48 protein-coding genes (2 of these 48 cut by a window edge) are annotated in these 57,671 nt (G+C 61.5%); 17 read left to right on the top strand and 31 right to left on the bottom strand.

From position 1 onward, the window contains the following. From CH276_RS15100 to CH276_RS15070, 7 genes are all read left to right on the top strand, one after another. A protein-coding gene (locus tag CH276_RS15100) for a substrate-binding domain-containing protein (protein ID WP_037183714.1) crosses the window boundary here: on the top strand, window positions 1–1,085 show its 3' portion. It extends 49 nt beyond the left edge of the window; the window shows 1,085 of its 1,134 coding nt (coding positions 50–1,134); the start codon falls outside the window, past its left edge; it ends in the stop codon at window positions 1,083–1,085. After that, window positions 1,082–3,592: an ATP-binding cassette domain-containing protein gene (locus tag CH276_RS15095; RefSeq protein WP_176459267.1), complete on the top strand. Its 2,511-nt coding sequence runs from the start codon at window positions 1,082–1,084 to the stop codon at window positions 3,590–3,592. Before CH276_RS15100 ends, CH276_RS15095 begins: the two co-directional genes overlap by 4 nt. Continuing rightward, complete coding sequence (locus CH276_RS15090; protein ID WP_306436740.1) at window positions 3,585–4,511, top strand: SMP-30/gluconolactonase/LRE family protein; 927 nt, start codon at window positions 3,585–3,587, stop codon at window positions 4,509–4,511. Before CH276_RS15095 ends, CH276_RS15090 begins: the two co-directional genes overlap by 8 nt. Further along, complete coding sequence (locus CH276_RS15085) at window positions 4,508–6,166, top strand: AMP-binding protein (RefSeq protein WP_094631326.1); 1,659 nt, start codon at window positions 4,508–4,510, stop codon at window positions 6,164–6,166. The genes CH276_RS15090 and CH276_RS15085 overlap by 4 nt, the downstream gene beginning before the upstream one ends. Window positions 6,167–6,228: 62 nt before the next feature. Beyond that, window positions 6,229–7,494, top strand: coding sequence for an MFS transporter (locus CH276_RS15080; protein WP_244165061.1), 1,266 nt, complete (start codon window positions 6,229–6,231; stop codon window positions 7,492–7,494). 59 nt (window positions 7,495–7,553) lie between these two features. Then, complete coding sequence (locus CH276_RS15075) at window positions 7,554–8,423, top strand: NAD(P)-dependent oxidoreductase (protein WP_037183720.1); 870 nt, start codon at window positions 7,554–7,556, stop codon at window positions 8,421–8,423. A gap of 55 nt (window positions 8,424–8,478) precedes the next feature. Further along, the gene (locus CH276_RS15070; protein ID WP_094631325.1) at window positions 8,479–11,886 is read left to right on the top strand and encodes a pyruvate carboxylase; all 3,408 of its coding nucleotides are present in this window, start codon (window positions 8,479–8,481) and stop codon (window positions 11,884–11,886) included. Between the two features lie 92 nt (window positions 11,887–11,978). Here the strand turns inward: CH276_RS15070 and CH276_RS15065 are convergent, their stop codons facing one another. Genes CH276_RS15065 through CH276_RS15055 form a run of 3 tightly spaced genes read right to left on the bottom strand, consistent with a single transcriptional unit; the run spans window position 11,979 to window position 15,703 of the window. Beyond that, window positions 11,979–14,144, bottom strand: coding sequence for a xanthine dehydrogenase family protein molybdopterin-binding subunit (locus CH276_RS15065; protein WP_094631324.1), 2,166 nt, complete (start codon window positions 14,142–14,144; stop codon window positions 11,979–11,981). Beyond that, window positions 14,141–15,118 carry an FAD binding domain-containing protein gene (locus CH276_RS15060; RefSeq protein WP_094631323.1) on the bottom strand — a complete coding sequence of 326 codons (978 nt, stop codon included), beginning with the start codon at window positions 15,116–15,118 and terminating at the stop codon, window positions 14,141–14,143. Before CH276_RS15060 ends, CH276_RS15065 begins: the two co-directional genes overlap by 4 nt. Window positions 15,119–15,121: 3 nt before the next feature. After that, entirely contained in the window at window positions 15,122–15,703 is a 582-nt protein-coding gene (locus tag CH276_RS15055) for a (2Fe-2S)-binding protein (protein WP_052060101.1), read from the bottom strand. A gap of 345 nt (window positions 15,704–16,048) precedes the next feature. On the opposite strand from CH276_RS15055, the gene CH276_RS15050 reads away from it, so the two are divergent. Then, entirely contained in the window at window positions 16,049–17,170 is a 1,122-nt protein-coding gene (locus tag CH276_RS15050) for an XdhC family protein (RefSeq protein ID WP_094631322.1), read from the top strand. Between the two features lie 55 nt (window positions 17,171–17,225). Here CH276_RS15050 and CH276_RS15045 read toward each other — a convergent pair whose 3' ends face one another. From CH276_RS15045 to CH276_RS15030, 4 genes are all read right to left on the bottom strand, one after another. Further along, window positions 17,226–17,507, bottom strand: a complete 282-nt coding sequence (locus tag CH276_RS15045; protein ID WP_094631321.1) for a hypothetical protein — start codon at window positions 17,505–17,507, stop codon at window positions 17,226–17,228. Window positions 17,508–17,524: 17 nt separating this feature from the next. After that, window positions 17,525–18,862: a TRAP transporter large permease subunit gene (locus CH276_RS15040; RefSeq protein ID WP_094631320.1), complete on the bottom strand. Its 1,338-nt coding sequence runs from the start codon at window positions 18,860–18,862 to the stop codon at window positions 17,525–17,527. Continuing rightward, window positions 18,859–20,322, bottom strand: coding sequence for an MmgE/PrpD family protein (locus CH276_RS15035; RefSeq protein ID WP_094631319.1), 1,464 nt, complete (start codon window positions 20,320–20,322; stop codon window positions 18,859–18,861). Before CH276_RS15035 ends, CH276_RS15040 begins: the two co-directional genes overlap by 4 nt. 232 nt (window positions 20,323–20,554) lie before the next feature. After that, the gene (locus CH276_RS15030) at window positions 20,555–21,448 is read right to left on the bottom strand and encodes a LysR family transcriptional regulator (RefSeq protein ID WP_094631318.1); all 894 of its coding nucleotides are present in this window, start codon (window positions 21,446–21,448) and stop codon (window positions 20,555–20,557) included. A gap of 176 nt (window positions 21,449–21,624) precedes the next feature. Between CH276_RS15030 and CH276_RS15025 the strand changes: the two genes are divergently transcribed. Both CH276_RS15025 and CH276_RS15020 read left to right on the top strand, forming a co-directional pair. Beyond that, a complete protein-coding gene (locus tag CH276_RS15025) occupies window positions 21,625–22,725 on the top strand; it encodes a tartrate dehydrogenase (RefSeq protein ID WP_094647432.1) in 1,101 nt (366 codons plus the stop codon). Between the two features lie 225 nt (window positions 22,726–22,950). Then, window positions 22,951–24,450, top strand: a complete 1,500-nt coding sequence (locus CH276_RS15020) for an aldehyde dehydrogenase family protein (protein ID WP_094622339.1) — start codon at window positions 22,951–22,953, stop codon at window positions 24,448–24,450. 85 nt (window positions 24,451–24,535) lie between these two features. On the opposite strand, the gene CH276_RS15015 is transcribed toward CH276_RS15020, so the two are convergent. Continuing rightward, window positions 24,536–25,930, bottom strand: a complete 1,395-nt coding sequence (locus CH276_RS15015; RefSeq protein WP_094631316.1) for an MFS transporter — start codon at window positions 25,928–25,930, stop codon at window positions 24,536–24,538. Continuing rightward, on the bottom strand, window positions 25,927–26,385 hold the full coding sequence (locus tag CH276_RS15010) for a MarR family winged helix-turn-helix transcriptional regulator (protein ID WP_094631315.1): 459 nt from the start codon (window positions 26,383–26,385) through the stop codon (window positions 25,927–25,929). The genes CH276_RS15015 and CH276_RS15010 overlap by 4 nt, the downstream gene beginning before the upstream one ends. 244 nt (window positions 26,386–26,629) lie before the next feature. Between CH276_RS15010 and CH276_RS15005 the strand changes: the two genes are divergently transcribed. Then, window positions 26,630–27,445, top strand: a complete 816-nt coding sequence (locus CH276_RS15005) for an IclR family transcriptional regulator (protein ID WP_217901454.1) — start codon at window positions 26,630–26,632, stop codon at window positions 27,443–27,445. An 89-nt stretch (window positions 27,446–27,534) separates the two neighbouring features. On the opposite strand, the gene CH276_RS15000 is transcribed toward CH276_RS15005, so the two are convergent. From CH276_RS15000 to CH276_RS14965, 8 genes are all read right to left on the bottom strand, one after another. Next, a complete protein-coding gene (locus CH276_RS15000) occupies window positions 27,535–28,302 on the bottom strand; it encodes an SDR family oxidoreductase (protein WP_094631313.1) in 768 nt (255 codons plus the stop codon). 54 nt (window positions 28,303–28,356) lie between these two features. Beyond that, window positions 28,357–29,793, bottom strand: a complete 1,437-nt coding sequence (locus CH276_RS14995) for a sugar porter family MFS transporter (protein ID WP_254924313.1) — start codon at window positions 29,791–29,793, stop codon at window positions 28,357–28,359. Window positions 29,794–30,252: 459 nt separating this feature from the next. Next, window positions 30,253–30,585, bottom strand: coding sequence for a cupin domain-containing protein (locus tag CH276_RS14990; protein WP_176460602.1), 333 nt, complete (start codon window positions 30,583–30,585; stop codon window positions 30,253–30,255). Window positions 30,586–30,779: 194 nt separating this feature from the next. After that, window positions 30,780–31,202: a nuclear transport factor 2 family protein gene (locus CH276_RS14985; RefSeq protein WP_094631311.1), complete on the bottom strand. Its 423-nt coding sequence runs from the start codon at window positions 31,200–31,202 to the stop codon at window positions 30,780–30,782. Between the two features lie 45 nt (window positions 31,203–31,247). After that, window positions 31,248–32,243: a ketopantoate reductase family protein gene (locus CH276_RS14980; protein WP_094631310.1), complete on the bottom strand. Its 996-nt coding sequence runs from the start codon at window positions 32,241–32,243 to the stop codon at window positions 31,248–31,250. A 17-nt stretch (window positions 32,244–32,260) separates the two neighbouring features. After that, entirely contained in the window at window positions 32,261–32,977 is a 717-nt protein-coding gene (locus tag CH276_RS14975; RefSeq protein ID WP_208601188.1) for an HpcH/HpaI aldolase family protein, read from the bottom strand. Between the two features lie 107 nt (window positions 32,978–33,084). Further along, window positions 33,085–34,539, bottom strand: coding sequence for an aldehyde dehydrogenase family protein (locus CH276_RS14970; protein WP_094631309.1), 1,455 nt, complete (start codon window positions 34,537–34,539; stop codon window positions 33,085–33,087). Window positions 34,540–34,578: 39 nt separating this feature from the next. Further along, on the bottom strand, window positions 34,579–35,400 hold the full coding sequence (locus tag CH276_RS14965; protein ID WP_094631308.1) for an SDR family NAD(P)-dependent oxidoreductase: 822 nt from the start codon (window positions 35,398–35,400) through the stop codon (window positions 34,579–34,581). A 148-nt stretch (window positions 35,401–35,548) separates the two neighbouring features. Between CH276_RS14965 and CH276_RS14960 the strand changes: the two genes are divergently transcribed. Next, window positions 35,549–36,388 carry a hypothetical protein gene (locus CH276_RS14960; RefSeq protein ID WP_094631307.1) on the top strand — a complete coding sequence of 280 codons (840 nt, stop codon included), beginning with the start codon at window positions 35,549–35,551 and terminating at the stop codon, window positions 36,386–36,388. A 122-nt stretch (window positions 36,389–36,510) separates the two neighbouring features. After that, window positions 36,511–38,001 (top strand): NAD-dependent succinate-semialdehyde dehydrogenase, encoded by a 1,491-nt coding sequence (locus CH276_RS14955; RefSeq protein ID WP_094631306.1) that lies wholly within the window; start codon window positions 36,511–36,513, stop codon window positions 37,999–38,001. Window positions 38,002–38,131: 130 nt separating this feature from the next. On the opposite strand, the gene CH276_RS14950 is transcribed toward CH276_RS14955, so the two are convergent. After that, window positions 38,132–39,178, bottom strand: a complete 1,047-nt coding sequence (locus CH276_RS14950) for an NAD(P)-dependent alcohol dehydrogenase (RefSeq protein ID WP_094631305.1) — start codon at window positions 39,176–39,178, stop codon at window positions 38,132–38,134. A gap of 97 nt (window positions 39,179–39,275) precedes the next feature. Next, the gene (locus CH276_RS14945) at window positions 39,276–39,938 is read right to left on the bottom strand and encodes an SDR family NAD(P)-dependent oxidoreductase (RefSeq protein WP_094631304.1); all 663 of its coding nucleotides are present in this window, start codon (window positions 39,936–39,938) and stop codon (window positions 39,276–39,278) included. A 219-nt stretch (window positions 39,939–40,157) separates the two neighbouring features. Between CH276_RS14945 and CH276_RS14940 the strand changes: the two genes are divergently transcribed. Together CH276_RS14940 and CH276_RS14935 are read left to right on the top strand one after the other, a co-directional pair. After that, window positions 40,158–41,342, top strand: a complete 1,185-nt coding sequence (locus tag CH276_RS14940; protein ID WP_176459263.1) for an MFS transporter — start codon at window positions 40,158–40,160, stop codon at window positions 41,340–41,342. 259 nt (window positions 41,343–41,601) lie between these two features. Then, window positions 41,602–42,318 carry a serine hydrolase gene (locus CH276_RS14935; RefSeq protein WP_176459262.1) on the top strand — a complete coding sequence of 239 codons (717 nt, stop codon included), beginning with the start codon at window positions 41,602–41,604 and terminating at the stop codon, window positions 42,316–42,318. Window positions 42,319–42,452: 134 nt separating this feature from the next. On the opposite strand, the gene CH276_RS14930 is transcribed toward CH276_RS14935, so the two are convergent. After that, complete coding sequence (locus CH276_RS14930) at window positions 42,453–42,839, bottom strand: winged helix-turn-helix transcriptional regulator (protein ID WP_176459261.1); 387 nt, start codon at window positions 42,837–42,839, stop codon at window positions 42,453–42,455. A gap of 158 nt (window positions 42,840–42,997) precedes the next feature. Between CH276_RS14930 and CH276_RS14925 the strand changes: the two genes are divergently transcribed. Beyond that, window positions 42,998–43,948, top strand: coding sequence for a hypothetical protein (locus CH276_RS14925; RefSeq protein ID WP_141214730.1), 951 nt, complete (start codon window positions 42,998–43,000; stop codon window positions 43,946–43,948). A gap of 155 nt (window positions 43,949–44,103) precedes the next feature. Here the strand turns inward: CH276_RS14925 and CH276_RS14920 are convergent, their stop codons facing one another. The 9 genes from CH276_RS14920 to CH276_RS14880 all read right to left on the bottom strand — a co-directional run bounded on the left by CH276_RS14920 (window position 44,104) and on the right by CH276_RS14880 (window position 55,098). Next, the gene (locus CH276_RS14920; RefSeq protein ID WP_254924339.1) at window positions 44,104–45,339 is read right to left on the bottom strand and encodes an MFS transporter; all 1,236 of its coding nucleotides are present in this window, start codon (window positions 45,337–45,339) and stop codon (window positions 44,104–44,106) included. A gap of 719 nt (window positions 45,340–46,058) precedes the next feature. After that, window positions 46,059–47,150, bottom strand: coding sequence for a PQQ-dependent sugar dehydrogenase (locus CH276_RS14915; protein ID WP_094631428.1), 1,092 nt, complete (start codon window positions 47,148–47,150; stop codon window positions 46,059–46,061). Between the two features lie 435 nt (window positions 47,151–47,585). After that, on the bottom strand, window positions 47,586–48,272 hold the full coding sequence (locus CH276_RS14910) for an NAD(P)H-binding protein (protein WP_254924338.1): 687 nt from the start codon (window positions 48,270–48,272) through the stop codon (window positions 47,586–47,588). Window positions 48,273–48,321: 49 nt separating this feature from the next. Further along, window positions 48,322–49,092 carry an SDR family NAD(P)-dependent oxidoreductase gene (locus CH276_RS14905; RefSeq protein ID WP_094631426.1) on the bottom strand — a complete coding sequence of 257 codons (771 nt, stop codon included), beginning with the start codon at window positions 49,090–49,092 and terminating at the stop codon, window positions 48,322–48,324. Between the two features lie 104 nt (window positions 49,093–49,196). Next, complete coding sequence (locus CH276_RS14900) at window positions 49,197–50,147, bottom strand: aldo/keto reductase (protein WP_094631425.1); 951 nt, start codon at window positions 50,145–50,147, stop codon at window positions 49,197–49,199. 391 nt (window positions 50,148–50,538) lie between these two features. Further along, window positions 50,539–51,333 (bottom strand): MBL fold metallo-hydrolase, encoded by a 795-nt coding sequence (locus tag CH276_RS14895; protein ID WP_094623358.1) that lies wholly within the window; start codon window positions 51,331–51,333, stop codon window positions 50,539–50,541. A 96-nt stretch (window positions 51,334–51,429) separates the two neighbouring features. Then, window positions 51,430–52,485 (bottom strand): ABC transporter permease, encoded by a 1,056-nt coding sequence (locus CH276_RS14890; RefSeq protein WP_176459260.1) that lies wholly within the window; start codon window positions 52,483–52,485, stop codon window positions 51,430–51,432. Then, window positions 52,469–53,968, bottom strand: coding sequence for an ATP-binding cassette domain-containing protein (locus CH276_RS14885; protein ID WP_141214729.1), 1,500 nt, complete (start codon window positions 53,966–53,968; stop codon window positions 52,469–52,471). Before CH276_RS14885 ends, CH276_RS14890 begins: the two co-directional genes overlap by 17 nt. Beyond that, window positions 53,965–55,098, bottom strand: coding sequence for a sugar ABC transporter substrate-binding protein (locus CH276_RS14880; RefSeq protein ID WP_176459259.1), 1,134 nt, complete (start codon window positions 55,096–55,098; stop codon window positions 53,965–53,967). Before CH276_RS14880 ends, CH276_RS14885 begins: the two co-directional genes overlap by 4 nt. A 518-nt stretch (window positions 55,099–55,616) precedes the next feature. Between CH276_RS14880 and CH276_RS14875 the strand changes: the two genes are divergently transcribed. Beyond that, window positions 55,617–56,483: a crotonase/enoyl-CoA hydratase family protein gene (locus tag CH276_RS14875; RefSeq protein ID WP_094623354.1), complete on the top strand. Its 867-nt coding sequence runs from the start codon at window positions 55,617–55,619 to the stop codon at window positions 56,481–56,483. 27 nt (window positions 56,484–56,510) lie between these two features. On the opposite strand, the gene CH276_RS14870 is transcribed toward CH276_RS14875, so the two are convergent. Together CH276_RS14870 and CH276_RS14865 are read right to left on the bottom strand one after the other, a co-directional pair. Further along, window positions 56,511–57,182 carry a TetR/AcrR family transcriptional regulator gene (locus CH276_RS14870; RefSeq protein WP_176459258.1) on the bottom strand — a complete coding sequence of 224 codons (672 nt, stop codon included), beginning with the start codon at window positions 57,180–57,182 and terminating at the stop codon, window positions 56,511–56,513. A 128-nt stretch (window positions 57,183–57,310) separates the two neighbouring features. Next, window positions 57,311–57,671: the final stretch of an enoyl-CoA hydratase-related protein gene (locus CH276_RS14865; protein ID WP_094623352.1), read on the bottom strand. The gene runs 416 nt beyond the window's last position; the window shows 361 of its 777 coding nt (coding positions 417–777); the start codon falls outside the window, past its right edge — the gene reads right to left on this strand; the stop codon is at window positions 57,311–57,313.

The raw sequence follows: 57,671 nt of genomic DNA, 5'->3' as shown, positions 1-57,671 counted from the left end.
CCATCGACAAGGCGTTCCTACAGCCGATTCCCGCGGATTCACTCGACCCGACCATCCTGAACACCATGGCCGTGGCATCCGTTCCTCTCACCGGCGAGCAAGATCAGACGTTTGCGGAGTGCATGCAGAGCAACGTCTGCGAAACCGGCCGCGGATCGCTCACCGTCGCGTTCGCAAACGACAACGTCAACCCGTGGCGCAGCATCTTCCGAGGCGAGATCACCGCTCAGGCGATAGCGTCGCCGCAGGTCGCGAAGATCGTCTACAACTCGTCCACCGATGTCGCCGGTTTCCTCGCCAATTTCCAGAGCTTGGTGGCACAGCGCGTCGACGTCATCGTGCTCAACTCGATCTACGGTGGAGCCGTGGGCCCCGTCCTGCAGCAGGCGAAGGACGCCGGCATTCTCGTCGTCGAGGCCCAAACACCGTTGCCCGACGATGTGGTCGAAACGGTAGCGGCTCAGGTGGTTCCGGACCTTTGCCAGACCTACACCGAAGCAGGTGCAGCGATCGCCGCGACGAACGCGCCCAACAAGTCCTACGCGATGTACACCGGAATCCCGGGAAACAGCAACGCAGCAACATGGCAGCCGTGCTTCGAGCGGTCGATGCAAGCCGCAGGGTGGACTCGCGCACTAGAAGGATTCACGCAGTGGACTCCCCAGGGAACAGCCCAGGCAGCCAACGCACTCCTGTCGTCCGGAACCACACCGGGTGCAATCGTGTACGACTACACCCCCGAAGACTTGGTGCGTCCGTTCGTCGACCGCGGCCAGACACCGCCGGTCGTCATGTCCGACGTGGTGAACCAGTCCTGGCTGACCGCGTTCACGGAAGCTCGGAACGCCAACCTCAACCCAACCAGCTTCGTCACCAATAGTCAGGTATGGAGCGGACGAATCGCAGTTACTGCGGGAATCATGCTCAGAGCGGGGCAGGACGTCAACCGGCAGATGATTTCGCCCAACCCGGTGGTTCCGCTCGACAGCGTACTGCAGAATGCCGACCCATCCATCCCCGCCAGCACACCGGTTCCGAGTCTTCTGACGCCCGCTCAGATCGCGCTCGCATTGTCCGCGTCATGACCGTAGCGAATTCTCCCGTCGAGCAGGCGTCGACAACCAACCTCGATCCAGTATTGGTGATGACCGATGTCACCAAGGTATACCCGGGTGTCCGAGCGCTCGACTCGATCTCCTTCGACGTACGACCAGGCGAGGTGCATGCGCTCGTCGGCGAAAACGGTTCCGGCAAGTCGACTCTGATCAAATCGGCCTCCGGTGTACTCACGCCGGAGCAGGGCAATGTGTTGATCGGTGGCACGGAGCTCGCCGGAAGCGGTGTGCGGCGAGCTCGTCAGCTCGGGCTCATGGTTGCCTACCAGGACACATCCCTCGTGGAAGACCTGACCGTTCGGCAGAACGTCGAACTCTCGTTCCACTCTGTCGGTGAGACGCCACCGGAGGATCTCGACGGTCTGCTCGCACGATTCGACCTGCCCTTCGGAACCGGCGACACAGTGCGAGCTCTCGGACCCGGTTCCAGGCAGCTCCTCGAAGTTGCGAAGGCCATGGCTCACAACCCGCTCGTTCTGATGCTCGACGAGCCCACCGCAGCGTTGGACATGCGGTACGCAGAGCATCTCGACGGACTGGTTCGGACATCTCGCGACGAGGGCACGGCCATCGTCTACGTCAGCCATCGACTGCCTGAGGTTCGGCGTCTCGCCGACCGCGTGACCGTCATTCGCGACGGCGTCATCCAGGGAACCTTCGATTCGGGAAACTGGGAAGTCGACGACATCGTCGAGATGATGGTGGGCGCGCCGACTGCGCTCGAATTTCCCACCCGCGCACCGCGAGTAAATGGTGCACCGGAGCGGTTGAGGGTCGTCGGACTCAGTGGGCAAGGATACGGTCCTGTCGACATCAGCGTCGCAGCCGGCGAGATCGTGGGAATTGCCGGTGCCGAAGGGAACGGGCAACGCGAAGTACTGCGCGGAATGATCGGGATCGACCGGAACGCAGGCGATGTCTCGGTGGATGGTGCTCCGATCAAGCGGCTCAGTCCGCCCTCGGCGCTGGACGCCGGAATCAGTTTCCAAAGCGGCGATCGCGCTGCAGAATCGGTGTTTCTGCCACTGTCGGTGATGGCGAATGCCACAACCCAACTCGGGTCGGACGCGGGACCGTTCGGACTGGCACTGCCGGGCCGTCTCAATTCTGAGTTCGAGAGCGCGAAAGCCAGTCTGGGAATTGTCGCCGCATCGGCGCATCAGCCCATCAGTGCGCTCTCCGGTGGCAATGCGCAGAAAGCAGTGCTGGCGCGCGCCGCGTTGCGCCAGGTCAAGGTGTTGATGCTGGATGAACCCACTCAGGGAGTGGACGCGAAAGCACGTCTGGACATCTACAGCCTCATTGCCGACACCGCGGACTCCGGTGTCGCCGTTGTGATCAACTCGTCTGATTCCTCGGAACTGGCAGGACTGTGCGATCGAGTCGTCGTCATGTCGAAGGGCGTGGCGATTGAGGAATTGCCCTCTCCCACAACGGAAGCCGCAATCGTTCGCAGCTTCGTCGGTGCGGTCGATGTCGACGACGAGTCGGTCGGCCTTCCCATCGGCCCGAGTTGGTTGGGGCGGGCACTCGGTCGGGTGTCAGGCCAGATTCCAGTGGCGATGCTGCTGATTCTGCTGGCACTGGTGTCCATCTACACGGGAACGCAATCGGAGGTCTTCTGGACTCCGCAGAACCTTGCCAACCTCTTGCTACTGACTTTGCCGCTCGCGTTCGTCGCGCTCGGACAGCAATACGTGATGGTGTCAGGTGGCCTGGATATTTCGGTTGGCTCCACCATGAGTCTCACCGTAGTCATCGCATCGCTGGTGCTACCGGATCTGTCGGCGGGCACCTTGCTCGTCGCGGTACCGGCATTCGTGCTCACCGCGCTGGTCATCGGATGTCTCAACGCATTCCTGATCGAGAGGCTCAAGGTGAACGCCATCGTTGCGACCGTCGCGACGATGGCTATCATTGCTGGGCTCGCTATCGTGCTCAGACCCAAGCCTGAGGGGACTATCGCACCCGGGTTGAACTCGATGTTCTCACTCGGAATCGGTTTCGTTCCTGCACCTTTCATCGTTCTCGTCGTCATTGCCATCGGAGCCGAATGGTGGCTCCAACGTCGCCCCTCCGGCCTCGCATTGCGGGCGACCGGGTTCGACATGGAGTCCAGCCGACGGGTCGGTCAATCGGTCACCCGCGTGCGCACAGTGGGACTGTTGGTGTGTTCGTTCGGTGCTGTTGTCGGTGGAATCTTCCTAGCGTCGCAGACCGGCATCGGGTCCAATTCGGTCGGTGCGGGATACACGTTGACCTGTTTCGCCGCCGTGTTCCTGGGCGGAGCTGTACTGACGGGCGGTCGAGGCTCGTTCATCGGTGCGATCCTCGGAGCACTGTTCCTCTCTTTGTTGAACAACGTCACGCCGCTGCTCAACATCCCGGATTCGACGCGCCAAACCATCTACGGCTTCATTCTGCTGATCGCTGTCGGTACCTATGCGTATGCCCAACGGGGACGACGCCGTGCTTGAGCTCGACAAAGAAACCACCATCGAGGAGTTCACCGTGCCCACAACGTTCGACACCGTCGTTCCCGGACTGACATTCACCGAAGGCGCGCGCTGGCATGACGGCCGTATCTGGTTCTCCGACCTGTACACACACAAGGTGCAGTCGGCCTGCGAGGACGGCTCGGACCTGAGAGAGGAAGCGACGGTACCCCAACAACCGTCGGGTCTCGGTTGGTTGCCAGACGGTCGTCTTCTGATCGTGTCGATGATGGACAAGACGCTCTTGCGTCGTGAGGCGGACGGCAGTCTCGTCGTACATGCAGATCTGTCCGACCACGTCCGAGGATTCCTCGGTGACATCGTGGTCGACCGGCACGGACGCGCCTATCTGGGAGACTTCGGATTCGACCTCTACGCCGGCGAAGACATGCGACGGGGATTCATTCACCGAGTCGATCCGGACGGCACCATCACGCGGGTGGCGGACGACCTGTGGTTCCCCAACGGGTGTGTCATTACCGCCGACGACGTCATGCTCGTCAACGAGACGTTCGGCAATCGCATGACAGCCTTCGACCTGACCGAATCCGGGGATCTAGTCAACCGACGCGTCTGGGCGTCGTTCGGGCCGCTACCGATTTCGTCGAACGCGGACGAGGCGTTGAAAGAGGTAACGGTCGCTCCGGACGGATCGTGCATCGATTCCGAGGGTGGGGTGTGGCTGGCTGACATTCGGCAGGATCGGCTGCATCGGGTGGTCGACGGTGCGATCGTGGAGAGCGTAGATCCGGGCTCGTGCGTCTTTGCCTGTGCGCTCGGAGGCACAGATGGCCACACCTTGTTCTTCTGTGCAACACCGGATTTCGATGTCGAAGCCCGCAAGGCCGCGCGCGACAGCAGCATCGTGTCGATGCGAGTCGATATTCCCTCGGCGCGATGAGCGCGATGATGCGAGACCTGCCCGCCGGTTCGGTGGTCTCGGCCGACGAGGCATTGCGCAGGCTCGACCAAGGGTTGTGGCGACACGCCTCGTTGTGGGAGTATCTCGACGAGGCCGTCGCGCGGCACCCCGACCGAGTGGCGGCGGTCAGCGTCGACCACGAGGGCCGGACCGTCCGGGAGATGACGTTCTCAGAGTTGGACGCGATGAGCCGTCGGGTTGCCGCGGGACTGCAGTCCCGCGGCGTGGTGCCTCGTGACGTCGTATCTGTCATGATGACGAACTCGGCGGAGTTTCTCGGCGTCGTCTATGGCGTCTTGCGCACAGGGGCAACTTATTCGGGGATCCCGATCACCTACGGCTCACACGAAGTGAAGTCCATGACGAGTGCGACGGGGACGACGGTGCTCATCGTCTCACGCCACCACGGTTCCTCCGACGTCGTGGCCACCGCCTTGCCGAAGGAGGTGCTGGGCAACGTCGCCCTGACGGTAGTGGTGGTCGGTGAGCCAGTCGACGGAACATTGTCGCTTGACGGGCTCATGGGCTCCGCAGACTCGTTCGTGGAGGTCCCGGCCGACCCGCTGGGTCCCGCTCAGCTCGCCTTCACATCGGGAACGACGAGCACCCCCAAAGCTGTGATGAACCTGCACGCAACGCTCGACGTCGTGGTGCGAGGCTGGGCTGCACACGTCGGTCCGGATTCGCTCGGACAACCGATGCGAAATTTGGTGATGTCACCGGTCGGTCATTCGACGGGGTTCTTCTGGGGCGCCTTGTTCACCGTGTATCTCTGCGGAACGGCTGTCTTCATGGAAAAATGGAGCCCCGAGGTCGGCGCACAAGTCCTTGAGTCGCAGCGGATCACGTGCATGGTCGGTTCTCCGACGTTCCTGATCGACCTGATCCGCTCGTCGGGTCTGACCCGCGAACACGCGCGCGATCTGGCCCTCGTTGCCGTTGCCGGTGCCCCCATTCCTCGACCCCTGATGTCGGAGGCGGAAGCGGTGCTCGGATGCTCCGTGATCCCCGCATGGGGCATGACGGAATTCGGCATTGCAGTGTCCGGCCGACCGGGACTCGGTGACATCAATCGCACGACCGACGGTCTGCCATTGGCGAATGCGGAGGTGTCCGTTCGCACCGCCGACAGTGTCGAGTCAGTGACAGGAGAGGTGGGTGACCTGTGGCTCCGTGGAACGGGATTGTTCGTGGGATATCACAACCGCCCCGAGGCCACCGTCGATGCGTTCGACGAAGACGGTTGGTTTGCAACCGGAGACACAGCGATACAGCACGCGGACGGGTCGGTGACGATAACGGGCCGCACCAAGGACATCATCATTCGCGGCGGCGAGAACATCCCCGTCGGGGCCGTGGAGAGTCAAATATTCCGCCACCCGGCCGTAACGGATGTGGCCGTGGTCGGCTACGCCGACGACCGATTGGGTGAACGAGCCTGTGCGTTCGTTCGTTGCCGGCCAGGAACGACTGTGACGGTGGACTCGTTGCGGGAGTTCTTGATTGGGTGCGGCTTGGCCAAGCGCTACTGCCCTGAACGGGTCGTCGTGGTCGACGACCTGCCGAAAACGATGAGTGGAAAAATCCGCAAGGTCGAGCTGCGCGAGCGACTCGCACACGACGACCGGAATTGAGGCACAAGATGTCCCGGACACCGAGTACGGGTGACGTCAGGCGGGTGGGAATCGCCAGCCTGATGGGTACCACGATCGAATACTACGATTTTTTCATCTACGGAACCGCCGCCGCGCTGGTGTTCGGGACGGTGTTCTTCCCCAATTCCGACCCCGTGACCGGAACGCTTCTCTCACTCGCGACGTTCGGTGTGGCGTTCGTGGCACGGCCGCTCGGCGGAGTTGTATTCGGTCACTTCGGGGACAGAGTGGGTCGCAAGGTCACGTTGGTGACGACTCTGGTGATGATGGGCACCGCCACTGTCGCCATCGGGCTGATTCCGTCGTACGCCACAATCGGGATCGCCGCGCCCATCCTGCTGGTTGTTCTCCGCTTCATTCAAGGTATTGCGCTGGGCGGCGAATACGGCGGTGCCGTACTGATGACAGTCGAACACAGCCCCAAGGGCAAGCGGGGCTTCTACAGTTCGTGGGTTCAGACGGGTGCCCAGTGCGGCCTGATCGTAGCGAACATCGTGTTCCTGGTGGTCGGCACGGCGATGGGCGACGACGCCTTCCTCAGCTGGGGGTGGCGCGTCCCGTTCTGGATCAGCAGTCTGCTCGTCATCCTTGGGTTGATCATTCGGTTGCGGCTCGAGGAGAGCCCGGCGTTCGAGTCCTTGCAGAAGTCGCACGAAATAGCCCCCGCTCCTGTTTTGGTAGTGCTCCGGCGTCACAAAATGGCTGTTCTGTTGATAGCCGGTGCAGCCGTGGGCAACTCGGTGACCTTCTACTCTGCGACCGTCTTCGGTCTGTCGTACGGCTCAAACCATGGTTTCACACGAAACGAGATGCTCGTGATCATCATCCCGGCGGCCGTGTGGGTGATCGCGGCCAGTATCTTCTTCGGTGCGCTGAGCGACCGCGTCGGTCGAAAGCAGATCTTCATCACGGGCAATATCGCTATCGCGGTGACCGCGTACGGATGGATGCGGGCCTTCGACACGGAGAACCAGGCCGTCGTTCTCGGTGCTTACCTGGTCATGCTGACCGGGTACTCGATGACGTGGGGAACCATTGGCGTGTTCTTCGCCGAGGCGTTCGACGGTGCGGTCCGATACACGGGTCTGTCGATCGGGTTCACCCTGGGAGTCATTCTGGGCGGTGCGGTGACGCCGTTGGTGCTGACGAAGTTGGTGGCGGACATGGACTCTGGGATGCCGGTCGTGCTCTGGATCGCGGCATCGACCATCATCTCGGCCCTGTGTGCCCTGTCTGTCCGGCAGATCGATGCTCCTTCTCGGCGGTCCGGTGCCGATCACATCGCCGGGAAGGCCTCTGTTCATTGACAATCCATTCACAGCGCAGCAGTATGTAAATTGTCAGACTTTATGAGGAGAGTGGACTCTTGTCGCAAACTATTGGATTCGTCGGCATCGGAGCGATGGGGTCGGCCATCGCGTCTCGACTCGTCGACACGAACACGCTGTGGGTCAACGACTTGAACCCCGCCCTCGCAACCCCCCTCGAGGAACGGGGAGCGAGGTTCGCGCCGCTCGACGAGATCGCGACATGCGATGTCGTGTTCCTGTCTCTTCCCGGCCCCGACAACGTCCTGAAGCTTCTGCTTGGTGACGGCGGCCTGGCCGAGAAGATGGATCCGGGTTCACTCGTCATCGACACCACGAGCAGCACCCCCATCGTCGACGAGGGACTCGTCCGCGACCTCGCCGTGAAGTCGATCTCGTACATCGACGCACCGATCGCCGGCGGGGTCCGACGCGCCTACGACGGTCTGGCCACCCTCATGGTCGGTGCAACCGACGAGGATTTCGCCCGCGCCGAGCCGCTGCTGAACACAATCACCTCCAACGTGTTTCACCTGGGGCCGGTAGGTGCCGGACACGCCGCGAAACTGGTCAACAACCTTCTGAACCACTGCAATCGGTTCGCGACGGTCGAAATGATCACTCTTGCAGAGCGATACGGAATCGCCCCTGACGTCATGGTCGACGTCCTGAACGTGTCGTCCGGGCGCAGCTACGTCACCGATTACACGTATCCTGAGATCGTTTTCCCCAACTTGAAGCAGGGCTTCACGCTCGAATTGATGCGTAAGGACGCGCATCTCGCCGAGGCTTTGGCAGACCACGTCGGGCAGAAACTGCGAGTCGGATCGTTGGTCGCCGAGATGATGGATGAGGCAGTCGAACGACTCGGGGGCTCCGCCGATCAGACCGACCTCATGCAGAAGTGGTACCCATCTGTGACCGACTGACGTTCTGCACGACTCAACAGTCCGATTCCAGCTCGTCGAGGGGTTTGCTGTCCACATGTTCTCCAAAGTACTGGTCGCCAACCGCGGTGAGATCGCAATTCGAGCATTCCGTGCTGCCTACGAGCTTGGAGCGGGCACCGTTGCTGTGTTCCCGTTCGAGGACCGAAATTCGTTGCATCGCACCAAAGCCGACGAGGCTTACGAGATAGGTGAACCGGGCCATCCAGTTCGTAACTACCTCTCGGTCGAGAAGGTCGTCGACGCCGCAGTCCGCGCCGGCGCAGACGCGATCTACCCCGGTTACGGGTTCCTGTCCGAGAACCCCGATCTGGCGTCTGCGTGCGTTGCCGCTGGAATCACCTTCGTCGGCCCTTCGTCGACGGTGTTGGAATTGACGGGCAACAAGGCTCGGGCAATCGCAGCGGCAAAGGCGGCTGGTCTGCCCGTGCTCTCGTCGTCCGAACCTTCGTCGGATGTCGATGAGTTGCTGGCTGCGGCCGAGGCCATGACTTTCCCGGTGTTCGTCAAAGCTGTCGCCGGTGGTGGTGGGCGCGGCATGCGTCGGGTTGCAAAGATAGAAAATCTTCGAGAGGCGATCGAAGCTGCTGCGAGAGAGGCGGAGTCGGCGTTCGGTGACTCGACGGTATTCCTCGAGCAGGCGGTCATCGAGCCCCGCCACATCGAGGTGCAGATCTTGGCCGATACCTATGGCAACGTCATCCATCTGTTCGAGCGTGACTGCTCGGTGCAGCGCCGCCACCAGAAGGTGGTGGAGATCGCTCCGGCCCCGAACATTTCCGAGGCGCTCCGTTCTCGGCTGTGCGCGGATGCAGTCGCCTTCGCGCGGGAAATCGGGTACGCGTGTGCCGGAACCGTGGAGTTCCTGGTCGATCGCGACGGAAACCATGTCTTCATCGAGATGAACCCACGTATCCAGGTCGAGCACACGGTCACCGAGGAGATCACCGACGTCGATCTGGTGCAGTCTCAGTTGCGGATCGCAGCGGGCGAGTCGCTGGAGGACCTGGGACTCCTCCAGGAGGACATCAAGATTCGCGGCTCTGCCCTTCAATGCCGCATCACCACGGAGGATCCGGCCAACGGCTTTCGGCCGGACACCGGCCGGATCACCGCCTACAGGACGCCCGGCGGGGCAGGCGTCCGTCTCGACGGTGGCACCACTACCGGAGCGGAGGTGTCCGCATACTTCGATTCGATGCTGGTGAAGCTCACGTGTCGTGGCCGGAATTTCGAGACCGCGGTCGCGCGTGCACAACGGGGCGTAGCCGAATTCCGCATCCGCGGAGTCGCGACGAACATTCCGTTCCTGCAGAGTGTTCTGGCAGACCCGGACTTCCGAGCCGGACGCATCACGACCTCGTTCATCGAGCAGCGGCCCGGCTTGTTGACCTCGTTCGCATCCGGTGACAGAGGCACGAAGATCCTGAATTATTTGGCGGATATCACGGTCAACATGCCGCACGGCATCCGTCCGACTGTGGTCTACGCACGAGACAAGTTGCCGGACCTGAACCTGTCGGTTGCCCCGCCGGACGGGAGTCGTCAACGACTGCGGGCACTGGGCCCCGATGGCTTCGCGCGAGCTCTGCGACAGCAGAAAGCTTTGGCGGTGACGGACACGACGTTCCGAGACGCCCACCAATCGCTGCTGGCCACGCGGGTGCGCACGACGGGTTTGATGGCCGTGGCTCCCTTCGTGGCCAGATCGACACCGCAGCTGCTCTCGATCGAAGCCTGGGGCGGTGCGACATACGATGTGGCACTGCGCTTTCTGCACGAAGATCCCTGGGATCGATTGGCGTCCCTGCGCGAGGCGGTTCCCAACATCTGCTTACAGATGTTGCTGCGCGGCCGGAACACAGTGGGGTACACCCCGTATCCGCAGAAGGTGACGTCCGCATTCGTGGCGGAGGCCGCGCAGACCGGTGTCGACATTTTCCGTATCTTCGACGCGCTGAACAACGTCGACCAGATGCGACCGGCTATCGACGCTGTGCACGAAACCGGCTCTGCTGTAGCGGAAGTGGCGCTGAGCTATACCGGTGACCTGTCGAACCCTGGAGAGGACCTTTACACCCTCGACTATTATCTGAAGCTTGCCGAGCAGATCGTCGACGCCGGCGCGCACGTGTTGGCGATCAAGGACATGGCGGGTCTGTTGCGGGCACCGGCGGCGACCACTTTGGTGACAGCGCTGCGCGCGAACTTCGACCTTCCGGTGCACGTGCACACTCACGACACACCCGGTGGGCAGCTGGCGACGTACCTCGCTGCGTGGACGGCGGGGGCGGACGCCGTCGACGGTGCGTCCTCTCCAATGGCGGGCACGACGTCCCAGCCGGCGTTGTCGGCCATCGTGGCGGCTGCGGCGAACACCGAACGCGATACCGGTTTGAGCCTGCAGAGCGTGTGCGATCTAGAGCCGTACTGGGAAGCTCTTCGAAAGGTGTACGCGCCATTCGAGTCCGGGCTCCCCTCGCCGACAGGACGGGTGTACCGTCACGAAATTCCGGGCGGCCAACTGTCGAACCTGCGTCAGCAAGCGATCGCTCTCGGACTCGGGGACCGATTCGAACTGGTCGAGAGGGCCTATGCCGACGCGGACAGCCTATTGGGCAGGTTGATCAAGGTGACCCCGAGTTCGAAGGTGGTCGGCGATCTCGCACTGCATCTGGTGGGTGCCGAAGTGAGTGTCGACGACTTTGCGGCGGACCCGGGGAAATACGACATCCCCGATTCGGTGATCGGATTTTTGCGCGGAGATCTCGGGACGCCAGCCGGTGGATGGCCGGAACCGTTCCGCGAAAGGGCGCTCGCCGGCCGAACCGGGGTACGCCGTGACGCACCCCTGACACCCGACGACGAGACAGCACTCGACACAGCCGGACCGGTTCGTCGAGAAGCGTTGAACCGGTTACTGTTCCCCGGCCCCGCCAAGGAACTTGCCGAACACCGCGAGAAGTACGGCGACACCTCGTCGTTGTCGGCGAACCAGTTCTTCTACGGTCTACGACAGGGTGACGAGCACCGAGTGAAGCTCGAAAAGGGTGTGGAGCTGCTGATCGGGCTCGAGGCCATTTCGGAGCCCGACGACGCCGGAATGCGGACGGTTATGTGCATCCTCAACGGGCAGTTGCGCCCGGTGTCGGTGCGCGACCGGTCGATTGCCGCGGATGCCCCGGCTTCGGAGAAAGCGGATCGAAACGATCCGTCTCACGTAGCGGTACCGTTCGCTGGAGTCGTGACGATGGTTGCGGCTGAGGGGGATTCTGTCTCAGTTGGGGACACTTTGGCCACCATCGAGGCCATGAAGATGGAAGCCACAATCACCGCACCACGCGGTGGCCGTATCACCCGCCTTGCGATCACCGGTGTCGCGCAGGTCGAAGGTGGAGACCTCATCGCCGTCATCAGTGTCGGGGATCCGACCGATCCGTCGTAAGTGGGACGGTCCGAGACCGAGACCGAGACCGAGACCGAGAACAGGTTCGGCCGACAGCAAGCACTATCGGCCGAGCCTGCTTCTGCCGTGGGTCAAAGCAGGCTCTCGACGCTGATGGGCAGATCGGTCACCCTGCGCCCTGTGGCGTTGTACACCGCGTTGGCAATCGCTGCGGGAACTCCCACCATCACCACTTCACCCAGACCTTTGACGCCGATCGGATCTGCAATATCGTCGCGGGCGTCCAGATAGACAGCGTCCAGAACGGGAACGTCCGCATTTACCGGTACGAGGTAGTCGGAAAGGTTCGCATTGACCAGACGTCCGTCGCGGTAGTCGACTTCTGCGGACTCCAGCAGCGCCATGCCGATGCCTTGTGTCATACCGCCGAGGGCTTGGCTGTGCGCCATCCTGGGGTTGATGATTCGGCCAGCGTCGTACACGGCGTAGATTCGCCGCACCCTCACGGTTCCGAGTAGCTCATCCACAGCAACCTCGGCAAACACGGCTCCGTATGCGTGCATGGAGAACTGGGCACTCACATCTTCCGGAGTGTAGGTCTCGGAGGCTTCGATGCTCGGCTCGCCTCGGCGGCGCAACATGTCCCGATAGGTCTCAGCTCTGCCCGAGTCGCCGCGTACCTGCATCTGCCCGTCGACGACGTCGATCTGATCCGGCCGAGCCCCATTCAAAGGGGATGCGGGATCGAGTACGGCGGTTCGGATGATGCGATCTCGCAAAATGTTCGCGGTGATCTCGATGCTCGAACCGACGCTCGCCATTCCCTGTGACCCGTATTGCGTTGCGGCCTGCGGATAGTCGCTGTCGCCGAGGGAGAAGGTGACCCTGTCGAGTGGCAAACCTAGCGCGTCGGCAGCCAGCTGAGTCATCGCAGTGTATGTACCTGGCCCGATATCACTTGCGGCGGCGAAGATCTCGGCCCTACCGTCGGAGTTGACCCGAGCCATCGCCGAGGACGGTGAGCGAAGCGTGTGGTACAGCGCCGAAGCGGTACCCATACCGATGAGCTGGTCGCCGTCACGTACGGCGCCGGGGGTCGCGTTCCGTCGAGACCACCCGAACGCATCGGCACCTCGGCGGAAGCACTCGGTGAGTCTGCGCGTGGAGAACGGGTTGCCGTTGGTCTGATCTTCCGTAGGCTCGTTCCTCAACCGAACTTCGATCGGATCGAGCCGGAGTTGCTCGGCGACTTCGTCGATGGCGCATTCGAGCGCGAACGCGCCCGTGACAGCTCCTGGTCCTCGCATGTAGGTCGCTTCACTGGTGTCGAGAGGAACTACGCTTGCAGCCGACCGGAATGCCGGAGACGTGTACATCAGCCTCGTCCCCTCCGTTGGGGAGTCCTCGTACCCTCCGTAACGCGACACTTCGACTTCGCTCTCGTGCACGGTGGCAAGAAATCTTCCGTCACGATCGGTGCCGAGAGCCAGTCGCTGACGACTCGTGGGGCGGTAGCCGATCGCGGCGTACATCTGGGGTCGCGTCAGTGACAGCTTTACTGGACGACGAAGCTGACGGGCTACCTCTGCGGCCAGGAACTGATGCGGCCAGGTCTCGCCGGCGCTACCGAATGCGCCACCCACGAAGGGAGAGACAACGCGAATGTTATCGGCCGGAATTCCCAGTGCGCCACTGTATGCGGCCCTGCTGTAGTGGATTCCCTGTACCTTGTCCCACACTGTCAGCTGGTCGCCGTCCCACGACGCAATTGTCGCGGGGATCTCCATCGGGTTGTGATAGTTGCGCGCAATGGAATATTCGCGGTCGACGACGACAGGCGCGGTGCGAAGTGCTGTGTCCGCGTCTCCGCGGGAGTACGCGGGCTCCATCCTGCTGGGTTCGCGGTTCTCTCCGGACGCGTCGTCGAGGTTGGTGCTCTGGGCTTCTTCGTTGTACCGAACGGACACCAGTGCCGCACCGTGCGTCGCTGCCTCGAGGGTATTGCCGACGACCACCGCCAACGGTTGGCCGAAGAAGTTGACCCGAGAGATGTCGTAGGGGAGTTCGATACCCGGGAAGTCGGTGATCACACTGACGACGTCAGGATGATCGCTGGCCGCATCGGTGTCCATCGACGCCACGGTTGCCCGGGAAACAGTACTGCACACCAGGACTGCGTGCAGGTGGTCCGGTACCGGGTTGTCTGCAGCATAGAGCGCAGCTCCGGTGACTTTGAGACGGCCGTCGACGCGGGTGAGGGGTTGACCGGATAGTCTCGCACTCAGTGGAGTCGTCACGACAGGGCCGCCACTCTCGAGAGCTGACGTCGGACGGTGCGTTGGAGCAGTATCACCTTGAATCCGTTCTCGGAGAGGGGTTGCGCGCCCGCTGCCGCAGCGTCCGCCGCGGTGTTCCACAACTCGGGGCTCGGCCTCTGTCCGACGAGTCGTTCCTCGACGCCGGTCAGGCGCCATGGCACCGTACCTACTCCGCCGGCAGCGACTCTGGCCGAACGAACGGTACCGTCGCTGATGTCGAGCGCGACAGCAGCCGAACACAGCGCGAACTCGTACGACGAGCGGTCACGCACCTTCAGGTACCCGGATCGCCTGGTGTCAGGGCGGACCGGGATCTCTACGGCGGTGATGAGTGCTCCGGGGGCGAGGTTGTTCTCGCGGTCGGGTGTGTCTGCGGGCAACCTGAAAAAGTCGGCGATCGGGATCGTTCGCTCTCCGTCTCGATCTCGGGTGACGATCGTGGCGTCGAGCGCGGTCAGCGCGACAGCAAGATCGGACGGGTGGGTTGCCACGCACTCCGTGCTTGTTCCGAAGATCGCCAATGTGCGATTGCGGCCATCGATTGCGGCGCAGCCGGATCCGGGCTGGCGACGGTTGCATCTTGCATTGACGTCGCGGAAGTACAGGCAACGTGGCCTCTGGAGTAGATTACCGCCGATGGAAGCCATGTTGCGCAGCTGCGCCGAGGCACTGAGATCCAACGCCTGGGTGAGCATCGGAAACTGTTTCTGCACTTGTTCGTCGGCCGAAACGTCCGACATTCGAGCGAGGGCACCGATGCGCAGGCGGTTCGAGTCGAGTTCGATGTCGCGGTAGGGCAGCGCGTTGATATCGACGACTCGGGTGGGACGCTCGACGGTCTGACGCATCAGGTCGACGAGGGTGGTCCCTCCGGCGAGATAACGGGCACCGCCGTCGGCTGCGTCCAGTGCTGCTGCCTCATCGGCAGCCGTGTCGTACTGAAAAGGAAACATGATTCACGCACCTCCCTGTTCCGCCACGCGGGAGATGGCGGTGACGATGTTGGTGTAGGCACCGCATCGACAGATGTTGCCGCTCATCGATTCTCGAATCTCTTCGGGAGAGCCGGCGTGACCTTCGCGGATACAGCCGATTCCCGAGAGGATCTGGCCGGAGGTGCAAAAGCCGCACTGGAAGCCGTCTTCGTCAATGAATGCTTGCTGTAGCGGATGCAATTGGCCATTTGTTTCGAGGCCTTCGATGGTTGTGATGTCTGATCCGTTCGCTTGGACGGCAAGCGTCAGGCAGGACAACACCCGCTGACCGTCCGACAGGACGGTGCAGGCACCGCACGCGCCCTGGTCGCAGCCCTTCTTCGTTCCGGTCAACTCCGTGTGCTCCCGCAACATGTCGAGCAGGGAAGTGCGATTGTCAACGGCAAGTTCACGTTCGGCTCCGTTCACCGTCAATCGCACCGGCGACGTTTCGGACGGGGTGACCGGTGTGGTTGATTCGTTGGAGCAACCGTTCAGCAAAGACACGGCCGCTATCGCGCCACCTGCAGCGATGGAGGTACCGACAAACGTTCGGCGCGTCATGCTGTGTGGAACGCGAGCTTCTTGGGGCGAATCGGTGTCGTGCTGTGGGGCCATTGCACTCTCCTGGTCACTGTACGAACGTGAGGACGCGACTGTTGGCCCCATGGTTGCAGCGGATCGGTGAATCGGACAGGCACTGGTTAGGCACGTACTGGCAGGGAACCCCTCTGGCCGCAGGTTCGGTGGCAGGGGCCGTTACTGCGGCGTACCGTCGAGCGGAAGTCAGGTCGTCGCTATATCGTTCGCGTCTCGACACCGCGGCATCGGCGGATTTGATGTATGTAATCGCACGCGTTCTCGAATGCCGAGATCTCAATCGCGTCGCGATTCGGGAAAGGCTCTTGAATGTTCGAATTGCTCGATGACATCAGTATTCTCCTGGAGTCCTCTCCCGTCGCGTTGGCACGTGTCGTGGCAACTTCCGGAGCCGGCCCGCGTGCCGTCGGAGCCACCATGGTCGTGACCGCTGACGGGGAGCCGTTGGGTTCGTTGTCGGCAGGTTGCGTCGAATCAGTTGTGATTCATACAGCGCTCGAGGTCATCACAACCGGGACGTCCGCGTGCGAGCTGTTCGGCTACTCCGACCCCGACGCACTCGAGGTCGGACTCCCGTGTGGGGGCGAGATCGAAGTGTTCATCGAGCGAATTGACCCCTCGGACAAACAGATGATCGATCGGTTGATCGCGGCCCGTGACCAGGATCGCCGGTTCGCCCTGGTGACGGTGCTCGACGATGAGCCGCGGCGTTTCGTGACGGGTGACCCGGAGGTGCCAGGAGGCAACCGGTCGGCGTGCGCGTTCCACAACGGTGAGCTCAGCCTGCACGAGTCGGGATCGACCGGAATTGTCGAAGTATCGGGCGACGGTGCCCGCGCGTTCGTCCATACTTTCCTCCCTCCGCCGCGGATGGTCTTGGCCGGCGCGAACGATTTCGTCCGAGCATTGGGTGCATCTGCCACGCTGCTCGGGTACCGGGTGACCGTCGTCGACGCCAGGCCTGTCTTCGCGACGACCGAACGTTTCCCGAACGTGCACGAGGTAGTGAACGACTGGCCGCACCGATATCTGAAAGCCGAACACACTGCCGGCAGACTCGACGGTCGCACGGTGGTCTGTGTGATGACACACGACAGCAAGTTCGATGTCCCGATGTTGGTGGCCGCACTGGAGCTGGACGAGCTCGCCTTCGTGGGCGCGCTCGGTTCGCGGCGCACGCACTCCGAGCGGCTCGAAAGACTACGTGCTACGGGACTTTCCGAGCATGTGCTCGCGCGTGTGAACTCACCCCTCGGACTCGATCTCGATGCGCGGTCCCCCGAGGAGACAGCCATCTCGATTCTGGCGCAGCTGATAGCTGATCGAAGCGGCGCATCGGGACAGCGGCTGCGCCAGTTGGACGGTCCCATACATCGACAGCACGGGGTTATCGGTGTCGACCGACGCCCGTCGACGAATGCGGTTGTCTAGCAGTAGAATTGCGTATTCGTCGGTAGGTGCCCGACCGCTGGTCGTCAGGACTCGTTCATTGCGGCGCGGACGATGCTCCACCCGGTGCCGCGTCATGAAAGCCGGAGTCGGTCGAAGAGTCCTCGGGATCATCGAGATACGACATGACGAATGCAAGCAACCCGGCTACTCCCGCGCTACCGAATACGTAAGGGCTCATCGAGGCAAAAGTCTGAGTAACGAATTCCCCTCTGCCGAGGATCAGTCCGGCCGCCTGACAGAGGACGATCACCAGCCCCCCGACCAGAAAAACGACTGTGCTGAGGCGGAAGAGGGTCGAGACGACTGTGCGGAACATGAAGGTGTCCTATTCATTCAGACGGGGAGAATGCCGAGCGCGATCAGCACACCGATAGCGAGAATTGGAATGCAGTAGTACTTGAGCAGCGGCACAAAGATCTTCGACGGATCGATTCTTGCGATTCCTGCCGCGATGTAGATCGGCGCGCCGGACGGTGGTGAAGCTCCCTCGGTGGATGCAAAGACCAGCACCGCGGCAGCTGCGATCGGTACAGGAACGCCCGCCCCGGCCAATGCTGCGACCGCCACCGGTCCGACGGTTGCTACGGTGGCCGACGCCGTCAAGGGGATTGCGATGACCACTATGATGATTCCGACCAGGATTGCCATCAGCCATTTCGGTGCGGCCAATGACTCAAGCATCGAGGTCAACTGCTCGGGAAGGCGCAATTGGCCAAGGACGGCGGACGCGGAGAACGCCGCGACGAGCGTCGTGCCGATGATTCCGAACTGGGGTGCGGATTCGCCGAGTATCTTCCACCAGCCTCTGCCGTCTCTGGGCAGGTGTCTACGTCCGAGAAAGAGGACGAGCAGAATCATCAGAACGGGGATCCAGGTGATGATGCTGATCGCTCTCGACATCACCAAGTCCGTGTATCGCCCCAGTGCGTTCGCGATCGGCCCCTGGGTGAGGAATAGGGGGACGAGCAGCGGAATCAGTAGAAGGCCCGAGGTCCACCCAGCGCGAAGACTGCGTCGGGCAGGAATTCGGTCCTCGACAGCGATCGGCTGCAGGCCGTTCCTGCGAATCAGATAGAAATTGAGCACAAGTCGGTAGACGAGACACCACACACCGGCGATGGCGAGAGGGACAATGATGTCGTCCGCGTCCATCATGCCACTGACAGTGGCCGATCCGACCAAGATGAACATGGTCGCACTGAATGGAAACGTCAAACCCATGCCTGCTGAACCGGCTACGACGGTGGCAGACAATTCTCCGCTGACGCCGGAACGCTTCATCCATGGAACAGTCACCGATCCCACGACCGCGGCCATTGATGCGCCGACATGGGCGACCGCCCCGAAAATCGCCCCAGCCAGCGTCGTGGTGTAAATCGGCCCTCCCTTCATTCGCCCGAGGAATGAGTTGAGAATATCGATGAGCCGATCGAGCACCGGTGTTTTCGCCAGAATGAAACTCATGAAAATGAACGCCAGCGCAGCAAAAGTAATTTCGGCCTGAATCGCGTCGACGAAGCCGCTCGCCATGTATCGCGGCGCATCTCGGCCGGCGAATGCGCCGACTACGACGAAGCCGACGAGCATCGCCTCGCCGATATTTCGTTTGAGTACTGCATTCCACGCTACGATGGTGCCGATGAATGCCACGAGCGCCCAGATAGCGATCACAACCGCGCCTCGGATTTCGTCGAAGTCGACTGCGGCGATGTCTCGTACTTCGGTGAAAAACCTTCGTCCACATTAGGGCTGAGATTTTCCATTACGACCGTTGCGTCGTCGAGCGACTCCAAGTTCTTGATCAAGTCCACGACTTTGACGAGACTGTCGTCTGAATGCCTGGTAACGGCGACTGCCGCACAATCGCTGAATTTTTCGGCCAGGTCGCTCCAAGAGAGCGGCGCATCATCGTTTCCTGGTACCCCGGTGCCGGTCTTCTCGTATCGCCGACCGTCCTGAGTGACGATCTCGACTCGCCCCGGAGGTAATTCGAGAGTCCAGTCCAGTGACGCATCACTTATCGGCACTATCTTCTGAGCAACGGCCAGGACAGATGTGTCCTTCAAAGATTCGCTGCTGAAGTGCGAGATCTTTACGGTCCCATGAACTGCGGCGACTGCGACGAGAAATGGGAGGCTGAACTTTGCGTCGACCAACGTCGTTGGGATTCGGCGTGCTTCGAGCGGACTGCACATGAGATCGTGGTAGTCGCCGACGAATACGCGAATCTCGATGAGATCGTCCGCAGTCAATTCATTTTCTTTCAGTAGTTCGATGGTCGCGTGAATGTGACTGTGAGCGGTACCGACAGCCGGCCACTTCTTGTAGAGAGTTCCGCTACCTCGGTAATCGCTTCCCAGGCCCTCGAGAATCTGCGCGCGATCGTATACGCCGCCGAAGTATGTTTTCAGGAAGCCATATTCGCCCTCGAACAGGGTGTCGACGCCCGTGGTGCCTTTCTCGGCCAATAGAACGGCTGTCACTGCGCCTCGGGCGGAAAAGCCAGCGTACATACCACGAAGGTCGCTTCCGGTCCCAGCCACTACCTCCATGACACCGCTCGATTGCATGCTTGCTATCCCGAGTGCATGGGCAAGCTGACTGGCGGAAAGGCCGAGCACGCGGCCCGCTGCCGCGGTGGCGGCGAACACCCCCACCACTGTCGACAGGTTCCAGTCCTTACGCCAACCGACGTTGCACCGAAGCCGGGCGAACAGGTCTTGACCCGTCGCGACCGCCGCGATGAGGTCTTTGCCGGTTACGCCGCCCTTGCGCTCTGCGACGGCGAAAACGGCAGGGATGATCGAACTGGAAGCATGCTGGCCCCAGGGAGTCTGATCGTCGTAGTCGAGGCAGTGCGCCAAGGCACCATTGGCGAAGGCTGCAGCGATGGCCGGCAGCTTGCCTCCGAAAGCCATGAGGGACGCCTCAGGGGTACCACCACCCTCTCGGACCAGGTCGATAGCTGCGCGTACCGCCGGCTCGACGCCACTGGCGGCGAGGATTACTCCGAGAGTGTCCAAGATGCTTTTTTTGGCGGCTTCTATCGCCTCCGGTGACAGTGACTCGAACGCACTGTTGGCCGCTGCGTACGCCAGGTGGTGTACCAGATCGTCGGTTTCGGTCGGCATTTGAAAACCCCTATCGCGATTTTCTCGAATGACAGCGTCCGGTTCCGGATACGCGTTGTCGCTTGTGTCACAATTCGAGTCGATCTATTAAGGGGCTAAGCAGCCTCGAATGTCCAATACGTTTTACCAATAGAAGTTATCGGTTGCGCCGATGTTCAAGTGCCGGGCGAGGTCGCATTTCGAGAGCGCCGACAATGCTCTGTGCGACGCGTTGAAGCATTCTCGGTAGTGCTCAATTCGGTACTTCGCCGGCGTATTTCTGGGCTTCGTCCATCAGCACTTGCGCCGGGGGAGTCATGTGTGTCAGTCGGCACACGGCGGCGACGTGCAGGTATGACTCCGGGACGATGCGGCGAACTCGTACACCTGCCTTCTCGGCCGACGCCGCCCAGGCAGAGGGAGTGACTGCGTGGCCGAAGCCGCTGAGCACCATGGGGAGGATGGACGTCCGGTGTGCGACTTCGGCAGCGATAGTGGCGGGGATCCCGCTGGCGAGAATGTCGTCCACCAGCGATCGCATCAGCGACCCCTGCTGTGAAGCTATCAACCTCAGCCCGGACAGCTCCGACCGCTGAATCTCGGGCCGGTCAGGTAGATCCGCGTCGGGGCTCGACAGCAACAACAGAGGCTGGCTCTTGAACGTCACCACCCGCAGGTCCGGTGCCTGAACGGCCTGAGGTGAGCCGAGAATGCCTATCTCGCTGACGCCGGTGCGAACCGCTCGGAGGACCTCTTCAGGGGTGAATGCGGCTTGGGCATTCACGGTTACTGCCGGAAACAGTCGACCGAACGCGGTGAGGATAGTGGTGAGGGGCTCGATTCCCGGTGACGGCATCGTAATCAGGTCGAGGCGTCCGCTCCGAAGTCCCTTCAAGCCATGGACAGCTGCTTCCGCGTCGTCCAGATCGCGCAACACCACTCGAGCCGGCCCCACCAAGGTTTCGCCGGCGTCGCTCAGTACGAGTCGCCGACCGATGCGATGGAACAGCGGCACTCCCAATTCGCGCTCCAGTCCGGCGATGGCCTGAGAAAGAGTGGGTTGGGCGATGAGTAACACCTCGGACGCGCGATTGATGCTTCCTTCATCGACGATAGCCAGGAAGTACTTGAGCTTTCGTGCATCCACTCGAACCTGCCTCCACGTTGTGCTGGTCGTGAGGTTCGATGCAGTCTAGCTGCGGTCGAACCACTTCGATTGATTGATCCTATGAGCGGCATCGGAACTTGGTAATGGACGGGGGGTAGCTTGCGCAGTCTTAATTAGTGGGATCAAGCGTGATCTGTCTGACATCGGAGGTAGTAGTGGGCTCGCAGTCGACCACGTATCGGATCGCGTCGATCCCCGCCGACGGTGTCGGCGCAGAGGTGGTGGGCGCGGGCAGACGCGTATTGGATGCCGTGGCCGGCCACTCCGGCGGTGCGTTCGCCTTCGAATGGAACGAGTTTCCCTGGGGTAGTGAATACTACGCGAAGACAGGCAAGATGATGGCCGACGACGGGCTCGAAATTCTGAGAACCTACGACGCCATCTACTTCGGTGCGGTGGGATGGGAGAACGTCCCGGACCACATCAGTCTGTGGGGTCTGCGTCTGAACATCACACAGAACTTCGATCAGTGGGCAAATGTGCGACCGGTGAAGTTTCTGCCCGGAGTGCAATCCCCGTTACGCAAGGCCGACGACACAGAACTCGACTGGGTCGTCGTCAGAGAAAACAGTGAGGGCGAATACGCGGGCCTCGGTGGCCGCAACCTCGGCGGACGCGGACCGGGCAACGAGGTGGCACTGCAGACATCACTGTTTACCGACAAGGGCTGTGAGCGGATCATGCGCTTCGCGTTCGATCTGGCGCGCACTCGCACCGTTGCAAAAGTCTCCTCGGTTACCAAATCCAACGCCCAGCAGTACGGCATGGTGCTGTGGGACGAGGTCTTCCGTCGGGTGGCAGCGGACTATCCAGACGTTGCCACGGAGAGCGTTCTGGTCGATGCGATGAGCGCAAAATTCATCCTTCACCCAGAGGAACTGTCCGTCGTCGTCGCCTCGAACCTCAACGCCGACATCCTCTCCGACCTCGGATCTGCACTCGCCGGTAGCCTCGGCATCGCAGCGAGTGCCAACCTCAACCCCGAACGCCGCTATCCGAGCATGTTCGAACCCGTCCACGGTTCGGCCCCCGATATCGCTGGCAAAGGCATCAGCAACCCCATCGGCGCGATCGCCAGCGCAGCCCTCATGCTCGATCACTTCGGACGCCATGCCGAGGCCAGGCAGGTCGAAGCCGCCATCGAAGCCGCCACCGCGGGGGGAGTTCTCACCCGCGATATCGGCGGCACAGCAGACACCGAGGCCGTCACCGACGCCATCGTGAGCGCGCTACGGGCCGCGCTCACCCCAGCGTGAGCAGGTGCATCAGACCCCGGTCGGCTCGATATGACCTTGTCGAGCCGACCGGTTCCAATGAAAGTTTTATCCGAGCGTGGCGTAGTTCGCCCGAGGGGTACACCAGATGTGAAATCCTTGTACGCGAACCAGTTTCGGCTTATGTATGTAGAGCGCACGTGTGAACCCGTCGGTTGATTCTCTGCCGATCGACGCGGTGTCGTAGATTCTTTCGAGAGGATGCAAGTGAGTACAGATCTCCAGAATTTCGCCCTGTTGGATGGTGCCCAGAACTTCTTGGCACGGGAGGTGCACCACCCTTTCGTCGACGGGCGCAGTGTGCCGGTTGATTCCGGGGAGACTTTGACGACCGTCAATCCGTCGACGGGCGAGATTCTCGCCCGGATAGGTGCAGGCGGTGAGTCCGACATCGACCGGGCGGTAGTCGCCGCCCGCCGCGCCTTCCACGGTCAGTGGAGCACCTGGTCTCCTTACGAACGTCAAGCTCTGCTGACGCGCGTCGCGCACATCATGGACGACCGTTTCGACGAGCTGATTCAGATCGAGGCGCTGGACATGGGTGCCCCGGTCACGAGGTTGCGTAACTCCAAGGCAGCCTTGATGAAGATGTTGTCGTTCTTTTCGACGCAAGCGGGAAATATCTCGGGTGAGACCTTGATGAATGGCATCCCTGGCGACATCGCCACAATGACGTTGAAAGCTCCGGTGGGTGTCATCGGAGGCATTATTCCGTGGAACGGTCCGTTGGGCGGTCAGTTCTGGATCGTCGGTGCGGTCTTGGCGAGTGGGTGTACCACCGTTCTGAAGCCCTCCGAGGATGCGTCGCTATCCGTTCTGAGGACAGCAGAAATACTGCACGAGGCGGGCGTTCCCGCCGGCGTCGTCAACGTGGTCACTGGCTTGGGCAAAGATGCAGGCAACGCGCTGGCCAGTCATCCTGACGTCGACCGAATTGCCTTCACCGGATCGACGCAGACCGGCCGCAGCATCATCAAAGCATCGACTGTGAACATCAAAGGCCTGCAGCTCGAACTCGGTGGGAAATCCGCCGACATCGTCTGCGCCGATGCAGATTTGGACAAAGCAGTACCGGGTGCCGCCATGGGTGTGTTTGCGAACTCCGGTCAGATCTGTTTCGCCGGAACGCGTGTGTTGGTTCAGCGGTCCATCGTCGATCAGTTCACCGAACGACTCCTGCAGTACATGGACGAGATCCGAGTCGGACACAGCCTCGACGACGCGGCCACCCTGGGCCCGATCATCTCGCAGCCTCAGTTGGACAAGGTCATGGCCTACACCGACATCGGTCGTGAGGAAGGAGCAGAACTGCTCCGTGGCGGCGAGCGATTGGGCGGCGATCTCGGCAGCGGCTACTTCATGGCACCGACCGTGTTCGGCGGTGTGTCGAACAGTATGCGTATCGCTCGCGAGGAGATCTTCGGACCGGTGCTCTCCATTCTCCCGTTCGACGACGTGGACGAGGCCATTCGTATTGCCAACGACAGCGACTACGGGCTCGGCGGTGCAGTGTGGTCGCAAGGTCTGTCGACCGCCATGAAAGTGGTTCGTGGGGTGCACACCGGCACGATGTGGGTGAACTGTTACGGCTACATCGATCCCATGGTCGGTTTCGGCGGCACCAAGTTGAGTGGATACGGAGCCAAAGGCAACGCTGCCCACATGGACAACTACCTCTACACCAAGTGCGTCTACATGGAGCTGTAACGACTCGCTGACCGCCCAAGCGGGCCCCTTCCGTCGATTCTGTTGCGTCACTGCGCAATCAACGGAGGGGGCCCGATTTTTGTACTCAACTCCGTGACGTCGCCGCTCGACGGTACGCGAGCAACCCCGCAAGTACGACTGCAGCGCAGACCATGATGAACACACCTGTACGGTGCAGGCCCGCGTCGTCGACAACCGGACCTGCAGTGATCTGGAGTACGACCACCGCAAGATTTGCTCCGACGAAGGCGATGGTGCGGTACATCCCGATAGCGGTGCCGACGTCGTCGACCGAGGTCGTGGCATTGATGAGGCTCTGATTTCCGATGTTGTGGAAGCCGTTGGGAATTCCGAGTACGGCGGCGACCAGAAGAAGCACGTAGATCGGGGCGGTGCTGGACTCGACGGTGGCGATCAGAGTGCCGCCGACGAGCATCATCACCGTGCCGGCGAGAAGGGTGCGTCGCGCGCCGAACCGGCCGTATACGCGGGCTCCGAGGACCGTGGACAGGACGGTGACTCCGGCGACCGGCAGCATGGTCAGGCCGGTCTCGATGGGTGTCATTCCCCGAGACGCCTGCAGCCACTGTGGGATTCCGAAAAACACACAATAGAAGCACGTGTAGGTGATCAGCGCACCGCCCAGGGTCGCGGCCAGCGCACGGTTATGGGCGAGAGCGCGTACGTCGAAGAATGGTTGCTTCGTGCGACGTTCCCACACGACGAACAGCACGAACGCGACAGAGGAGACAGGGAGTATCCACCATCGGGCTGTGTGTGCGATCGACGCCAGGAACACCATCAACGACGCCACTGTGGTAACGAAGAACGCGATCCCTATTCCGTCCATGGCTCCGAGTGCCTCTCGCACGGACACCGTCGACCGACCCTCGTCTCCGACGTCGACCGACAACACTGCGATCGCGCTGATGGCCACGACGGGAAGGTTCACCCAGAGGATCGACTGCCAGCCGAACGTTCCGACCAGAAGCCCGCCGACTGTCGGGCCCAGAGCGGCAACGGACTGCCCGCACATCACGATGGTGGTGAGCGCAGTGCGGGTTTGCTGCCCGTGCAGTTCTCCGTACGCCCGGACCATGGTCATCGCGTTGGGCATATGCGCCGAGATCCCGACTCCTAGAACGACATACGACGCGATCAACGTTCCGATGTTCGGCGCGAAGGCGCCACAGACGGAACCCGACGCCACGAAAGCCAAACCTGCCAAAAACACGCGACGTGCGCCGAGCATCGATCCCAAGCGACCCGCCATCGGCGCGCAGACGGCCGTTGTGATGTACATAGCCGAGATGACCCACGAGACATTGGCGCTCGGGCCGAACTGGGCAGCAATTCCAACGATGGCCACAGCGATCATGGACGAGTTGAGCGGTTGAAGCACGGTTCCGGTGGCTGCTGCTCCTCGCACGCTGAATGGGACCGATGTTCGCGCCAGCCCTGTTTCGGTACTCCGCGTCATTTACGCACCGCCCGGTCCTCGACGCTGTCGCTGACGACAGGTGCGCTCGACAGGCGGCGCAGCAGGGCTCCGGCGGCAAAGAGCACGTCACGTTCCACAGCACTGCAATGCGTGTCGAGTGCGTTTGCCAGCCACTCGTCGCGCTTGCGACGATCGGCTCCGAGCTTGGCCTTGCCCTCGTGGGTGATCGAAATGATCTGCGCGCGACCGTCATCAGGGTCTTGAATGCGGGTCACCAGTCCGCGCTCTTCCAGTAGTGTGACCGTCCTGGCCACGGTCTGCGGTGTCACCCGCTCCACTGTGGCCAGTTCACGGGCGCTCATTGCACCGATGCGGTCGAGGTTCCCAAGGGTCTGAAGCTGGGTGGGTGTCAGTAGATGGCCGGCGACGTTCGCTCGAATAGCTCGGTTGAACAGCACGATGTCTTCTCGAAGTGCATCGACCCGATCGTCCACACGATCCTCCTCATTAATAGCCAGCATTGCTTACGAATATACGCCTTTTGTTACGATTTGGGCTGTACAGTGGCGGATAAGTAGGCAGCATCACTGGCTAATCGGTCGTCGACCGGGCAGCCGTGCGGCGTTACACGCCATGACGGGCCGGAGCACTAGGATGAGCGTTACGCGGCGAACGACGGAAGAAACGGGTCGGACTCGAACGATGGCACAGTCTCATGCATCGAATGACGTCGATGACGTGGCGGAAAGCCCGGACACGGCTGGCAGTCTGGAAAAGATGCTTCACATCCTGCAATTGTTCAGTGAAGCTCAGCCGATGTGGTCCACTGCCGCGATCCTCGAGTACCTCGATACTTCTCGTTCGACGGGGTATCGGTACATCAAGACGCTGAACGATGCCGGGTTGATCGCCGCTGTGCGTAACGGGCAGTACACTCTCGGCCCCCGAATCATCGAGATGGATCGCCAGATTCGTGAGACCGATCCTCTTCTGCTGGCCAGTCGTGGTGTGCTGGAGGATCTGGTGGACAACATCGGCCACTCGGCGTTGTTGTGCCGACCGTTTGGTGACTCGGTCCTCTGTGTCGGTGAGTACCGAGCTCCGCTCAGTCCGGCCAATCGTTTTTCTCGCGGTGAACGGCGTCCGTTGTTTCAAGGAGCGGTGTCGAAAATAATACTGGCCTACCTTCCGCACCACCGCCTGAAGGCGTTGTACCCGCGTCAACGCGAGCAAATTCAGCAGGCGGGTCTGGGTGACTCGTGGACCGCCTTCCGTGCGACTTTGGGTGCATTCAAGAAAGACGGCTTCGTTGTCACAGTGGGGGAGTTCAACCCTGGGGTCTGCGGCGTCGCGGCACCGGTTCTCACTGGCCAGAAAACCGCGCTTGGAAGTGTGGGGGTGGCGTGGGATGTGAACGAGCGGCGAGATGTCGACGTGCGGCGGGCAGTGGCGGCTGTGAAGCTTGCAGCGTCGAAGATTTCGGACGGGGTAGCCGACATACAACGTCGAGCCGACGCCGCAGACGGGGCGGGGCCGGTCCCGACCTCCCTGTGATCGAAGCGTCCGAGTACGCAACGCAAATCGCCGCCAGACGATGTGCTCTCACACGGTCTGACGGCAATTTGTCGATACTGGAAGGTCGATCAGATTCCGACGGTCTGGCCTCCGTCGATCACCATTGCATGACCGGTCGCGAAGCTCCCGAGGTCTGACGACAGCCACAGAACCGCAGACGCGATCTCGGCGGCGGTTCCCATCCGTCCCACGGGTTCCTGGCCGATCACACGAGCCCTGCCTTCGGGAGTGCCGCCCGAGAACCTGTCCATCATGGGCGTCTCGATGATGCCAGGACAGATCGCATTGACCCGAATGCCCTGGTCAGCGTAATCGAGTGCCGCGGACTTGGTCAGTCCGATCAATCCGTGCTTGGCTGCGACGTATGCGGCCTGTCCTCGAATTCCGATGACACCTGCTCCCGACGACGTGTTGACGATGGATCCACCACCGTTTTCGAGCATCGCGGGAATCTGGTACTTCATGCAGAGAAAAGCGCTTCGCAGATCGATGTCGATCAGCCGAGTCCACTCGTCTTCCTCGATGTCGACCAGCGGTGCGGCCGGCTGTTCGATGCCTGCGTTGTTGAATGCGACGTCGAGTCGTCCGAATTCCGCGACGGTCCGCTCGATGGCGCTACGAATGTCCGCCGAGGACGACACGTCGCAGCGCACGGCTACCGTTCGACCGCCGTGTTCGGCTGCAAGCCTCGCGGTTTCGTCATTTCCGGCGGTATCGATGTCGGCCAGAACCACGTCCGCACCCTCGCTCGCAAAGGCCAAGGCGGTTGCGCGGCCGATTCCGCTGCCGGCTCCCGTCACGAATACAGCTTTTCCGGCAAATCTGCGTTCAGTCATTTTCGGGCAATCGCCTTCTGTTGGGTGAGTGAGAAAGGTTTGCTGTGCGCCAGGCTACGAACTTGCTGCGGATGCGGTGCCGCGGGCTCGCATCTCGACTTCCACTTCTTCGAGGGTGCGCCCCTTGGTCTCGGGAATGAACCGAAACGCAAACAGTGCGGCGAGCACGTTCAGTACCATGAATCCGCCGAACACCACCACGGACCCGAACCGCTCCGCGAGGATTGGGAAGAGGAACGAAATGAGCGAGTTCGCAATCCAGAGCCCGCCCAGAGAGGCGCCCATGGCAAATCCGCGGATTGGTAGGGGGAACAGTTCGGACAGCACCAGGAAGCCTGTCGTTCCGAGGAAGGTCACCATGAAGCCGGTGACCGACAGCATGAACAGCAGGATCAGGTAGGAACGCACGGTGGTTTCGGGCAACATGTACGTAATCAAAAGACCGAAGTGCGACACCGCGACACCGACGAAGCCCAACAGCATCATCTTGCGCCGTCCCATGATGCCGAGAATCCACATTCCGATGATCGTGAAGAGGATCATCGCAATTCCCACTGTGACGGACGCGAGCAGAGCGGCGGATCTGGTCAGGCCGGACGTTTCGAGAACCGTCGGTGCGTAATACATCACGACGTTGATCCCTGTGGTCTGCTGAGCAACCGCCAGAACGATGCCGACCATGATCAAGCGTTTCATCCAGGGTTCGTTGCGAAGCACGGCCATGACCGACACTTTGCCCTGGACTTGGTCGTCTTCCACGATCGAGGAAATCTGCTTGTACTCGGCTTCGACCCGGTCTGCCATATGGGCACGTCGGAGCACGTTCTTGGCTTCGTCCCATCTCTGCTTGCTCGCATACCAACGAGGGGTGTCGGGTAGCGCGAGCATGCCGAAGAACAAGGCGACGGCAGGAATCGCGGCAATGCCGATCATGTAGCGCCACACCACTGAGCTGTCGACCAGGTTGGCCAGCAACGCGTTGAGTACGAAGGCCAAGAACAGCCCGACGGTGATCATCAACTGATTCATCGTGACAATGCGGCCTCGCTGCGACGCAGGTGCCATCTCGGCGAGATAAAGCGGAACGACGACGGATGCGACTCCGACGGCGTAGCCCAAGGCAATTCGTCCTGCGACCAGAATTGCGACCGTCGGAGCGAGAGCGCAGACGATGGTGCTGACGATGAAGATGAAGCCAGCGATGACCAATGACTTTCTGCGTCCCAAGCGGTCTGCGATCGGACCGCCCAAGAGTGCACCTGCTGTCGCGCCGGGAAACAGCAGTGAGGTGACCACCAACCCTTCGCTGACGGCGGTGAGGTTGAAGTCGTCACGTAGATATACGAGTGCACCCGCGATCACGCCAGTGTCGAGACCGAACAGCAACCCGCCGATACTGGCGATCAGCGTCAGCCGGAACAGAAACGTTCTGGGGTCTTCACGACTACCTTGATCGGTCGCGACCCGCGTGGAGTCCAACTTGTCGGACACAGAAATTCTCCTTCGTGATGAACGGCCTGTGCCGCGGAAGTTCGCATGTATCGGTCGATGCCCGGTCTTGCGGTCGGTCTTCGGCAACAGTGTGGGTGCAGCCGTGGTTGTCACGGCAGCGGCAAGTCCTACGGTGAAACGCGGGGCGCGGGCCCAGGGTCGGGCGGTAGTGGCCGCGCTGCTTGAGTGCCACGCGTCGCTGGAGTGTTGACACTTGCTGCGATTACGCAAAGTGACGGCACTCACATCGTTGAAGATATCCTGCCATGTGGGAAATAGTCAACAGTTTGATTCGATCTGTTCGGCACTGTCGCCACGCGGAAGGTGAAGGTGCAAGATCTTGGGTGCCGAGTATCGACCCTGGATTCGATTGCTTCGGTCACGTTGACGGACAAAAGATTCCGGCCCCGCTCAGCGGAACCGGAATCCCGAGTCGGTACGAGCTCGAGTCGGTATGAGTCAGCGAGTCGCGGCGATGTGCACAGCGGAGACCACGCAGAATTCGTCGGTCCGATTTCGCCACGCATGCTTGGTTCCACGTTGAATGATGGTGTCGCCCGGCCGCATGACCGTCTCGCCGGTGTCGAGGATGACGCACGCCTCACCCGAGATGACGGTGACGATGTCGATGGTGTCCGTCGTGTGCATGCCTGGAGGATCCGACGAGTCGACCGCGTCGCCTGCGCCGGATTCCGCCAGGATTCGCGCATAGCCGCCTTCGTAATCCCACTCGTTGTCTGGGGCGAAAGCGGTGATGACGTAGTTGTAGCCCGCCGGCGGGGGCGGAATCACCGCGGCACTCGGAGGGCCGTTCGGAGCCGTGACCGGAGTCGGAACTTCGGTCCCCTGCCACAGGTGATTCCGGGTGTAGCCGTCGGCCACTAGGCGGTCTGTCGTTGGACCGTCACTCGTGATAGCTGATCGGCCTTTGTCGTCAAGGCCAGTGACGATGAGGCGAGACTGAAACTCGCGGTGTTCTCCGGTCATCAGTGAACCTTCCGTCCGCTGTCGAGTGTCGCCGATTCGCGCAGCAGTGCTTCGTCTACAGGTGCATTGTCAACGTAGATTTTCTGATCCACGAACTTCCCGTCGACGATGGTGATCTTCGAGGCGGCTTTGATTTCGACGACCTCGCCGCCGCGCAACGTCCAACGGCCGAGAGACTCGAAGAAGACGACACCGTCGTCCTCTTCCCAGACGTCGACGAGATCGTGTGCGAGTGATTCGACCCTGTCCAGCGCGGTGCTGAAGGCCGAGATGACCTTCTCGCGCCCGACGATCTCTGGGCTGTTGCCGAACGTCAGAGTCATGTTCTCTGCGTAGTACGTTGAGAATTGTCGAGGATCGTTGTTCTGCATGGCCGTGTAGTACTCGGTGAGCAGAGTGATCGTGTCGGGCGTTGCGCGCATAGGTGCGATCTCCGTAATTAACAGTGGTGGGGGTGGGTCGACGGTTCACGCCGAGTCGCGATAGAGGCCCGCAGCACGTGCTCGTTGAATGACCAGTTCGATCACGAAAGACAACGTCGGTGTCGGGACGTCAGCCAGTGCGGCCAGCTCGAGAGGGACTCGAAACAGAGCGTCGATCTCCATCGGCCGGCCGGCCTGTAGATCCTGAACGACGCTCTGCAGATGAGTCGATGCCGATTGCTTACGTAGAACGTCTCCGGGATCGGCCGGTTCGCATCCCAGCGCTCGTGCGATGGCACCGTTTTCTGTCACCATCGTCAACGCGGTCGCTGCCACAGGTGGTTTGTCGAGAACGTCCTTCATGACGGAGCTGCTCAGCACGCCCAGCGCGCCACCGATCAGGTTCATCGACAGTTTTGCCCAGACGGCGTCGCGGATCTGCGAGGTGGTTGTTGCTTCGAGCCCGCTCGAGTCGAAGAGCGACGCAACGGCCTCCAAGCGATTGTCGACTCGACCGTCAGGCCTGCCGAGTATCAGCCTGTTGCGTGGATTTACGGCGGCGATTTCTCCTGGTGCGACGACGGTTCCCGCGGTGTACGCAACGGCACCCACCGACCGGTCGGGACCGATGAGCGAGAACAGGGAAAGATCGGGATCGAGTCGTCGTAAATCGGTACCGTCCAGAGGTCCACCGTGGGAGTGGAAGTACCACCATGGAATTCCGTTCGAGACGAACACGACGAGGCTGTCATCGTGCAGCAGCGACGCGATGTCCGCGGCGATGGACGGCAGCGTGGGGGCCTTGACCGTGACGAAGACGATGTCCTGTGGCTCGAGATCGCCCGGTCTATCGGTGGCGGACGGGTGTGAGTGCAACTCCCCATCGTGGGTTCGCACCCGGAGGCCGCGTTCGCGTACCGCTGCGAGATGTGGGCCGCGCGCGATGACCGAGACCTCAGGTCCGCCCCCGCCTGCAGCAAGGCGGCCTGCGAGGTGTCCGCCGACGGCTCCGGCTCCGTAAATACATACTTTCGTGGGCATGTGACTGCTTTCCCGCGTCAGGAGAACTGCTGACGCTTCTGTGCGGCGGCACCGGCAAGGAACGAAATGTCGTTGCCGGTCGAGACGTAGCCGGCACCCATGTCCAGGTACTGACGGATCAAGTCCGGACGACCGCCCATTCCGCCGATTCCCACAGTCTTTCCACCGGCCTTGCATGCTGCGATGACTCGCAGGTACGCCTCGTGAATTTTCGGATGATCCACCTGCCCGGCGACACCCAGTTCGACGCTCAGATCGTTGGCTCCCACAAGCACCACGTCGACGCCGTCGACCGCCGCGATGTCCTCGGCTGCGTCCAGACCGGCCTGAGATTCGATCATGACGATGACCATCGACGCTTGGTCCAGCTCGCGTACGACTTGCTCGGCCGGCAGTGTTCGATAATGCAATTGGGGGGCAGCCCCGGCAAGGGAGCGCTCGCCGAGCGGGGCATGCTTGACCGCTCGAACAGCGGCCCGCGCCTCGTCGGCGGACGCAACACCCGGAACGACGATTCCCATTGCGCCGGAGTCCATCACGCGTGCTATGAGCGCCGGATCGAGGTCAGGAACGCGAACCAAAGGCGTGACACCCAGATGATTGCAGGCCATACATATCTGGCCTGCGTCCTGCAGTGAGAAGCTGCTGTGTTCGAGGTCGATGTAGACAGTGTCGAATCCCGCGGTATGCGCAATTGAGGCGATGTCGATCGTCCGTACGAGGCGGACCGTCATCGAGTAAACGGGTTCGCCTCGGGAAAGCTTCTCTTTCGCGAAATTGTGAAGTAGGACTGGGGTTTCGTCGCTCATGTGCTGTGGTCTCCTGTGTGATCTGGGTGTGTTCAGCCGAACAGGGCAGGCAAGTCGCTCGCCTCGTCCTCGAACCCGTAGACGGACTTGACTTCCAAATATTCTTCGAGGCCGAGTTTGCCCATCGAGCGGCCGATTCCGGATTGCTTGTAGCCACCCATCGGTGTGTGGGAGTCCGTTGCTGCGCCGTTCACGCTGATGCGCCCGGCGCGAATTCGGTTCGCCACTTTTCTGGCGTTCGCGAGGTCGCCGCCGAACACGTAGCCGCCGAGGCCGTACGGGGAGTCATTCGCGATGTTCACTGCTTCGTCTTCGTCGCGGTACGAAAGAACGGCCAGAACAGGTCCGAATACCTCCTCGCGGGCGATCGTCATCTTCGGTGTGACTCCGGTGAACACTGTTGGCTGCACGAAGTACCCGCGGTGGAGGCCCTTCGGCCGATCAGCGCCACCCGTTTCGAGAACAGCACCCTCGTCGATGGCGGTCCGAATCAGATTCTGGATTGATGTGAGCTGGCCGGCGCTGACGACAGGTCCCATCGTGGTCGAACTCTCCAGTGGATCGCCGATTCGGAATCGCCGCGCCTCATCGAGAAGGAAAGGGACCACGTTTTCGATCTGACTCTCGTGCACCAGCATTCGGCTGGGCGCGTGGCAGGATTGGCCGGTGTTGAGGAAGCACCTCTGAATGTTCCATCGCGCGGCCTTCTCGAGGTCAGCATCCGGAAGGACGATGTTCGCAGACTTGCCACCCAGTTCGAGGCATACCCGCTTGACGGTGCTCGTTGCCGCGGCTGCTCCCACGAGCTTGCCGGCACCGGTGGATCCGGTGAACGAGATCATGTCGACGTCGGGGTGATGGGACAACCGGTCACCCACCTCGCGACCGGTGCCACTCACCAGGTTGAATACTCCCGCTGGAACACCGGCCTCGTGGAGTACCTCGGCCAAGAGCACGCCGCTGGCAGCGGATTCGACGCTCGGTTTGGCGACTACGGTGCACCCGGCCGCCAAGGCGTAGATGAGTTTGATGACTCCCGTTTGAACTGGCCAGTTCCACGGTGAGACCAACCCGCACACGCCGATCGGTTCGCGACGAACAATAGCTCCGCCGACCCTCGACTCGAACGGATAGTCGCGCAGGAGGTCGCGGGCAACCCTCATGTGATCGGCCGGTCCGGTGACCTGTGCACGGTTCGCGACCGGAATGCCCACCTCTCGCGCGATGAGCTCGGAGAAGTCGTCCAGACGTGACTCGTAGACGTCGATGATCCGATCCAACAGCGCGATTCGACTCTCGACGGAGCTTTCCGAGAAAGTTTCGAACGCACGGCGCGCGGCTGCAACCGCGAGATCTACGTCTGCGACGCCACCAAGGGCAACGGTGGCGAATGCTTCTTCGCGGGTGGGGTCGATCAGTTCGATCGTTTTGGGTGCGATGGGCTCGACCCATCGACCGTCGATATACAGGTGCGGGTATTGCCTCATGGATCGAGCCTTCCTCGGGTGTTTGTCAGGTCGGTTGGACTAGCTGCTGTGTGTGTAGCCCCCGTCGCACGCGATCGTCTGCCCTGTGACGAACGCGGACGCAGGAGTTGCCAGAAAGAACATGATGCCGACGAGATCGGTGGGCACCATTCCGCGTGGAATGCATTGGAGCGACTGGGCGCGCTGGCGAACCTCGGCGGTGGGGTTGATGACTCGTTCGACCTCGGTGGCAACCGACCCCGGCCGAATGCAGTTGACGGTAATTCCGTGCGGGCCGAGCTCGCGCGCCAGCGAATTGGTCATACCGATCAGCGCGGACTTGGAGGTCACGTAGTGCAGGTAGTTCACCGTGCCGCGGGTCACCGCGTCGGAGGAGACGTTGACGATACGACCGAAGCCCGCCTTGCGCATGTGGGCCGCTACTGCCCGGACGCACAGATATGTCCCGGTGATGTTGACCCGCAACACGTGTTCCCACTGTTCGACGGGAATTTCGTCGAAGGGCCCCTTCTCGATGGTTGCGAACACGGATGCGTTGTTGATGAGCACGTCGACACGGCCCCACTTGGAGACGACGGTATCGACCATGGCACCCACAGCTTGCTCGTCGGCGACATCTACCTTCACCGCCAAAGCGACGCCGCCTGCATTCTCGATCTCGCCGACAACTGCTTTTGCCCTGCCTTCGTCGAGATCGGCAACAACGGCGAGAGCCCCGGCTGCAGCGAACTGTCGTGCGACCTCACGGCCGATGCCTTGTCCAGCACCGGTCACGATCACCACGCGATCGTTGACGCTGAAGTCGCGCGCCGAAGCGGGGACTCCCGAATCCTGGGGGGCGTGTGTGAGCGCTGTGGTCATGTCGGTCCTTGTCGAAGTCTCGTTGTGTGGTGTCTGGGTCTTCAGCGAATTTGTGATCCGCATCTATTTAGTGGTGGACAATATCCCGAACTATGGGATATTGTCAACGAAGTTCGGAACGAACGTACAAGCAGCTAAGGAGCAGAACATGCGAGTGAGCAGGGCATCGGAGACCGGCGAGGAAGCCGTCGGCACAATGCGCGAGGGAAAGCTCGAACAGAAGCATCTTCTGTTCGGTGTGGACGGCTCGCCCAACAACTACGATCTGAACACCGGCTACACCGGTAGCGGTGGTTGGAGGACTCCGCGTCACCGACACGACTTCGATCAGATCCGCTACGTCGTCGAGGGCCGTCTGCCGTACTCGGAGACCGACTACCTGGAGCAGGGTTGGGTCGGCTACTTCCCCGAGAGCGTTCATTACGGACCCCAGGAACGTGAGGAAGGCTTGCGCACACTGGTTCTGCAGGCCGGTGGAGCCAGCGGCAACGGCTATCTCTCTGTAGCGCAGCGTGAAGCGACCAATGCCGAGTTGAACAAGAAGGGTGCGTTCAAGAAGGGTCTTTACCACTACACCGACGAAAACGGGGTAGAGCAGACCTTGGACGGTTCACAGGCGATCTTCGAGCACGCTACAGGCCGCAAACTGGAGTTTGCGACTCCGCGCTACACCGACGTGATAGCCATGAATCCAGAGGCATACGACTGGATCCAGCAGGGTGAATCGGGAGTGTGGGACAAGTGGCTCGGCAACTTCACCGAGCGCAACCTCCGCCTCGGGTTCGTCCGCCTCGACGCGGGCGCGACCTACGGGGCGGGACAGTTTTCGTCGATCGAGATTCTGTTTCAGCTCAACGGTAACGTGCTAGTCGGTGGCGAGAAGTACGGTGCCGAAACGGGTTACGAGTTCCTGGCCAACGAGGGGCCCGTGGCCATCGAAGCCGTCGAACCCACAGAGTTCTTTCGCGCTGTGCTGCACACGTTCTGAGCCTGCTACTGAACGATGGCGTGCCCTTGCCTTGACGTACGCCTACACGCGCCGCGTGCGCAAGAGTTGGACGATCGGCGACTGGTCGACATCCCGTCACCGGAAAGTAGGCTGAGAAAATCATGACTACCGATCTCAGCGACAGCCGTTCGTCTCAACGAGCAAGGGCGACCATCGCCGCAGTCCCTACCGGCGTATTCATCGGTGGGGAGTGGGAAGAAGCAGCATCCGGTGAACGTTTCGAGGTCATCGACCCAGCAAGTGGGCACGTCATCGCGACGGTCGCGGACGGAGGACCTGAGGACGCGCAGCGCGCCATCGAAGCAGCCGGCCGCGTCCAGAAAGACTGGGCGAAGACCTCGCCCCGCGAGCGAAGCGAGCTCCTGCGCCGGGCGTATGAACTGATGCTGCTCGAGCAGGAGGATCTGGCACTCATCATCACCAGCGAGATGGGCAAACCCATTGGGCAGGCGAGGGACGAGGTCGCCTACGCTGCCGAATTCTTCCGATGGTTCTCCGAGGAAGCAGTTCGCGTCGCCGGTGACGTCACGACAACGGGTGACGGAAAGAATCGCATCATCGTCTCTCGTGAACCGGTTGGACCATGTGTTCTCATCACTCCGTGGAACTTTCCGCTCGCGATGGGTACGCGAAAGATCGGGCCGGCCATCGCGGCAGGATGCACTGTGGTCTTCAAACCCGCGAATCTCGCACCGCTCGCGTCCCTCGCGCTCGTGGACATCCTTGTTCGGGTCGGCCTACCCGAAGGTGTCGTCAACGTCGTGTGTACGACCGATGCATCGGCTGTCGTGTCGCCGTGGATGGCCAGTGGAATTGCCCGCAAGATCAGCTTTACGGGCTCGACGGCTGTCGGTGTCCTGCTTCTCGAGCAGGCGTCTCGCCATGTCATGCGGTCGTCGATGGAGCTCGGCGGTAACGCTCCGTTTATCGTGTTCGAGGATGCGAATCTTGATCGAGCCGTCGAAGGCGCGTTCGCGGCCAAGATGCGGAACATGGGCGAGGCGTGCACGGCGGCCAATCGCATTCTGGTGCAACGGTCGGTCGCAGATGAGTTTGCCAGACGGCTCGCAGAGCGGTTGGGCGCGCTCTCGCTCGGTGACGGAGTCGACGAAGCTACGGAAGTCGGCCCTCTCGTCGATAAGAAAGCTCTGACGAAGGTCGAAGATCTCGTAGGTGATGCCCTCCGCAGGGGAGCGAAGGTGATCTGCGGCGGTGCGAGGCCGGACCGTCCTGGATACTTTTATCTACCAACGGTTCTCGTCGACGTCCCGGCCGACGCTGACCTCATGTTCGAGGAGATTTTCGGGCCCGTGGCTGCCATAGTGCCGTTCGACTCGGAGGACGAGGCTGTGCGTCTCGCCAACGACACCCCTTGGGGTCTTGCCGCGTATCTGTTCACCCAGGATGTCGATAGAAGCTTTCGCGTCGGGGATGCCCTCGAAGTCGGAATGGTTGGTCTCAACACCGGCATCGTGTCCAACCCTGCCGCGCCGTTCGGCGGTGTCAAGGCCTCTGGATTGGGGCGCGAGGGTGGACGGGTGGGGATCGACGAGTTCCTCGAGTACAAATACATGGCGATACCGCGTACCTGACCGGCACCGGATTACATCCGGTGCCCAGTCGTTGCAATGCCGACGCCACTGAAAACGACGCTGACGACCCGCCGGCGCGAGCACGTTACGCGCGTGCGCCGGCGGGTCGGCGTCATAGTCGAGTGAGAACTCAGGCCAAGGTCGAGGTATCGATGACGAAGCGGTACCGGACGTCGGATGCGAGGACCCGCTCCCAGGCGTCGTTGATCTTGTCGGCGGAGATGACCTCGATCTCGGCACCGAGATGGTGCTCGGCGCAGAAGTCGAGCATTTCCTGAGTTTCGGCGATCGATCCGATGGCCGAGCCTGCGAAGGTCCTGCGGTGGGGGATGAGCGAGAAGACCTGTATCGGAAGCGGTTCCGCGGGGGCACCGACGTTGACCATGGCACCGTCTACTTCGAGCAGTGACAGATGTGCGTTCAGGTCGATCGAGGCGCTGACGGTGTTGATGATCAGGTCGAATGTGGATGCGAGCGTCTCGAAGGTATCGGGGTCGCTGGTTGCGTAGTAGTGGTCGGCTCCCAGTCGGAGTCCGTCTTCTTGCTTCTTCAATGATTGCGACAGCACCGTTACCTCGGCACCCATGGCGTGGGCGATCTTGACGGCCATGTGGCCCAATCCGCCCATGCCGACGACGGCTACCTTCTTGCCGGGTCCGGCACCCCAGTGGCGCAGGGGTGAGTAGGTGGTGATGCCGGCGCACAGCAGGGGTGCGGCGGCGTCGAGTTCGATGCCCTCGGGGATCTTGACGACGAAGTGCTCGGTGACGACGACTTGCTGGGAGTAGCCGCCCTGGGTGGTGGTGCCATCGCGGTCGGTGCTGCCATAGGTCTGGATGTTGCCGACGAGGCAGTACTGCTCGAGTCCTTTGACACACTGGGCGCACTCGCCGCAGGAGTTGACCATGCAGCCGACTCCGACGCGATCGCCGACGGTGTGCGTGGTGACCTCGGATCCGACCTCGGCAACGATGCCGGCGATTTCGTGTCCGACGACCTGGGGGTAGTTGATCGGTCCCCATTCGCCTCGTGCGGTGTGGATGTCGGAGTGGCAGATGCCGGCGAATTTGATATCGATTCGGACGTCGTGCGGCCCGAGGTCGCGGCGTTCGATGGTGGCGGGGGACAGGGGCTGGTCGGCTGCGGTGGCGGCGTAGGCCTTCACTGAAGTTGTCATGTTTCGATGGAACACCGCGGACGGCAATCGAACCAGTCTCTGAGAAAAGGTGTACTGGCAAGGTACCTTTGTCTGCGCTCGACCGCCGGTCCGAAGCTCAATCCAGAGGGGCCACGAAGACGCGGAATTCCTTGCGCTCGGTGTGGATTCCCCACAGCGACTGGGCGAGGGCATCTGGCTCGTGCGATGGCTCACCTGCGCCAATTCCCCGCGGGATGATCAGCTGGCCGACGTGCAGACCCTCGGGTGCAAGGGCATCGTGAAGCATTTGAGCATAAGCACTTTCCCCGGCGAACGCGATCGAGGTGCCCGCGACGGAGGGTCCGGGCCGAACAGCGCTCGACCCGTTCACGAAGAGGACGGTGCCACGCCCGAGCGCGCGCATTCCGGGCAGCACGTGCGTCACAGCCGTGACAGGTCCGTAGATGGAGAACTCGACTGGACCGGCAAGATCCTCGGCGGTGGTCTCCAGTACAGGCTTCATGAATTCCTTCGCGGGCACGGGGCTGTATTGCAGTACCTCGATCGGGCCCAGTCGTTCGGCCGCGGAATCCAGAGCTGCTGTCAGCGATTTCGCGTCCCGCACATCGGCAGCAAAACCCTGGGCGGTAATTCCTTCGTCGACAAGCCGTCCGGCGATGCGGTCGACGTTGTTCTGGTTCCTGGAAATGAGCGCTACTGCGAGTCCTTCACGCCCGAAACGTCGAGCCACAGCGGAGCCGAGACCTTCACCCGCACCGATGATTGCGATCGTGGTCATTTGTTTTATCTCCTCGTGTTGGGGCGTTCACCGATTTCCGTCCTTTCCACAGTGGCGTGAAGTCGCCCGAGTAGCAAGTTCGGCGCTGGCGGCGAACAGGTCTTTTCCGCCATGAGCGGTTCCCTGTCAGTACACCCCACAGCAGGGACTCCCGCGGTCGCCGCTCGCTCTGTTTACTCGAGCGCATGCCCCTACGACAATCGCCTTTCATCGCCGCCGATGACCGCGCCTGACGATCGAACGCCGCAACCGTTCGCGTTCGCCACCGCAACAGCGGCGCTCGTTACGGTGTTCGCTGCGTCCGGGGCCCCTATTCCGTTGTACGAGCGATATCGAGCTGCGGCAAGATTGAGCACGCAAGACCTGTCGCTGGCCGCGGTCGCGTACTTCGTCGCCGTCCTGATCGCACTGGTAGTACTGGGCCGCCTGTCCGACCATCTTGGCCGCCGGGTCGTTGCAGTCGCGGCTGTGATCCTCGCCGCGATCGGAAGCCTCATTCTGCTCGATGTGTCCAACCTCGGTATTTTGTTGACCGGCAGAGTCTTTCACGGCCTGGCATGTGGGCTTGCGTCTTCGGCGCTCACCACCTACGTCATCGACACTGCCCCCGACCGCCCGCGCTGGCTTGCTGCCGGCGCAGCTGCGGGTGGGCCGGTCTCGGGGCTCACCATCGGTTCGCTCGGAACCGGAGCTCTCGCTCAGTACGCTCCGGCACCCCTGGCGGCCACCTACGTGATCGATGTCGGCCTGCTCGCTGTGTGTGCTGTGCTGCTCCTGTTCGCTCACGATCCTGTGAACCGACGACAGGGAGCATTGACGTCGCTACGTCCTCGCGTGTCCATTCCCGCTGCGGTTCGACCGTTGTTGCCGGGCGCTGTTGCCGTGTTCGGTGCCACGTGGGCGCTCGGCGGTTTCTACCAAGCTTTCAGCCCGACGATCGCGGCCCGAGACCTGGGGACCACCAACACCCTCGTGGCTGCAGTGGTTTTCGCATCGTTCATGGCCCCGTACGCATTGGGCGGCCCACTCACCGCCCGCCTTACGCCATCCGTGGCGCAGCGCGCGGGCATCGTGGTGTTCGCAGTTGCCGTCGTCGGCATCGCAACAAGTTTGCTTGCCGGATCGACCCTCGGGGTCATCGCTTTCGGCGTAATCGCCGGTGCGGCACAGGGTATGACGTTCACAGGGTCCGTCCGCGCGTTACTGTCAAAAACGGCTAGGGGCGAACGTGCAGGCCTGATGTCGGCGGTGTACCTCTTCTCCTATTGTGGAGCCGCCGCACCGAGCCTTGTCGCCGGCCGTTTGTCCAGCATTGTTGCCCTCCCGCACATCGCATTCGGATATGCGGCGATCGCCGCGGTGTCCGCCGTCGTCACAGTGAGGACTTCTCGTGCAGAGCGCTGAAATACCGCGCCGGCAGATCGCTCGGGCCGTGTCTCGAACTGCAGTCGGCCGTGCTGCCCTAACTGCAGTCGTCGTTCTCGTATTGTCCGTGTCGGCACCGATGCACTGCGTTGCCACCGATTTGGTCACTGCGCCTAGCGCTGTCGAGAGTGCGGAACCACCTGCCGAGACTGCCACCGAAGTGTCAGGGATCGAACCGGCGAGCCTCGAGAAGAGGATGCGCGCCGCCACCGAGGTGGGGGCGCTGAACGGTGCGCGAGTGTCTATCACTTTCATGGACCGGGTCAGCGGGATTCGGGCTACCAACGGTAACGAGGAGCCGATCGAAACTGCGTCGGTGTCGAAGCTCTTCATCGCGGACGATCTGCTGTTCCGTAACGAGCGCGGTGAGGTCGATTTGAGCGGAAGTGACAGAACCCAGATCGACGCTATGCTGCGCTCCTCGGACGATGCCGCGGCCGAGCAACTCTGGAATCGTTTTGGGCGCAACGACATCGTGGGGCGTGTAGCTGCTCGCTACGGGTTGCCCTCCACTTCGGTGCAGCCGGGGGACGAATGGTGGCGAACTCGAACCACGATGAACGATGTGGTGACCTTCTACTCCGCGATGATCGACGGTGCCGGTGGTCTCTCGCGCTCGCGGTCGGTTGCTGTCCTTTCGAATTTGCAGAACTTCACGCGTTTCGGCGCGGACGGCTACTACCAGCGTTTTGGACTTCCCGATGCGTTACCCGATGAGAACAGCCTCGGTGTCAAGCAGGGGTGGATGTGCTGCGTGGGTGGCGACTGGATTCATTTGTCGACCGGGTTCGTCGGTCCCGACCACCGCTACTTGGTGGCAATCGCCTCTCGCGAGGCCGCGAGCGAATACGGCGGAGGTTCGGTCGGTGCGGACCATGCTCGTCGGACCATGACCGCGATTGCGTCCGAGCTGTTCCCTTCGGGCCGTGTCGATCCCAGTTGCCCCCTCAGCTGACCGAGTTCAATCTCGGTCGTGACCCCTCCGAACTTCGAGGTTTGTCCGGTGCCTCGCTCGATGGCAGGCCGGGACCATTCTTTCAGTGGAAGTCGAAAGCTTGAACGTGGTCAGGGGCCCGGTGCGTCTCCAGTTCAAATCTTCGGCGTGTCGTCGGTGAGTTCGTCGGTTCCGAGAGGTTCTCGGCAGTGGGAACAGACGACCATGGCCTCGAAAGCTTCTCCACAACGAGTGTGAACAAAACGGCGACGCCGGGCATCCGGCGGACTGTAGGCATCGCCCCAAGATTTGAGAACCAGCAACACTCGCGCCAGGTCCAGGCCCTTCGTGGTCAGGAAGTAACCGTCGCGGGGCGATCCTTCCCTGTAGGGACGCTTTTCGACGATTTCTTCGTCGGCGAGCTTGCGCAAGCGACTGGCCAGCACGTCTCTCGGCGCTCCCGTATCGGCAATCACATCGGTGAACCGCACCGAGCCGAGTGCAAGGCTGCGAACGACATGGAGAGACCAGCGGTCGCTCACAGCATCGAGTGCGATTGTGAGCGCGTCATTTGGTTGGACTTTCAAACTGATTGCCCCTACATTCGGTCTGGTTATCCAACCAAATTACCTCGAGGGGTGTTGTGTCCGATTCGACTTCTCCAGCTGCGGTGTCCGAAGACCGGCCCGAGCATGCGCGCATGCCCGCCCGCCCGCCCGTTCGTGCCTGGTTGCAGCCGCTGATCATCGCCAGCCTCATCGCCGTGGCATTCATCGGTATGTACGTAGGTCTGCAACGCGAACCAGTGCCACACGACATACCGATCGCGGTCGTGGGGACCGAGCTCGCTGATGGGCTGGCGGAGGCTCTCGGCAGTGCGGTGAGCGTGCAGTCGGTTCCCGATATAGCAAGCGGTACAGCCCTTCTCGATAGGGGCGATGTTGTCGCGATGGTCTCGTCGGCGTCACCGACAGCAATCGATCTCGATGTGGCCGGTGCGAATGGTCCTTCGACGGTCGGTGCTGTGGAACAGTTGGTGGGCGTATACGGCAGGGCAACCGGAATGCAGGTCGTCACCGAAGACGTCATCCCACTCGTCAGGTACGACAGTCGGGGAATTGCCGGGTTCTACGTGGCCTTCGGTGTGACTCTGGCGTCGTTCGTTCTCGCGCAGATGTTGATCTTGACGGCTGCTCGGCTGCACCTGCACCATCGACTCCTCACGGTCACCGCTTTTGCGGCGTTGGTCGGGGTGATGGCGGCAGTCCTGGCCGGCCCGGTCCTGGGGGCAATACCCGGTCACAGTGTGTCGTTGGCCATCACGCTTGCGCTGCTGTCGGCGGCGACGGCATTGGCCACGACGGCGCTGGGTGCGTGGTTCGGGGCGGTCGGAGTCCCGATCGCGACGGTGCTGCTGATCACGGTCGGGAACTCCACCAGTGGCGCAACTGTCGGCCTCGACTTGCTGCCGGACCTCGCACGGGTTTTCGGTCAGGCACTCCCGCCCGGGGCTGCAATCGGTTCGATCAGCGACGTCAGTTATTTCGGCGGTGAGCACCACTGGGTGGGCTGGTCGATACTCACTGTCTGGATCGTGGTGGCAGGTGGACTCACACTTTTGAAAGAGTGGCGAAGCAAGACGCCGCTGTGATGAAGACCAGTGCCTTGCAGTGCTCAGCCCCAAAGTCTTCCGTGCTGAATCTCGTGCCACTCGACCGATGGGTAAGGCCATCCCCCTGGATCGTCGCCGGTGTGCTTACGGGTCCGAACTACCGCCGCACCGCGATGCGTTCATGACCCGATCGGTCAGCACACCGCCACGTCGTGGTCGGCGACAGACTGCTTGGGTGCCGACGCGCCAACGTCGCTCCGACGTGCCCTGTCCATGACTACGAGCGTGGCCAGAGGAACCAGGAGCAGTATCGCGAACAGCGCACCCGCGACGGGGATCGCGGCGGGTCCGTATCCACTGATCGCCTGAGATGTCACCCATGTGCCGACGGCGGTGCCGAGGTTGAACATCGACGTGCACAGTGAGGTGGCCAGAGTCGGCGCTCCCTCTGCAAATCGGACGGCAATCGACATGAGCACGGGGTTCGTGCCGAGTCCGGCCATTCCTGCAACTGCGAGAAGGGCGATCGATGGTGCCGCGAACGACGAGAAGATACTCAGCAAGCCGAGTGCTGTCACGACGATGATGCCACCGGTCAAAGCGGTGGCGTAAGGAGCCCGGTCTGCGAAGCGGCCGCTGTTGAGAGTGCCGGTGACGGCACCGACACCGAAGATCGCGAGACCGACGGGTAGAAGGTCCTCGGACAAGCCGGAGCGTTCGGTGAGTAGGGGGGCGATGAACGAGTAGGTCGACATGACGGCGGTCGAGATCAGAACGCACGCTGCCATGACCACCCAGAAGCGTCCAGTGGCGATCGATGCGAGTTGTGAGCGCAGAGGGATGACCGTAGACGACGGACGACCACCAGGAACGAAGCGGGCAATGGGCACCGATGCGAGCACGGCAAGTACCGCGAGGATCCAGAACGGACCGCGCCAGCCTACGAGCTGGCCGACAACAGAGCCGAGGGGCACCCCGATTACCGTCGCGAGAATGCCGCCACTGAGGACCAGACCGATGGCGCGCGCGCTGGCGTCCGGTCCCGCAACGCGGGACGCGACAGATGCTGCGATAGACCAGAACGCACCCGTTGCGAGCGCGGTCACGAACCGGGCCACGAGGACGAGCGAGAGGTCATCGGTGAGTACAACGACGATGTGTCCGGCGGAGTAGACGGCGAGTGCGAGGAGAAGAGTCGTCCGTTCGGGAATCTCGAGTGCCGCCACTGCGATCAACGGGGTGGCGATCATGCCGATCGCGAACGCAGTGACCAACAGTCCGGCCTCCGAGATGCCGATGGCGAGGTCCGAGGCGATATCGGGCAGGATTCCGGCAACGACGAATTCCGACGTGCCCATGAGAAACGTACCCATTGCGAGGATGTAGACGAGGAAGGGCAAGGACTTTCGTTCAATGGTGGAAGTAGACACAGCTGAATTCTCTCGGGTGGGGTCGTATTGATGACTAGTTGGGAACAGGCGCGGGCGAGATCGATTTCGGCCCTATATGGCAATACCGACTTGCCAACTGAACCGGGATTCGTCCTGAACTGCTCCGTCTTCGACAGTATTTGCTACGACATAGCCTTGGAAGGCACAGACAGGGAACCCCACCTGCGACAAACGAGCAGAAGGCGCACGGCGCAGTTTGTCTCAGATGTATCCGAAGCTCGGGCACGCCGGGAAAATTCGTGAACGCGAGAGTCAAAGTTATTCGTACTGAATGGTTTTGACCGAAAGTGAGTTGCAATCTCGTTGGTCTCTCGGTTGCCGGCGGAGGTAAAATTCACCAACATGCCTATGCGGCTGCGTGCTTCGACCAGCACCTGAGTGACATAAATCTCGACGCAAGCGTTCAGTGACATCGATTGCATTCACGGACCTCTGATGAGCCTTGACTCAACGCCGTAGTCCGGAATATCGAGCTGAACGGTCGTTTCACCTACCGCGCGCGTCTAGATAGGTCAGCACTCCTAGTACAACTATCAGAGCGACGAAAAGCACAACAGTGGGCATCTGTGGGTCGGGCCCGCGCAGTGGACCGCGGGGATTGTCGTTGTCCATGTTGGTCCTTTGTCGAAGTTTGCGGATCGAGGCACTTCTCGACACCCGGCCAGCCCGATGCTCACGTACCGATGCGCACCTTCACGTCATTGGATGCTCCACCGGAGCAACCTGTCGTCACCGATCTCGCGGTCACCGCGCCCGTCGGTGTTGTTGGTCAGTATCAACAGGGACCCGTCGGGGGCGACGGTGACGTCTCTCAGGCGTCCGTATGTACCGACAAGTCGATCGACGGACAAGTCGGGGTCGTCGAGGTTCACTTCGGTCAGGCGCTCGCCTCTGAGATTCGCAATGAACACCGTGGAACCATCGACAGCGATGCCACTCGGGCTGGCCTCACTCGTGGCCCACTGGTGGATCGGGTCGACAAAGCCGTCGGTATTCCCGATGCCCTCGATCAGTGGCCAGCCGTAGTTGCTTCCGGGCTCGATGAGGTTCAGTTCGTCCCACGTGTTTGCACCGAACTCGCTCGAGTACATTGCGCCATCTGCGTCCCATGCAATGCCTTGAGGGTTGCGGTGACCATAGCTGTACACGAATGAGTCCGGGAACGGATTGTCCGGTGGCACAGCCCCTTCGGGGGTGATTCTCAGGATCTTGCCAGCGAGCGAGGAAAGGTCTTGGGCCCGGTCGCGTTGTCCGGCGTCCCCAGTTGTGGCGTACAACATGCCGTCCGGCCCGAAAGCCAACCGGCCACCGTCGTGATAGCTGGCCGCCGGGATGCCGTCGAGCACAGCGGTTCGTTCACCCAAGGTGAGAGAGCCTGGTGCGCCGAGGACGTCGAATCGATCGATGCGATTTCCATCTGCGGCGGTCGAATAGGTGTAGAGGGCACCCTCGCGGACCGCGAGCCCCAGAAGCCCGGCTTCGCCCGCAGGGGCCACATCCACTGTCCCCATAGTGGTTCGGTTGCCGTCAGCGCCGAGTTCGATGATCTGTCCGGTGTCGCGTTCGCTGACCAGCATGCTGGTCTCGAAAATGGCTATCGCCCATGGTGCATCCAAGCCATCGGTCACGACCGAGGCCTCACCGGAGTTCGACGACATGGGTACCTCGATCGACGCTGTGGACCTTGGAGGCACCGTCTCGCCGTCGATGGCCTGCGATGCGCACGACGACAGAGTGACGGCGATGACGGACGCCGTGGCGCAGAGGGCAACGGGATGCGTAGTTCTCATCGGGTGCCCGTTCCTGCAACGATCGAGAGCGTCCTGAGTCTCGATTGCGCGGTGCCCAATGGTTCGCTGTCTGCAGCCAGAATGGAGTGTCCAGCTTTTCTTCTCATCGCGCTTGGGGCGGCTGCCCGACCTGATGCGCCGAACAATCTGTCGTGCGGCATTGTGTTGCTCCCGTTCGTGCTGAACCCGCTCGTAAGTGCGATGTCGGCGACCCATGTGTCGATCTCGACAGGGCCTGGATCGACACTAGGTGACAATTGGGACGTATGGGACGCCCTCCTGATACACCCAACATCAGGGCACCCGTGCGTCCGTCCGGGAAGGAAGTGACTCGACTGCTCAGGGTTTTCGACCCGAAATCCGCGCGATGAACCTGAACGCAACGACCACCGTTCTGTCCGCTTCGCTGGGACGATCGGAGCCCAGCAATCGAGGTCAGCGGTAAGCCGTCGGTGTGTCCCCGTCCGTGCCCGGCTGCGTTATCCCCAAATTCTCACCGATGTACGAGTTGGGGTCAGCGACGAGGTCCGCGATGAACTTTCCGAGGCTCGCGCGCGAGGTCTCGGTGCCTTTGTAGGTCTCGCCTTTCCGTGTGAGTTCAACATCTGTCACCGCCTCGTCCGTAAGCCAGACCGGCCGCAGGATGGTGTATTCCAACGATGACTGCTCGACGACATCTGCGGACTGCCGGTTCCTGGGTCGGGTGGCCCCTGCGCGTTGGTAGTCCCAGGTGTTGAAGGGCTCCGGCAGCTCGTCGTAGATGCCTCCGGCATTGATTGTGACAATTCGGCGAACGCCGACCTCCTCCGCAGCGTCCACCACTGCGGCCGTGGTGATGTCCAGGTCTTCGCCTCCGAGGGCGACGATCACGATGTCCTGGTCCGTCAGCGCCGCACGAAGCGAGTCCCGGTCGTGTGCGTCACCTTCGACCAGCGTCATGGTCTCCGTCGCGACGCCGTCGAGTCGATGATGACGGCGCAGGAACAGCGTGAGGGCAACGTCTTCCTGCTGGGCCAGGCGAGAGATGATCTCTCGTGCAGAACGGCCGTTCGCTCCGATGATGACGACGTTCTTCATGGGTTCACTTCCTACGATTTTGCGGGTTCGGTGCGTGATCGGCACGCCACACCACGAACCAGGTCACACTTGCGCCGTCCGGCGGATTCTGGTGCTAGCTGATGCCGATGGTCTGGCCACCGTCCACGACCAGGGAATGGCCGATTGTGAAACCTCCGAGATCTGAGCACAACCACAGGACGGCTGAGGCGATCTCTTCGGGGGTTCCCATGCGCCCGATCGGCTCTTGGGCGATGACCCGCGCCCGCCCCTCCGGTGTGTCACCGGAGAACCGGCCCATCATCGGAGTCTCGATGATTCCGGGGCAGATCGCGTTGATCTGGATGTTCTGGGCGGCGTAGTCGAGGGCCGCCGACTTCGTCATACCGAGGATGCCGTGCTTCGCAGCTGCGTAGGCGGACTGGCCTTTGATGCCGATGACTCCGGCACCTGAGGAGATGTTGACGATCGAGCCGCCGCGGCCTGTCATGGCGAGAATTTCGTGCTTCATGGAGACGAACACCCCACGCAGGTCGACCGCGATGAGACGGTCCCATTCCTCATCGCTGATCTCGGCAAGGGGTTTGGGTGGCTGCTCGATGCCGGCATTGTTCACCCCGATGTCGATTGGACCCAGAGCGTCGACAGCGGACTTCACCGCGTCCTCGACACTCTTGCTGTCGGTGACATCGCAGATGGCGATGTGCACGCGCCGGCCGTGCGCTTCGACGAGCTCAGCGGTCTCCTGTAGAGGCTTTTCTGTAGTGTCGCTGACGGCGACGTCGGCACCCGCGGCCGCAAAGGCTTCCGCTGTGGCTCGACCGATGCCGCTGCCGGCCCCGGTGATGAAGACATTCTTGTTGGTGAAGTCGAAAGTTACTGACATGATTGACCTTTCGTGTTTCAAGGTAGACCGGCCGACCCGCTGCATTTCAGTGAGATGACCCCAGATAGCGATGGCTGCTCGGCCTCGAGCTTTGCGCGGGGTGGTCAGGGCACGTTGTGGCCGGCAGCCTGAATCAGTCCGTACCACTCTCCGCGAGTCAGTGCGATGTCCGACCCCGCCGCAGCGTCGGACACCCGTCGCGGCGTGGTCGTTCCAAGGACGACCTGGATCCCGGCGGGATGTCGGGTGATCCAGGCGGTCGCGATCGCAATCGGGGTGACACCGTACTTCTCAGCGAGCCGGTCGAGTTCGGCGTTCAACTTGAGGTAGTCCTCGGAGCCGAAGAACACGCCATCTTGAAAGCCCTTTTGAAAGGGTGACCACGCCTGAAGGGTGATCTTCTTGATCCGGCAGTAGTCGACGATACCGCCGCCGTCGCGGGTCACAGAGTCCGGTTGTCCGGCCATATTCGCAGACAGTCCCTGAGCAATGATGGTGGAGTGCGTCAAAGACAGCTGCACCTGGTTTGCGACGAGTGGCTGCGTGACCGCAGTCTCGAGCAGGTCGATTTGCCGTGGTGTGTGGTTGGAGACCCCGAACGCGCGAACCTTCCCGGTGGATTCCAGGTGATCGAACGCACGGGCAACCTCCTCTGGCTCAACCAGTGCGTCGGGACGGTGCAACAGCAACACGTCGAGGTAATCGGTGCCCAATGCCTTCAGGGATTTCTCCGCCGAGGTCACGATGTGCTCGTATGACTGGTCGTAACCCCACGGATCGGCGACGATGCTGGTCTTGGTTTGCACAGTGATCTGCTCCCGCTCCGACGGGCTCAGCTGTAAAGCCTCGGCGAACCGGCGCTCGCACAGGTGTGGACCACCGCCGGGGTGGTTGAACCCATAGAGGTCAGCGTGGTCGAAGAAGTCGATCCCTGCCTCGCGAGCTGTCCCGTACAGCTGCCGGATCTCCTCATCGGTACTACCAGCAATCCGCATCATGCCAGCCACGATGTTGGACACCTGGGTATCCGTCGATCCGAACCGGACGGTACGCATAGTTCCTCCGAAAGTCTCGTCAAGGGTGATCCGTCGCATCGCCTCGTTTGGTGAGGCTCTGCGGACGGTTGAGCCTGCCGACTTGCCATTTCGTGTTCGCGAACGCGCCCGCGACGACAAACCCGCTCGCTGATGCCGGCTTCGCTTTCCACCGTAGGACGATCGGCATGCTGGGTGGAATACCCTGACAGGGCACCCCGGCCACCGGCTGATGTTGAGCTCCCGGCGAAGGACCAGAAAATGTGGGGTCCCGTTTCAGCTCGACGTCCCGCGACCTCACAGAGGAATCGGGTAGATTGCTGCCGAGCCGTAATTCCGGCCGCACCCAACACGCTCACTCAGACACGAGTTCTTCGATCTTCCGTTCTGACACTCGTTAGTCCGGTGCCGCTCATTGCACCCAGGTGAATCGACGGAGTCCGTCGAGGGTGGCCAGGCGGCCGAATGCGAGTTCAGGAAAATGTGCAGGAGCGAATGGGTCTCCGGTGGCGGCGAGCTCGTCGGCGATGCGGTTGCGCATGATTCCCGCTGCGACGGGGTCGACATCCCACATGCCGATCCATTCGGGCTCGGTGAGTTCGCCGACGGTGTGGAGGGTGTCGCCGAGGAGAAGGGCACGTTCCTTGCCGTCATGAATGATGTAGATGGTACTGCCCGGTGTATGCCCCGGTGCCGGCCTGGCAATCAGGCCGGGAAGGATCTCGTGTTCGACGGAGAACGGTTCGACGTGATCTTCGATGGGTGCGATGAGTTCGCGTATCCGGTGGTCCGAGGTAGCACCGGTCATGAAGTACGTCCAATCGTCCTGGTGCAAGCGGAAGGTCGCGTTCGGGAATGTGATTCGGCCGTTGACGGTCGACCATCCGATGTGATCCCAGTGCATGTGCGTGAAACAGACGTCCGTCACGTCGGACGGATCGACTCCAGCGTCCCGAAGATTGTCGAGCATGCTTCCGGTTGTGGTGTCCGCGCCGGAATGAACTCCACCGCCGGCGTCGATCAGGACGACACGGTCTCTGATTCGAATCAGGAACGAGCCGATGTCCAGACGGATGCGACCGCTCTCATCGGTGGGATGCTCGACGCAATCCCAGATTTTACCGTCGGGATGGGTGACGGCGTTACCGATCGGTTCGTGTGCGGTGCCATCGATGATGGGCACGATGTCGAGTGTGCCGACTTTCATAGCGGTCTCTTTCGTTCGGGCCGGATGCTGGACTACACCTGCGCGAGGGGTCTCCCGGGCACGACCGGTGGGGACCCGTTCTGTGTCGGTCTGCGCCTATGCAGGCTGTTTGGCTCGAGACTTGCGTCCGGACTTCGAAATCGACTGTGAAAGAACAACACCGATTACCAATGCTGCGCCTTGGAATACCGGTTGGAACCAGAACGGCGCCCCGAGCAGGCTCAGTCCGGAAAATCCGACGGCGAGAAGAACGACGGCCAGCATCGTTCCAGCGACATTGAAGAATCCGGGACGAACGGTGGTGGCACCCAGAAAGGTTGCAGCGAAGGCAGGTAGGAGAAGGTTCGCTCCGAAGCTGGGGTTCGCCGCGCCTGCCAATCCGAGCTGCATTATTCCGGCGAGGGCTGCCAATGCACCTGCTGCACCGAACATCACGCACTTGATGAGTCGAACGCGGATACCGACCATGCGAGCAACCTGCTCGGAACCGCCAACCGCGTAAACCTTGCTGCCAAATGGTGTCTTCGTCAGAATTAAGTACATAACCAGTGCGATAAGCGCGACAATCCACACTGCAGAACCAACTCCGAGGATCTCGGTCTGCACGAAGGTTCGGAAGACCGAGGGAATGTTCTGTGAGAGTGTCATTCCCCCACTGACTCCCACGGTGACTCCGCTGACAGCCAACCCGACGCCCAGCGTCGCAATGAGCGAGACGACGCGCAAGCGAGCTACCAGCAATCCGGAAGCCAATCCGACGAATGCACCGGCGAGCAACGCGATCGTCACGGTCAACGGCACCGGGAGTCCGGACTCACCTGCCAGCTTTGCCGTGAGCACCGCTGACAATCCCAACGTGTATCCGACCGACAGATCGAATTCGCCGACGACGAGAACCAGCAGAACCGACAGGGCCAGAAGAGCACTCACGGCCTGGCCCAATGCGAGCCCTTGCAGATTGGCAGTGGTGGGGAAGGTCCTGGGAAGAAGGATCGAGAACAACACTGTGAGTCCGATGATCAGGGCCAAGATGCTGTGGTTCTGAAACAGCGTCGAGATTCTCCAGGTTCGCAACGACGACGAGCCGGGGGTGTGAACGGCCGCGCCATCGGATTTCTCCGCCACGGCGTTGTCACTATGCGTAGGTTGCACGACTGATGTCCTCCAGATTGAGATCAGTGAGTTCTTCGACGATGCGCCCGCCGTTGACAACGATGACGCGGTCGCACAGGCGAACGAGATGTTCCGGCTCACTCGACCGGATGATGACGGTGGTCCCGCGGGCGGCGAGTTCTCGCAAGGTATCGAAAATGATCTCGCGAGTATTCGGATCGACGCCCACTGCGGGGTCGTCGAGAAGCAATATCTGTGGCTCCAGAAGGAGCCACCTGGCGAGGAGCACCTTTTGTTGGTTGCCGCCGCTCAGGCTGGCGTACGGAACGGTCGCGTCGGCCGGACGGATGTCGAGTTCGCGAATCATCCGGTCGACATCGGACGCCGCTCGGCGTCGATTGGCACCGTATCTTTCCACGCGGGGGAGAACGACGTTGTCGTGCACCGGCATCAACGCGATCCCGCCCTCGTTGAGTCGATCGAGAGAAAGGTAGAAAATCCCGGCTTTGATGGCTTCCCGTGCACCGGAAATCGGCGCGCAATTGCCGTCGATCTTGGTTGTTCCCGCCTGTGTGGACTCGATCCCGCCTATGAGACGCAACAGCTCGGAGGCTCCTTCGCCCGATCGCCCCGTCACACCCAAGATTTCTCCGGCGCCCACTGTCAAGGACAGCTCGCGGCTGACGTTGCCGGACAGTTTCTCCACGACGAGTGCGGGACGATCGGTAAGACCGCGACTACGGTCGTGGTTGTGTGAGGAGGCGCTGTGGGCGGCGCCGCCGACCATCGCGTGGATCACGGCGTCCTCTGAGAATTCGTCGGCACCGATGTTGCTGACAACGCGGCCGTCCCGGAGCACGATTGTTCGGTCGCTGTATTCCCGTACTTCGGGCAGGCGATGGGTGACCATCAATACTGACAATCCCCGGTCTGCGACGCCTCTGACTCGGTCGAGCAGCCGCGCTGCCTCGCGAGTGGACAACGGAGCGGTCGTTTCGTCCAGTACCAATAGTGCGCGTTCGGGGGAGATTCCGGCCATCGAAATCACCAGTGAAACCAGTGCCCGTTCGCCGGCCGTCAAGTCCGCGCACAGCGTGTTCGGATGGACCGCGACGTCGAACTCGCGGAGTATGTCCTCCGTCTTCCGCGCCAATGTCCTCTTCTGCACAAACGTTGCGCCGACCAGGGGAAACCCCGTGTGCAGCGCGGTCATCTCGGCGACCGTCATGTTTGCGATGAGTGGTGACTCTTGATGGACAACCCTGATACCGATTTTCCGTGCGGCGACCGGTGTGAGGTCTTTCGCGCGAATCGGGCTGTCGTTGAACGTGATCTGCGACTTCGAATGCAGCGGATTGACGCCGGTCAGTGCCTTGACCGTAGTGGATTTACCCGATCCATTTGCGCCGAGCAGAGACACGATCGAACCGCGCTCCACATCGAAATCGATGCCGTGCACTACCTCGTATTGACCATAGGAGACAGTGAGGTTTCGTACGGCCAATCGCACGGGGCTGGTCACGGCGTGACACCCCACAGCTCGAGGTAGCGGTCGACGTAACCGTTCTCGGCGACCCAGTATTGGTCGGTGATCTCATTGACGTTGTCGATCGTCAGAAGGCGAGAGGGCGCGCCCTGGCTGTATCGCAAACGATCGTCGGTGACACCGGGTGTCTCCCAGAGGGGTTGACCCGACAGGACCCGAATCATCTGATCCACAGCACCGTAACCGAGGAAGACGTCGTCCTGAACGACATCGGCGGCCTGGATGTTGCCGTCGCGAATGAACTCGAGGTTTTGCGGTGCGCCGACGCAAGACACGAGTGTGACACGATCGGACAGGCCCGAGTTACCCATTGCAGGAACCATGTCGGCTGCTGCCGAATCGAATGCTCCGCTGACGTAGTCGATGCTCGGCTCTGCCTGCAGTGCGCTGGCAATTCGCTGGCCGAGGCCGTTCCCGATGTCGGTCACGACAAACTGTTGCGTGTCTTGGACTACGCACTCGTCACAGCGATCTACCGCCGAGACCATCGCATCAGCGATCGCCGGTGAACTCGGAAACTCTCGGTCGACGGTCGGCAAGAAGTTCGCCGTACCACCTGAGTCCGTCACAATCCACGATCCGAGCTGGTCACCCCACAACGTGTAGTCCGGAGCGACGTCGAACAACACGCCATCGGTTGCGGCAATGCCGAGACCTGCGGCTCCGACCGGAATTCCCCGAGAGGCAGCGAGTTCGATTGCGCCACTAAGCGGAACGGGATCTGTCGCGGCGAGGATGATGGCGTCTACGCCACTATTGATAGCTTGGGTCATCGCTTGGTTTTGTCCGACCGGATCGCCCTTGCCGTCGAATCGAGTAACTGTCCACCCCAGGGCTTCACCGGCTTGTGTGACCCCGTCTGCCTGCCGCACACACCCCGACACGGACCCGGAACAGACCACTACTGCTATCGAGATGTCGGTCGGTGGTGTCGGTGTTTCGGTCGGGCCTGCCCAGTCGGTCACCGGTGCCATCGCATCGTCGACGACCGTTTGAAAGGACGTCAACTCCTGCGTCGAGGTCCGGTCCTGGGACGCTGCCTGGGAGTCGCACGCGGTGGTCAACAGAAGTAGGCCGACGATAGGCGCGATCCATTTGATTTTCACAGAGGCTTCTTTCGTAAAATGGGTCCGGAGAGAAACACCGGAGACGAAAAAATGGTGGAGACGGCAGGTGCCGTGCAGAGCATGGAATGTCTCCGCGTGTGAAACAGTCCAGAAACGCATGCCGCGACGGCTGTCTGGGGGACACATCGAATGCTGCTTATTGCCTACTCAGCAACATCGATAGTGTTGCATGTGTCACATCGATGCACAACTGGTAATTCGCTCTGAGGTCCCTGCGTCCATTACCGATCTTGAATCACACTTATAGATACCGGCTATCGGCCAAGCGGGCGCAAGCATGTGATCAAGGGTGAGTTGTTGACTCCCGGCAACAGTACTGTTGACAGGCGTACGCGGGGGTGCGACGATGACTGTCGCTGCCGTGGAGGAATTTTCGCGTTGCCCGGCGAGCGAGAGCCGGTGTGCAATCAGCCGACAGGTACGGGGTATGAATGCATCGACAATGTCGCGCACCTGCCGAATTGGCTCTATGAGGTGACCGGCAACTGAGGAGAACAATGCAATTCCAGACGCTCGATTGGTCTGTCGACGAAGTCGGTATTCTTATTCTTACCCTGTCTCGACCTGAATATCTCAATGCATTCTCGGTGACGATGGCCGATGATTTGGAACGCGCATTCCAGCAGGTGCGCATCGACCCAACGGTGCGCGCGGTCGTGGTGACCGGTGCTGGTCGCGCGTTCTGTGCGGGCATGGACCTGGCTGTAGAAGGAAATGTCTTCGGGTTGGATGAGTCGCTGAGTCCAACGGTGTCGGATATGCGCGAGCGGCTGACCGAAGAGCCGTTTCAGTCCGGGGTTCGGGACACCGGCGGGAAAGTCGCACTGGCCATCCATTCCTGCGACAAGCCCGTCATTGCTGCGATCAACGGTGCCGCCGTCGGTATCGGAGCGACTATGACTCTTGCGATGGACATTCGCATGGCGTCCACCGATGCAAAGATCGGCTTCGTGTTCGGCCGGCTCGGCATTGTTCCCGAGGCCACGTCTTCCTACTTCCTGCCGAGAATTGTCGGCCTGCAAACAGCCCTCGAGTGGATTTACTCGGCGGATATTCTCGACGCCGAACAGGCATTGGCGGGTCGGCTCCTCAGATCGGTGCATCCACCCGAGGAATTGCTCCCTTCGGCAATCGAGCTGGCCCGAAAGTTCGTCGTCGGGCGTTCGTCTTCAGCCATTGCACTGTCTCGTCGACTGATCTATTCCGGTTCGGGGTCGGCGCATCCCCTCGAAGCGCATCGACGGGACAGTTTGGCGATGTGGCACGCCTCGGTGGGTGACGGAAAGGAAGGCGTTGCCGCATTCCTGGAAAAACGGAAGCCGAGTTTCTCGGGTACGGCCGCAGACGTACCTGACCTCGGGTGAACGGACTGTCGCGCACTCCCTGCTTCGTCAGTCCTCGGCTGTGCCTTCCGCCATGATTCCGTCGAAGAATATCGCCGAGAACACGCGTGAGAGATCCTCTGCCGAGTAGCGGCTCTGGCCGGGCACGAACCACCGATGTGTCCACTGGGTCATGCCGAAAATACTGTTTGCTATCAACGTGTTCGACAGATCGGGCCGGAACGTCCCGTCTGCAACGCCAAGGGCGATGGCATCCAAGAAATATTTCTCGATCTTGTGGGTGTTGTCCACCATCTCCTGGGCCCACTTGGAGTCGAGCGATGACACGCGACCCCAGTCTTCCTGCATATAGACGTACATGTAGGGGTAGTGCTCCACCTGAGATGCAAGCAGCATCGCAATGAGAGCTTCCAGCGTCTCCCGCGGTCGTAGCTTCTTGGCCACGATCTCGTCAGCTCGTGACAAGTTGGTCACCACGGTGCTCGTGATGCATTCCTGGAACAGTTCTTCTTTGCTGCCGACATAGTAGTACAGCGAAGCTCGGTCGGTGCCGTATGCCGCCGCAACGTCGTTCAATGATGCGGCGGCATACCCTTTTTCGCGAAACACTTCTGCGGCGACCCTGAGGAGCCCAGCTCGCTTTGCAGAATAGTCGGCCGAATTTTCGGTCAGCGCGCTCTTACGCCGTTTTGCAATTCCGCTGACTGGTGACTTCGCCACAGTCTTGCCTCGCCTTCGTGACCGTCGCTTCTCGGATGGTTCAGCCAGTATAGGTTCGAGGAATTCCGCTACGAGAGGCCACTGTTGACCGGCCTCGCTCGCGCCGTGCTTGCGAGGGGATCATGGCGTCATTTCCCTGCCCACTGTGGCTTGCGCTTCTCCTCGAACGCTTTCCGGCCCTCAAGGACGTCGGACGATGCGGCGTAGGCCTCGATCAGTTCGAATTTGGTCGACAGTGCCACTTCCAACGGGTACGAGGCGCGGGAGAGGACGGCGTGTTTGGCCGCCTGTTGAGCCAACGGCGACGCGGTGGTGAGCTTCTCCGCCCATCTCACCCCGGCCGCATCCAGTTCCTCGAACGGGACCACTTCGTTGACCAGACCGTGAGTCAAGGCGTCGTGCGCCCCCATACGGTCGCCGGTCAAGATCAATGCCATGGCGATGCGATGCGGGAGATGGCGAATTGCTCGATGAACAACGCCGGATTCG

The sequence above is a fragment of the Rhodococcus sp. 06-470-2 genome (genome assembly GCF_002258235.1).
Taxonomy (GTDB): Bacteria; Actinomycetota; Actinomycetes; order Mycobacteriales; family Mycobacteriaceae; genus Rhodococcoides.
This window is presented reverse-complemented; position numbering and strand designations above follow the sequence as displayed.

Bases quoted from the DNA above. Each gene is read 5' to 3' on its own strand.
- CH276_RS15015 (WP_094631316.1), bottom strand. From the start codon at position 25,930: ATGACGCGGAGTACCGAAACAGGGCTGGCGCGAACATCGGTCCCATTC.
- CH276_RS14905 (WP_094631426.1), bottom strand. From the start codon at position 49,092: ATGTCAGTAACTTTCGACTTCACCAACAAGAATGTCTTCATCACCGGG.
- CH276_RS14980 (WP_094631310.1), bottom strand. From the start codon at position 32,243: ATGCCCACGAAAGTATGTATTTACGGAGCCGGAGCCGTCGGCGGACAC.
- CH276_RS14965 (WP_094631308.1), bottom strand. From the start codon at position 35,400: ATGACCACAGCGCTCACACACGCCCCCCAGGATTCGGGAGTCCCCGCT.
- CH276_RS14940 (WP_176459263.1), top strand. From the start codon at position 40,158: ATGACCGCGCCTGACGATCGAACGCCGCAACCGTTCGCGTTCGCCACC.
- CH276_RS14925 (WP_141214730.1), top strand. From the start codon at position 42,998: ATGCCCGCCCGCCCGCCCGTTCGTGCCTGGTTGCAGCCGCTGATCATC.
- CH276_RS14950 (WP_094631305.1), bottom strand. From the start codon at position 39,178: ATGACAACTTCAGTGAAGGCCTACGCCGCCACCGCAGCCGACCAGCCC.
- CH276_RS15060 (WP_094631323.1), bottom strand. From the start codon at position 15,118: ATGTTTCCTTTTCAGTACGACACGGCTGCCGATGAGGCAGCAGCACTG.
- CH276_RS14945 (WP_094631304.1), bottom strand. From the start codon at position 39,938: ATGACCACGATCGCAATCATCGGTGCGGGTGAAGGTCTCGGCTCCGCT.
- CH276_RS14915 (WP_094631428.1), bottom strand. From the start codon at position 47,150: ATGAGAACTACGCATCCCGTTGCCCTCTGCGCCACGGCGTCCGTCATC.
- CH276_RS15070 (WP_094631325.1), top strand. From the start codon at position 8,479: ATGTTCTCCAAAGTACTGGTCGCCAACCGCGGTGAGATCGCAATTCGA.
- CH276_RS14970 (WP_094631309.1), bottom strand. From the start codon at position 34,539: ATGAGGCAATACCCGCACCTGTATATCGACGGTCGATGGGTCGAGCCC.
- CH276_RS14985 (WP_094631311.1), bottom strand. From the start codon at position 31,202: ATGCGCGCAACGCCCGACACGATCACTCTGCTCACCGAGTACTACACG.
- CH276_RS15095 (WP_176459267.1), top strand. From the start codon at position 1,082: ATGACCGTAGCGAATTCTCCCGTCGAGCAGGCGTCGACAACCAACCTC.
- CH276_RS15035 (WP_094631319.1), bottom strand. From the start codon at position 20,322: ATGCCGACCGAAACCGACGATCTGGTACACCACCTGGCGTACGCAGCG.
- CH276_RS15045 (WP_094631321.1), bottom strand. From the start codon at position 17,507: ATGTTCCGCACAGTCGTCTCGACCCTCTTCCGCCTCAGCACAGTCGTT.
- CH276_RS15055 (WP_052060101.1), bottom strand. From the start codon at position 15,703: ATGACGCGCCGAACGTTTGTCGGTACCTCCATCGCTGCAGGTGGCGCG.
- CH276_RS14900 (WP_094631425.1), bottom strand. From the start codon at position 50,147: ATGCGTACCGTCCGGTTCGGATCGACGGATACCCAGGTGTCCAACATC.
- CH276_RS14960 (WP_094631307.1), top strand. From the start codon at position 35,549: ATGCGAGTGAGCAGGGCATCGGAGACCGGCGAGGAAGCCGTCGGCACA.
- CH276_RS15085 (WP_094631326.1), top strand. From the start codon at position 4,508: ATGAGCGCGATGATGCGAGACCTGCCCGCCGGTTCGGTGGTCTCGGCC.
- CH276_RS15000 (WP_094631313.1), bottom strand. From the start codon at position 28,302: ATGACTGAACGCAGATTTGCCGGAAAAGCTGTATTCGTGACGGGAGCC.
- CH276_RS14955 (WP_094631306.1), top strand. From the start codon at position 36,511: ATGACTACCGATCTCAGCGACAGCCGTTCGTCTCAACGAGCAAGGGCG.
- CH276_RS14975 (WP_208601188.1), bottom strand. From the start codon at position 32,977: ATGACGGTCCGCCTCGTACGGACGATCGACATCGCCTCAATTGCGCAT.
- CH276_RS15080 (WP_244165061.1), top strand. From the start codon at position 6,229: ATGGGTACCACGATCGAATACTACGATTTTTTCATCTACGGAACCGCC.
- CH276_RS14875 (WP_094623354.1), top strand. From the start codon at position 55,617: ATGCAATTCCAGACGCTCGATTGGTCTGTCGACGAAGTCGGTATTCTT.
- CH276_RS15050 (WP_094631322.1), top strand. From the start codon at position 16,049: ATGTTCGAATTGCTCGATGACATCAGTATTCTCCTGGAGTCCTCTCCC.
- CH276_RS14895 (WP_094623358.1), bottom strand. From the start codon at position 51,333: ATGAAAGTCGGCACACTCGACATCGTGCCCATCATCGATGGCACCGCA.